Raw genomic sequence first — 53,052 nt, forward strand, 5'->3', positions numbered from 1 at the left:
GATCCACAGCCCCCACAGAACCAGCCGGTGATCGAAAGAGCAGTTCTCGTAACTGCCCATCGGCCCCGTGATGGCGGCAATAAGGGTCGCAAAGCCCCACATCGCGCCTGTCCGCCTGTTCAGCAGATCGCGCTTCCATTCCGACAAGAATGCGGACATGTCCCCACAGCCCTCAACTTCCAGAAAACGCTAACAGCGCCGCAGGCTTGGGGCAATCTCCTCCATGCGCCACAGGGCGGGGATTCTTTCGCGATCGGCGGAAAGCCTCGCATCCCTTGGGATCAGGCCGTCAGGCCCTCCGGCTCCGGCAGGCCATTCGCGCGGCAGCAGGCGGTCAGCGTATTGGCCAGCAGGCAGGCAATCGTCATCGGCCCCACCCCGCCCGGCACCGGCGTGATCGCACCCGCCACTGCGGCGGCGCTGTCGTAATGCACATCCCCCACCAGCTTGGCCTTGCCGTCGCGCTCGATCCGGTTGATCCCCACATCGATCACCGTCGCGCCCGGCTTCACCATCTCGCCGGTAATCATCTCGGGCCGCCCCACGGCCGCAACAAGGATATCCGCCCGCTTGCAGACCTCGGCCAGATCCTTGGTCCGGCTATGCGCAATCGTCACCGTGCAGCTATCGCCCAGCAGAAGCTGCGCCATCGGCTTGCCCACGATATTCGACCGCCCCACCACCACCGCATTCAATCCCGCCAGCTTCCCATGATGATCCCGCAGCATCATCAGACAGCCCAGCGGCGTGCAGGGCACCATCGACTTCTGCCCCGTCCCCAGCAACCCGACATTCGAGATATGGAACCCGTCCACATCCTTGGCCGGGTCGATCCGGTTGATGACCAGTTCGGAATTCAGATGCCCCGGCAGCGGCAATTGCACAAGGATGCCATGCACCGCCGGATCGGCATTCAGTTTGTCGATCAGCGCCAGCAGCTCCGCCTCGCCCGTCTCTGCCGAAAGGCGATGCTCGAAACTCGCCATCCCCACTTCGATGGTGGAGGCATGCTTGTTGCGCACATAGACCTGGCTCGCCGGGTCCTCGCCCACAAGAACCACGGCCAGCCCCGGCACGATTCCCTGCTCTTCCTTCAGCCGCGCTACATGCGCCGCCACCCGCGCCCGCACATCCGCCGCAAAGGCCTTGCCGTCGATCACCTTGGCACCCATCGCGCCCATCCCTTCCGTCTGTCCTGCGCGGATGGGGCGGGCCGCGACCTCACCCTTTCCGCAGATGGTCTTCCTCGCGCTCGATCGACCAGTCGATCAGCTTGCGCCAGAGTTTTTCAAGCTTGTCGGGCGGCAACCCATGGGCCGCCGCATGACGCCGCACATTGGCCACGACCTGCTCCACCCGATCCTCGATCCGCGCGGGCAAGCCGATCTCTTCCTTGATCGCCGCCGCCCGGTCGATATAGGCGGTCCGCTCGGCGAACAGCGCCACCAGCGCCTCGTCCAGCCTGTCGATCTCGGCCCGTATATCGGCCATCGTGGTGCAGTCTTCCGGCCTCTTCATGCCATCCCGTCCCCTCTCAGGTTGCCCCCCATGTAAGGGGGCCAACCCGAAAGGGCAACGCGACAGATCAGATCAGAACAGGCCCTCGACATGGCCCTGATCGTTCAGGCGGATCACCTCGGCACTCGGCACCTTGGGCAGGCCCGGCATCGTCATGATCTCACCGCAGATCACCACGATGAAGCCCGCACCCGCGGACAGCCGCACCTCGCGCACCGGCACCGAATGGCCCGTCGGCGCGCCGCGCAGATTTGGATCGGTGGTGAAGGAATACTGCGTCTTCGCCATGCAGACCGGCAGATGCCCGTAACCCGCCGCTTCCCAGGTCTTCAACTGGTCCCGGATCGACTTGTCGGCGATGACCTCATCGGCATGATAGATGCGCTTGGCAATCGTCTCAACCTTCTGGAAGAGCGACATTTCATCGGGATAGAGCGGCGCGAAATTCGACACGCCGGATTCCGCAAGGCTCACCACCTTCTTGGCCAGATCCTCGATCCCCGCCGACCCCTGCGCCCAATGCTTGCAGAGGATGGCTTCCGCCCCCTGCTCGGCCACATAGGCCTTCACGGCGGCGATTTCGGCATCGGTGTCGCTGTAGAAGTGGTTGATCGCCACCACCACCGGCACGCCGAAGGATTTCACATTGGCGATATGGCGGCCCAGGTTCGGGCAGCCCTTCTTGACCGCCTCGACATTCTCGGTCCCCAGATCGGCCTTCGCCACGCCGCCGTTCATCTTCATCGCGCGCACCGTGGCCACGATCACCGCCGCCGAAGGCTTCAGCCCCGCCTTGCGGCACTTGATGTCGAAAAACTTCTCGGCCCCGAGATCCGCGCCAAAGCCCGCTTCGGTGACCACATATTCCCCAAGCTTCAGCGCCGTCTTGGTGGCGATGACCGAGTTGCAGCCATGCGCGATGTTGGCAAAGGGCCCGCCATGCACGAAGGCCGGATTGTTCTCCAGCGTCTGCACCAGGTTCGGCTGCATCGCATCCTTGAGCAGCACCGTCATCGCGCCATCGGCCTTCAGGTCGCGGCAATAGATCGGCTTCTTGTCGCGGGTATAGGCGACGACGATATCCCCCAGCCGCTTTTGCAGGTCATCCAGATCGTTCGACAGGCAAAGGATCGCCATGACCTCGGAGGCGACGGTGATGTCAAAGCCCGTCTGGCGCGGGAAGCCGTTGGACACGCCCCCCAGCGACACGACCATGTCGCGCAGCGCGCGGTCATTCATGTCCATCACCCGGCGCCAGACGATGCGGCGCTCGTCGATATCCAGGCTGTTGCCCCAGTAGATATGGTTGTCGATCATCGCCGACAGCAGGTTATGCGCGCTGGTGATCGCGTGGAAATCGCCGGTGAAGTGAAGGTTCATCTCCTCCATCGGCACGACCTGCGCGTAACCGCCGCCCGCCGCGCCGCCCTTCATCCCGAAATTCGGGCCGAGGCTGGCTTCGCGGATGCAGATCACTGCTTTCTTCCCGATCCGGTTCAGGCCATCGCCCAGACCGACCGTCGTCGTCGTCTTGCCTTCCCCCGCCGGGGTCGGGTTGATCGCCGTCACGAGGATCAGCTTGCCATCCGGCTTGCTTGCGAGGCTCTTGATGAACTCCTGGCCCACCTTGGCCTTGTCATGGCCATAGGGAAGCAGATGCTCGGACGGGATGCCCAGCTTCGCCCCGATCTCCATGATCGGCTTCTTCTTCGCTTCGCGCGCAATCTCGATGTCGGTCTTGACGGCCATATCCCATGCTCCCTTCGCGGGGTTCATCCCCCGTTTCCGACGTGATACCGGGGGAAACGGGCGATGCGAGTGGCTTTTCCGACATTTCCGCCCCCAGATTCGCCACCGGGCGTTTCCGATCGGAAACTGGAGGCGCCGCCGAAGGGAATTTTCCGCGGTGAAACTAAATTCACCGATGGGAAATCATCCCGACCGTGCAGAGTCCAGATGCGCCCAGACCGGCTGATCCGGGATGTGCAGGCGCAGCGCCTCGCCCAGGGCGAAGGTGCCTTCCCGCTCCACCCAGGCCGTGATCCCGCGCCGCCCTGCCGCCGCCGCCTTGAACTTCGCGCCATAACCGGGATGCCGCCCCTCGATGGGGCGGGCGGGCAGCATGCAGGGGCGGTTCTCGATATCCACCACCAGCGTCGCGCCCCCTGCCGCCTGCAAGCGGCTGCCGGGCGGCACATGGCTGAAATCGGGGATGCCCTCCACCACCATCGTCGCCCCCACCAGCGTCGGGTCCAGTTCCGCCACCCCCATCCGCGCCGCGATCTCGGCCAGTTCTTCCGCCGACAGGATGGAAAACTGCCGCGTGTTCCGGATCACCGTCCCCTTGGGATATTGCGCCGTCACCCGGCTGCACGAGGCGCGCGTCACCCCGGCATGGGCATCGCCCTCCGGCCCGGCAAAGCCGGCCACCACCTGCGCCACCGGTTCCGCCGCCAGCGCCGCCTCCCGGTCGCGCACCAGACCCAGCCAGACGATGCGCGCGGCGAAATCGGTCGGTTTCAGGACAGGCATCATTCCCTCGAAGCTGGACCGTCCTCCAACAGGACAGCATCATCCTCCACCGCCCGCCAGACCGTCGCAAGCCCCCGGCATGGCCAGGGCCGCACAAAGCAAAACCCCGGAACCTTCACGGCTCCGGGGTCTTGCATGCTGCACAGGTCGGACAGGGCTCAGACGATCGGCTCGGGCTCCGGCCCGGCCTTCGGCGTCTTGGGCCGCGTCTTCGGGATCGCCGCAATCGACGGGGTGCCACCACCCGAGGCGGGCTTGTCGGCATCGTCATCGCCACCCAGCGCCTCGCCGGCGATCACCTTGCGGATCTCGTCACCGGTCAGCGTCTCGTATTCCAGCAGACCCTTGGCCAGACGCTCGAAATCGTCGGCCTTCTCCAGAAGGATGCGCCGCGCGGTTTCATAGCCTTCGTCGATCAGCTTCTTCACCTCGTCCTCGATCAGCTCCTTCGTATGGGCCGAAACCGAGAAACCTGCGGTGTTCCCCTGATAGCCTTCATGCGCCTCGGCATAGTCGATATTGCCGACCTTGTCCGACATGCCCCAGCGCATCACCATGGCACGGGCCAAGGAAGACGCCTGCTGGATATCCCCCGCAGGGCCGGACGACACGCCTTCCTCACCGTATTTGATGATCTCGGCCGCCTTGCCCGCCATGGTCATGGCGATCTTCTGCTTGCCCTCATCCTTGTGCATGTTCAGCCGGTCCATCTCGGGCAGGCTGACAACCATGCCAAGGGCGCCACCACGCGGGATGATCGTGGCCTTATAGACCGGGTCGCACTTCGGCATGTTCATGCCCACGATGGCGTGGCCCGCCTCGTGATAGGCGGTCTTTTCCTTCTGGTCGGGCGTCAGCACCATCGACCGGCGCTCTGCCCCCATCATCACCTTGTCCTTGGCGTTCTCGAAATCCTCCATCGTGACGAAGCGCCGCCCGACGCGCGCCGCCATCAGCGCCGCCTCGTTGACAAGGTTCATCAGATCGGCACCCGAAAAGCCCGGCGTCCCCCGTGCAATGGTGCGCAGGTCCACATCCGGCCCCAGCGGCACCTTGCGCGCATGCACGCCAAGGATCTTTTCCCGCCCCTTGATATCGGGGTTCGGCACGTGGATCTGCCGGTCGAACCGGCCCGGGCGCAGCAGCGCGGGGTCCAGCACATCCTTGCGGTTGGTGGCCGCGACGATGATCACACCCTCATTTGCCTCGAACCCGTCCATCTCCACCAGAAGCTGGTTCAGCGTCTGCTCGCGTTCGTCATTGCCGCCGCCGATGCCCACGCCCCGCGCACGGCCCACGGCGTCGATCTCGTCGATGAAGACGATGCAGGGCGCGTTCTTCTTGGCCTGTTCGAACATGTCGCGCACGCGGGACGCACCCACACCCACGAACATCTCGACAAAGTCGGAACCCGAGATGGTGAAGAACGGCACGCCCGCCTCGCCTGCGATGGCGCGCGCCAGCAGCGTCTTGCCGGTGCCGGGCGGGCCGACCAGCAGCGCCCCCTTCGGAATCTTGCCGCCAAGACGGCTGAATTTCTGCGGATTGCGCAGGAATTCCACGATCTCTTCCAGCTCTTCCTTGGCTTCGTCGATGCCCGCGACATCGTCAAAGGTCACGCGGCCATGCTTTTCGGTCAGCAGCTTTGCGCGCGACTTGCCAAAGCCCATCGCGCCGCCCCGGCCACCGCCCTGCATGCGGTTCATGAAGAAGATCCAGACCCCGATCAGCACGAGGAAGGGCAACCAGATGCCCAGCACGGACATGAAGCCCGACTGCTCCTGCGCCTCGGCCTTCACCTCCACGCCCTTGGCGATCAGCCGGTCGGTCAGCGTCTCGCCCTCGGGCTTGATGGTCACATATTGCGATCCGTCCCGCGCCCGGACCAGAACGCGCTCGCCATCCAGCGTCACGCTCTGCACCTCGCCGCTATCGACGCGGGTGATGAATTCCGAATAGGACAAGGTCCGCGACGACATCGTGGACTGGTTCCCGCTGAACAGGTTGAACAGGGCCAGGATCAGCAGGAACAGAACGACCCAGAATGCGATGTTTCGTGCGTTGCCCACGAAATGCCTCCTCATACCGCCACGGCACCAGAAACGGCCCGTGACCCGTTGCTAGCTAAGATAGAGATAAACCCCGGCGGTTCAATGCGATAAAGGTGCCGCAGAGAGTGCGCCATTTGGCGCAGTGCAGGCCGCGCTCCACCCCGCGCCATGACCCGCCAGCGGGGCCGCGACCAGCGCCTCGCCGCGCCACACGGCGGGCGATGCCAGCAGTGACAGGCGCGGCACCGCCGCCCCTTCCGCACCGGCCAGTTGCGCAAGCCCGTCAAGGCCCAGCGCGCGGATCGTCAAGCCGCTGGAATCCCCGCCGTTTTCCGGCCCCGTCAGCCGCCAGCGCCCGTCCCACGGCTGATCCGCCGCCACTTCCAGCCCGGCCACCGCCCGCGCCTCGCGCGTGATCCGCAGCCGGCCGCGCCCCGGCGTCATCCGGCAGCCGCCCAGCGTCGCCGCTCGCCCCTCCAGCGCCGCCGTGATGAACCGCTCCAGCTCTGCGCCCCTTGGGCCATATTCCGCCGATCCGATCCACATCACCGCCGCCCGCATCAGCCGCCGCCGCAACTCCACCGGCATTTGCGCCAGACCACCCGCCTCAAGGATCACATCCCCCCGGTCCAGCCGCGCGATCCGCGCTGCCGCCTCCGCCGTCGCCCCCTCCAGCGCCGCCCGCACATCCGCCATCCGCAAGGCCAGCGCCGCAATCTGCTCGGACGCCACACCCGCATCGGCCATCGCCGCCACCGCGCGCCGCGCCCGCACCCGGGCGAAAGCGGCATCCTCATTCGTCGGGTCTTCCGCCCAGTCCAGCCCGCGCGCCAGCAGCCAGCCGCGCAGTTCCGCCCGCGCGATCCCGATCAGTGGCCGCAGGAACAGCATTCCCTCGACCTCGCGCCGCGCTGCCATGGCGGCCAGCCCATCCACCCCCGCATCGCGGGCCAGCCGCATCAGGAAGGTCTCGGCCACGTCATCCTGCGTATGGCCCAGCGCCACCGCCGACAGCCCCGCGCGCCGCGCCCATCCGGCAAGCATCGCCATCCGCCCGCGCCGCGCCGCATCGGCGAGGTTCCCCCGCCCGTCCCAGCGCCAGTGCAGCACCTCATGCGGCACGCCGAGGCGCGCGCATTGCGCCGCCACGGCCGCCGCCTCCGCCGCCGCCTCCTCGCGCAATCCGTGATCCACCGTCGCCACCGCGACGCTGCACCCGGCCTCCACCGCCAGATGCAGAAGGGCGACGGAGTCCCCGCCGCCCGATACCGCCAGCCCGAAAGGCTGGCGCGCCACGGCGCCCAGCGCCTGGCCGAAGATATGCCCGATGTCCCGGGTCAGGAGCAGCCAAGCCCCGCCATGGCCGACATCGCCGACGCGGCCTCTGCCGATCCCGGAAAGCGCGTTCCCACTTCCTGCAAGGTCACGCAGGCTTCCGGCGTCTGGCCCAGAGCGCCAAGCGACTGCCCCAGCTTCAGCAGCGCAGGCGCCGCCTGCGGCCCCGAAGGCTGGCCCGAAAAGGCCTCCAGATAGCTGCGCGCCGCACCCGCCGTGTCGCCCAACTGGCTCAGCGCCTCGCCCCGCAGATAATGCGCCTCCTGCGTCAGGGGGCCACCCGGGTAGGATTGGGTAAAGGTCGCAAAGAGGTCTGAAGCGGCGCGAAAGTCACCCTGACCGAGCACCTCCTTGGCCCGGTCGAAATCCGCCTGCTCGCCGATGGCCAGTTCCGGCCCGCCCGCCACGGCACCCCCTGCCGCCGGGTCCGTCACCGCCGGATCGACCGGGGCCACGGCCCCGCCCCCCGCCGTGCCGCCCAGCGGCGCCGTCTCGCCGAGGGCCGCGATATCGCAGCCCTCTTCCAGTTCACACAGCCGGAATTCAAGGTCGCCGATCCGGTTCGTTCCATCCGCGACCACCCGGTTCAGCTTCAGCTCCACCTCTTCGGTCTTGGCCGTCAACCGCATCAGCGCGGCCTCCATCGCGTCCATCCGCTGCAAGGCATCGCCCCCGGCCACACCCGTCGCCGCTGCGCCGGTGCTCACCAGTTCGGATTTCAGCGTGTTGAACTCGGCCTGAAGCGCCGCGATTTCGGCCCGGATGTCGGCCAGGGTCTGCGCATCCTGCGCAAACCCCGCCACCGGCAGAAAGGCCGTCAGGACCAGAAGGCGAAGCATCCGCATCCCGTCAGACCCCCGCCCCCATCGACAGAACGGTGACGGCGCGGCGGTTCTGCTGATAGCAGGCCTCGTCCGAGCAGACCTCGATCGGGCGTTCCTTGCCATAGGACACGGTCCGCATCCGGTTCGGCGCCACGCCCTGCGAAATCAGGAAGTCCTGCACCGCGCTCGCACGCCGCGCGCCCAGCGCAAGGTTGTATTCCCGCGTGCCCTGCTCATCGGCATGGCCTTCGATGATGATGGCATAAGAGGCATTCGCGTTCAGCCACTGCGCCTGCCCTTGCAGCACCATCCGCGCCTCGGGCGACAGGGTGGACTGATCCACGGCAAAGAGAACGCGGTCACCCACGGCCTGGTTGAAATAGGCGATGGAGCGCGGATCGCTCGGGTCGCCGAGGCCCGAGGTGCCGATGCCCCCCGCGCCCACGCCGCCCACGCCACCGGCGCCCCCGGCACCGCCCGCGCCGAAACGGTCAGGATTGTTGCAGGCCGCCAGTCCAAGGACGGCAACCACGAGAAGGGCCTTGGGAAGAAGGGTCATGGATCAGAGTTCCTCTTGGTGTTCTTGGCTCGATTGGCAGCGACCATAGCATCTTCGCGCCGCCATGTGAATCGGCGGCGCGACATTCCTCAGGGCAGAAGCGGCGACCAGGCCGGGTCCGAGGCCGGTCCATCGGTGGGAATCTGCCGAAGGTTCCGCCCCGAGATATCCACGCTGAACAAGGCCGCCTGCCCGCCCGCCCCCGCGCTTTCGCGGGTGAACATGATCACGCGCCCGTTCGGCGCCCAGGTCGGGCCTTCGTCCAGGAAGGACGCGGTCAGCAACCGCTCCTCGCTGCCATCCGTGCGCATCACGCCGATATGGAACCGCCCCGCATTCTGCTTGGTAAAGGCGATGTAATCGCCCTGCGGCGACCAGACCGGCGTGCCATAGCGCCCCGGCCCGTTGGAAATCCGCTGCCCCTCGCCGCCGCTTGCGGGCATCACGTAAAGCTGCTGCGATCCCGTCCGGTCGCTTTCAAACACGATCTGGCTGCCATCCGGGCTGAAGCTCGGCGCCGTCTCGATCGAGGGCGAATTGGTCAATTGCCGGATCTGCCCGCTGCCGATGTCCAGCGCATAGATGTCCGAATTCCCGCCGCGTTCCAGGCTGAAGACCACCGTCCGACCATCCGGCGCAAAGCGCGGGGCGAAGGTCATGTTGCCCTCGGTCTGCGCCAGCGCCTGCACCGACATCGACCCCAGATCCATCAGATAGATGCGAGGGAAACCGGATTCATAGCTGGTGAACAGGATCTGGTTGCCCGTCGGCGAAAAGCGCGGCGCCAGCACGATGGAGGCGCCATCCGTCAGATAGGCGACATTCGCCCCGTCATAATCCATCACCGCCAGCCGCTTCACCCGCTGGTTCTTCGGCCCGCTTTCCGCGACATAGACGACGCGGCTGTCGAAATAGGGGCCTTCGCCCGTGATCCGGCTATAGACCGCATCCGAAACCTTGTGCGCCATGCGCCGCCAGGTCGCGGGCGTGCCCGCAAATTGCAGCCCCTCGCCCATCTGCTGGCCGCTGAACACGTCGAACAGGCGGAACTTCACGACGATCTGATCGCCCGAGGCGCTGACCGCCCCCACGATCAGGGCCTGCGCATTGATCGCCTGCCAGTCGGGGAAGGACACGGGGGCATCAAAGCTCGACACCTGGGAAATATGCGCCTCGGCGGGAATCTCCCGGAACAGCCCCGTTCCGGCCAGGTCCGCCGCGATGACGCGGGTGATGTTCGCCGCATATTCCGACGCCGCTCCGTTCTCGGCCACGAACATCGGCACCGCGAAAGGCAGGGGTTCGATCACCCCGTCCGTGATGGTGATCCTCAGCGGCCCCTGCGACTGGGCCGCGGCGGGGGCAACGGCGCCGGCCATCAGGCCCAGCGCCAGCGCGATCACGGGGGTGAGGGTTCTGATCAACGTCATTCCGGCCTCATGCTCCTCGGGTCAATCGTTTCCAACATGCCGCGAACGGCGATTTCCTTGCGGACACAACCGCGCGAGCGGCCGCCTGTCCCTCTCTGTCTCCGGCGCGGCTCATCGCATCCGCATCCCGTTCGGGTCGAACACAAGCTCCATGTTCCGCCACTGTTCGAATTTCTCTGGCGGCAGCGGAAATCCGCGCGCCCCGCAGCGGATGATCGCCCGCCGCGCCGCCTCGAAGGCCTGCCGCGTCGCCGTGTCGGACTCGCCATTCGAATCAATCAGCGTGATCGACCCGGCATCCGGCACCCCGTCCTGCCCCACCGAAACCGCCACCGTGACCGTCGTCCGCAGCGCCTCCATCGACAGGGCGCCCACGTTCCAGCACTGCTGCACCGCCACACGGAGCGCATCCTGCTCGCCAGCCGTCATCGGCGGCCCGACCGGCAGGTCCGACGGGGCATCCGCAGCTGCCTGTTCCGTTGCCGCCTCTTCGGCCAGCGCCTCGGCCAAGGCCGCCGCCACCGCGTCTTCCGTCGCCGTTTCCTCGGCAACCTCTTCGGCCGGCTCTTCCGTGGGCTCTTCCACCGTCTCCGCCGCCGCCGCGACCTCTTCCTCGACCGGCTCCTCCGCTACCTGCGCGGGCCGCGACCGCGGCCGCAGGGACGAGGTCATCTCAAGCTGTGGCGCATCCTCTTCCGTCTCCACCGCCTCGGTCACGATCTGGGTCGTGGCCTCTTCCGGCGCCGCCGCCTCCTGCTGCTCCTCGACGATGACGGCCTCTTCCGTGGGTTCGTCCGCCACTTCCTCGATCACCTGGTCGGCCACCTCGGGCGCATCCACGCTTTCCACTGGCGTCGCCGCCACCCGGTCCACCGGGCGCGGACGCGGCTTCACATCAGACAAGGGCACGGGGATCGGCTGCTCGATCTCGGCGATGGGGGCCACCGGCTCCGGCGTCTCGATGGGCTGCGGCACGGCCTCCTGCGGCAGTTCCTCAGGCAGCGGCTCTTCCGGCGGGGCCACCGGGGGCGGCTCCTCGGCCGGGGGCGGCGGCTCCTCGGGCTGCACGGGTTCGGGCGGCTCCACGGCCTCGGGTTCCGCCGCAGGCTCCACCGGCTCCACCGCGGGCGGCGGCGCGGCCGCCATCATCGCGTCGAACTCCGCGCTCGACATCAGCGACACTTCGGCCACCTCCATCTCGGGCAGCGTATCGGCACGGAACAGCCAATCCCCCAGGACAACCCAGAGGATCACGCCCGCATGCGCGATGCCCGAAATGATCTGGCCCTTTTCCATGCCCCGCCCGGCTTTCAGCCGCCGTTACCGTCAAGCGTCGGGCCACCCGCATCGGTGACCAGACCGATATTGTTGAACCCGCCCGCATTCAGCGCGCCCATGACCTCGGCCACCCGCGCGTAGGGGATGGACCCATCCGCCCGCAGGAAGATCTTGTCCGAGGTCCGCTCCGCCGCAATTGCCGTCAGCCGCTGGATGAGTTGCTCCGGCGGCGTCTCCGTCGTCTGGATCATCAGCCGCCCATCCGCCGTCATGGTGATGGCCAAGGGCTCCTCCTGCTCGGACGGCAGGGCGTTCGCCGCCGTCTCCGGCAATTCGATGGGCACCCCGACCGTCAGCATCGGCGCCGCCACCATGAAGATGATCAGCAGCACCAGCATCACGTCGATGAAGGGCGTGACGTTGATATCTGCCATGGGCGCACCGCCCCGCCGCCTGCGGCCCCGGCGGCCACCGCCCCCCCCGCCGCTCTTCTGAACCCCGGCCCCCATGGCTCAGGCGTCCAGCTGGCGCGACAGGATGGTGGAAAACTCGTCGGCAAAGCTCTCGTAGCCGTTGAGGATGCGCTCGCTGTCGCTGTTCAGCTTGTTATAGGCCACCACGGCCGGAATGGCCGCGACAAGGCCGATCGCCGTGGCCAGCAGCGCCTCGGCAATCCCCGGCGCCACGACGGCAAGGTTGGTGTTCTGGCTGATGGCGATCTGCTCAAAGCTGTGCTTGATCCCCCAAACCGTGCCGAAAAGCCCGATGAAGGGCGCGGTCGATCCGGTCGTGGCAAGGAAGCCAAGACCCTTGTTCAGCGCCTCGTTCTCCCGCGCGATGGCCACGTCCATCGCCCGGTCTATGCGCGCCTGCGCGCCCGCAATCAACTTGCCATCCTGCCGATGGCTGCGCCGCCATTCCGTCATCGCGGCCACGAAGATGCGCTCGCTCGCGCCCTGCGGCTGCGGCCCGATCGCCTCGTAAAGCTCGTCCAGCGGCTCACCCGACCAGAAGGCACGGTCGAATTCCTCGGCCTCGGCCCGCGCGCGGCGGAAGGTCAGCAGGCGCTGGATGATGATCGACCATGACCAGAAACTCATCAGCAAGAGGGTGATCAGCACCAGCTTGTTGGTGAGGGTCGCTTTCATGAAAAGCGCAAGCACAGAGAAATCAATCTCCTGCGCCGCCGCGAGGGTTTCCGTTTCCATTACGCCTGCTCTTGTTGCGGGGCCGTCCTTGGCGCGGCCCTTTAGCGATGATTCTACCCATATTCAAAGGGGAATGCCAACACATCTGCGCGACAGCACGCCCTTGCGCGGCATCCCGCCGCTGCAACGCAGCATTCCGATGCGGACTGCCCGTTCGCGCAGCGGTTCAGCCCGCCTCCAGCCGCGCCCGCACCTCGGCCGGCAGCCGCGCCGCGCCGCCGGCATCGGACAGGCAGACCAGCACCACCTTCGCCGCGAAAAGCCGCTCCTCGCCGCGCCAGACCTCCTGCTCCAGTTCGATCCGCGCACCCCCCAGCGCCAGCAGCCGCGTCGTCACGGCCAGAAGGTCGTCAAAGACCGCAGGCCGCAGGTAATCCGCTTCCACCCGCCGCACCGCAAAGACGATCCCCTGATCCCGCTTCAGCGCGCCCTGATCGACGCCGAGACCGCGCACCCATTCCGTCCGCGCCCGTTCGATGAATTTCAGGTAATTGGCATAATAGACGATCCCCGCCAGATCGGTGTCCTCGTAATAGACCCTGACCTCGATCCGATGCACCACCGCCCCGCCCCCCTGCCGCGCCCCGTTTCTGCGCCTGCCATCAGGGAACCCCAACCCGTCCGCCCTGTCGAGGGGGCACCGCCCCGGCACTGACGGCATCGTGACCCGGCCCGCCTTGCCCTTTCCCGCCTTCCCGCCATCCTGCGCCCCGTCTCGTCCCAACACGGCCTGCCCATGCCCCTGTCCCGTCGCCAGCTCAGCCTCGGCCTAGCCACCGCGCTTGCCACCCCCGCGCTTCTGCGCGCCCAGACCCCGACCGATGCCCTGCGCGAGACGGCACGGTCCCTGCCGCAACTCCATGCGATTCTCGTGCAGCGCGCCGATGACCTGCTGATTGCCGAGGCGCCGCGCGGCCGCGGCCTCGACCGCGCCGCCAACATCAAGTCCTGCTCCAAAAGCCTTCTCGCCCTTCTCCTCGGCACCGCCATCGCGGCGGGCGAGGTTCCCTCGCTCGACGCCCGCCTCGGCGACCTGGCCCCCGACCTGATCCCCGCCGACGCCACCAAAGGCGTCCGCGACCTGACCATGAACCACCTCGTCACGCTCCGCGCGGGCCTGCAAGGCACGTCAGGGGAGAATTACGGCGCATGGGTCGCCTCCGGAAACTGGGTCGCCCATGCCCTGCGCCAGCCGCGCATCGCGCCCAATGGCGGGCGGATGATCTACTCCACCGGCACCACCCATGTCCTCGGCGCGGCCCTCGTCACCGCCACGGGGCAAAGCCTGCACGACCTCGCCCGCGACAGGCTGGGCCGCCCTCTGGGCATCGACATCCCGAACTGGACGCGCGATCCGAAGGGCTTCCATTTCGGTGGCAATGAAATGGCCCTCACCCCCCGCGCCATGCTGCGCGTGGCGCTTCTGATGCGCGACGGTGGCCGCATGGACGGCACCCAGGTCATCGCCCCCGACTGGATCGCTGCCTCGCAGGTGCCGCAGACCCGCTCGCCCTTCTCGGGCCTCGGCTACGGCCTCGGCTGGTTCCTCAGCCCCACGGGATGGACCCTCGCCCGCGGCTTCGGCGGCCAGATCATCGCCGCCCATCCCGCCGCCCGCCTCGCCGTCGCCATCACCTCGGACCCGACGCAGCCCGCCCGCTCCGAGGGCTATTTCGGCACGCTGATGGACCTGCTCGACGGCCCCGTCCTCGCGCTGGCCTGATCACGCCGCGCGGGGGAGGCAGACCCGTTCCCCGATCACTCTGCCGCCAGCGGGCCACCTGTCGCCGCCTCCAGCTCCTGCCGCAGCCGCGCCTCCTCCGCCGCCTTCGGCGCCGTCCACCCCGCCAGCAGCAGATAGACCACCGGCGTCAGGAACAGCGTCACCAGCGTCGCCAGACCAAGCCCGCCCACGATGATCCAGCCCAGCGCCTCTCGTGCCTCGGCCCCCGGCCCGCTGGACAGGATCAGCGGCACCCCGCCGATCACGGTCGACACCATGGTCATCATCACCGGCCGCAGCCGGATCACCGCGCCCTCCAGAATGGCGTCCCGCACCCCGCGGCCCTGATCGCGCAACTGATTGGCGAATTCCACGATCAGGATGCCGTTCTTCGCCATGATCCCCACCAGCAGCACTAGCCCGATCTGCGAATAGACGTTCAGGCTGCCCCCCGACAGGATCAGCGCAAGGATCGCGCAGGCCAGCCCCAAAGGCACCGTGGACATCACGATCACCGCCGAGACAAAGCTCTCGAACTGCGCCGCCAGCACCAGAAAGACGATCAGGATCGCAAAGCCGAAGGTCAGCAATATTCCCGAACCCGTCTCGCCCAGCGCCGCCGCCTCGGCCAGCGGCACGATCCGGCTCCCCGGCGGCAGGATATCGGCCGCCAGCCGCTCCACCTCCGCCAGCGCGGGGCCCAGCGACAGGTCCGGCGTCAACCCCGCCGTGATCGGCACCGACCGCATCTGCGCCTCGCGCCCCAGTTCCGGCGCGACAGCCCGCTCCTCCAGCCGCACGAAGGCCGAAATCGGCACATTCTGCCCGTCATCCGAGCGCATGAAGATCCGCTCAAGGTCCGAAGGGTCATTCACCGGATCGGCGGTGGAGATCAGCTGGATGTCATGGCTCCGGTCCCCGATGAAGACCGTTCCGACCGTCCGCCCGTCCAGCACCGCCTGCAAGGCCTCGCCCAGCCCGTCGATGCTCACCCCAAGGTCCGAGGCCCGCGCGCGATCCACCTCCAGGAAAAGCTGCGGCTGCGTCGTGTCATAGCCCAGCCGCACCTGCCCGAAGGCCGGGTTCTCCTCCATCGCGGCAACCAGTTGCTGCGCCTGTTCCGCCAGCCCCTCATAGCTCGGCCCCACGATGGCGAAGCTCAGCCCCTGCCCCGCCCCCCGGATGCGCAGGCTGTTGGGCTGGATGGCGAAGGCCCGCACCCCGATCACCTGTCCCAAGGCGCGGTTGATATCGCCGACGATCTCCTGCTGGCTGCGCTCCCGCTCGCCCCAGGGCGCCAGCGACAGGACCATGAAGCCGGAATTGGCCGCCCCGCCCGATCCCGCTATGGAAAAGACGTTCTCCACCTCGCCGCTGTCCACCAGCGGGCTCACCGCATCCTCGATCTCGCGCATCTTGCCCAGGGTATGGTCCAGCGACACGCCCTGCGGTGCCTCCACCCGCAGCAGGGCCACCGCCCGATCCTCCGGCGGCGTCAGTTCCTGCCGGATCGACCCGATCGACAGCGCCGCCACCGCCGCCATCAGAAGCGAGGCCGTCACCACTACCACCGGCACCGCCAGCGCCGCCTCAAGACTGCGGCGATACAGGGCCGAGATGCGATCCCCCAGCCGGGCAAAGGCCCCCGGCGCGCGATCGGGGTCCGCATCCTTCAGAACCCGGCTCGCCAGCACGGGGCAGAGCGTCAGCGCCACGACAGAAGACAGCAGCACCGCCATCGCGAGGGTAAAGCCGAACTCGCGGAACAGCCCGCCCGCCTCCCCCGGCAGGAAGGAGAGCGGCACGAAGACCGCCGCCAGGGTCGCCGTCGTCGTCACCACGGCAAAGAACACCTGCTGCGTGCCCAGCACCGCCGCCGCCCGCGCCCCCATCCCCTCGGACCGCCGCCGCACGATGTTTTCCAGCACCACAATGGCGTCATCCACCACCATCCCCGTCGCCAGCACCAGCGCCAGCAATGTCAGGATGTTGATGCTGAACCCCGCCATATAGACCGCCGCCAGCGTCCCGATCAGGGCGACCGGCATCGCCACCGCAGGCACCAGCGTGGCCCGCAGATCGAACAGGAAGGCAAAGATCACCGCCACCACGATCAGCGTGGACAGGACCAGCGTCACCGCCACCTCGTTCAGCGCGCCGGCGACAAAAGTCGCGTCATCCGATGTCACCCGCAGCGTCACATCCTCAGGCAGGATCGGCTGCAACTCTGCCACCGCTTCCCGCACCGCCTGCGATATCGTCAGGGTGTTCGACTGCGCCGCCCGGATGATACCCAGCCCCACGCCCGCCTCACCGTTGGCGCGCAGGATCGACTCGCCCAGCGCCGGGCCAAGGCTCACCTGCGCCACGTCCCCCAGCCGCACCCCATCACCCAGGATGATCGCCTCAAAGGCCTCGGGAGAATTGATCGCCGCCGTCGTCCGCACCACCAGCGACTGTTCCTCCGACGCCAGCGATCCGGCCGGCGCATCAAAGGACACATCCGCCACCGCCTCTCGCAGATCGGCCAGCGACAGCCCCCGCGCCGCCAGTTGCCGCAGGTCGATATCTATCCGGAACACCTCCGCCCGGTCGCCAAAGACCTGAAGGTCCGCCACGCCTGCCACCGACAGCAGCCGGTCCTGCACCAGATCCTCGGCCAGCCGCGTCAAATCCTCCGCGCTCCGGCTCGGTGATGTCAGCGACAGCCGCATCACCGCCTCGGCATTGGCATCCGCCTTCACGATGCGCGGCTCCTCGGCCTCCTCCGGCAGGCTGTTCGCCACCCGCGCGATGGCATCGCGCATATCCGTCGCCGCCACATCGAGATCGGTCGAGGTCGAGAATTCCACCGTCACCCGGCTGCGCCCGAAGCGCGAACTGGACGAGATGTCGGTCACCCCCGACACCCGCCCCGCCGCACCTTCGATGGCCGCCGTGATCTCGCGATCCACGGTCTCGGGCGCCGCCCCGGCATAATCCGTCGTCACCGTGATCACGGGCCGGTCCACCTCCGGCAATTCCCGGACCTCGCCACCCAGATAACCGGCGATCCCGGCAATCACGATCAGCGCATTCAGAACGAAGGCCAGGATGGGGCGGCGCACGAAGAGCGCCGTGCCCGACAGATGCGCATTGCGTTGGGTCCGGTTCATGCCGCGCCCTCCTTACAGGCTCGCCGGGGCCGAAGTGGTGGCCACCGCCGTCGCATCTTCGCCCACGACCTGCACCTCCGCCCCCGGCCGCACCGCCTGCACGCCCTCCACCACCACCAGATCGCCCGGGGCGAACTCCGCCTCGACCAGAACCTCGGCCTCGGACCGCTGCAAGATGCGGATCGGCAGCCGCGCCGCCTTCCCCTCGCGCACCACCCAGACAAAGGCGCCATCCCGGCTCCACTGCACCGAAAGCGGGCTGACCGCAGGCGCCGGTTCCCCCGGCATGTCCACCGAAATCACGAAGGACATCCCCGCCCGCAACCTGTCATCCGCATTGTCCAGCCGCGCCTGCACCCGCAGGGTGCGGCTCGCCGCATCGACACGGTTGTCGATGGCGCTGACCCGGCCCTCGATGGCCGCGAAACCGCCCGCCATCGCCTCGGCCATCACCGCATCCCCCGGCGCGATCCGCCCCACCATCCGCTCCGGCAGCCGGAAATCCACCAACAGGACCGACCGGTCGTCGATCTGGGCGATCTCCGTCGTCGTGCCGACCTGCGCGCCCACCTCCACACCCAGGATGCCGACATAGCCCGACACCGGCGCAGGCACCTCGCGCAGCGACAGGTCGAACTCCGCCTGCCGCAATTCCAGCTCGGCCTGCCGCAACGCCAGCTCCGCCTCGCGCAACTGCACGCCCGAACTCGCCCCCGATCCCTGCAATTGCTGCAACCGCTCCAGCGCGGCCCGCGCATCATCCAGCACCAGCCGCGCCCGCTCCACCGCGATCCGCTCCGCCTCGCTGTCCAGCCGCAGCAGGATATCGCCCGCCTGAACAGGCTGGCCCGATTGCACCAGAACCTCCGTCACCCGCCCCGGCGTCTCCGGGGCCACCATCACCGACCGGATCGCCCGCCCATCGCCGATGGCTGTCACACGGTCCGCGATACGGCCCTCACCGGGCGGCAGCGCCACCACCATCGCAGGCCCGCGCGACCCGCCACCAGCACCGCCACGCCCCGCCTCGGCCTTCGGCTCGGCCATCTCCAGCCCGACCAGATCCAGCACCCCGCCCAGCCCGAAGCCCCGCAGCGCCGCATTTGCCGACGGCAGCAGCGCCGCCATGCCCAGCACCGCCCCGACCAGCAGCACAAGGCTCAGAACCGATTGCTTCCAGATCGACATGGGCAAATCATCCTCGCATCAACACATCGCCAGTTGTGCAGGACAGTGACGCGCCCGCGCCCGACCGCAAGCCCGCCACCATTAAATTCCCTACACGATGCCGTCAGATGCCGGAAAATCCCGCACCGCACCCGCCGAAGGCCCACCCACATCGGCCTGTGCCACCGAAACCGCCTTCAGCACCGCAAAGACCGCCCGCCCCGGCGCAAGCTCCAGCGCCCGCGCCGACCGCTGCGTGATCCGCGCCAGCAGCGCCTCCTCCCCCACCCGGACGCGCACCAACGCCCCCGGCCCCTCGCCCGCCCGGACCTCCTCCACCACCCCCGCCAGAATGTTCAGCGCCGAAAGGCCCGTCGGCCGCTCCACCGCCAGCATCACATCCCGCGCCAGGATGCGCAGCCGCAAGGCCGCCCCGACAGGCGCCGCCACCCGCGGCAGGTAGATCGCCCCCCCGGCATGGTCCAGCCGCGACAGCCCATCCGCCTCCTGCGCCGCCATCCGTGCGGTGATCACCGCCCCCGCCTCGCGCAGCCCCATCGCAGGCGCGACGCCCGGATCGGCCAGCACCTCGCCCACCGGCCCCGCCGCCACCACCCGGCCCGAATCCAGCAGCACCACTGTCGTCGCCAGCCGCGCCACCTCCGCCACCGAATGGCTGACATAAAGGATGGGCAGCGAAAGCTCGTCCCTCAGCCGCTCCAGATAGGGCAGGATCTCGGCCTTGCGCGCCTCGTCCAGCGCCGCCAGCGGCTCGTCCATCAGCAGGAGGCGCGGGTTCGACAGGATCGCCCGCCCGATCGCCACCCTCTGTTTCTCCCCCCCCGACAGGCCGCCGGGACGGCGCCCCAGAAGCGCCCCGATCCCCAGCAGATCGACGATCCGCTCGAACGGCACCCCCGGCCCCTTCGGCGCGAACCAGCGCCCGTACAGCAGGTTCTGCCGCACCGTCAGATGCGGGAACAGCCGCCCGTCCTGGAACACATATCCCATCCGCCGCAGATGCGCCGGAACCATCCGACCGGCCGCGCTGTCCAGCACCACCTGCCCCTCGACCGCGATCCGCCCCCGCTCGGGCCGCAGCAGCCCCGCCACCGCGTTGATCACCGTCGATTTCCCCGATCCCGACCGACCGAACAGCGCCGTCACCCCGGCCGGGGCCTCGAACCCCGCCTCCAGTGTGAAGCCGCCGAAACGATGGAACAGCGCAACCTCCAGCGTCATCCGCCCGCAATCCTCCGCGCCACGGCCCGGCTGACCCATTCCGACAGCAGCAGCGCCCCCATCGCCACCACGATGGCCACCAGCACCAGACGAAAGGCCTGCGCCTCGCCCCCCGGCACCTGCAAGAAGGCATAGATCGCCGAAGGCAGGGTCTGCGTCTGCCCCGGAATGTTGGAAACGAAGGTGATCGTCGCCCCGAATTCCCCCATCGCCTTGGCAAAGGCGAGGATCGCCCCCGCCACGATCCCCGGCAGGATCAGCGGCAGCGTCACCGTCAGGAACACCCATCCCCGCGACGCGCCCAGCGTCCCCGCCGCCTGTTCCAGCTTCGGATCCACCGCCTCGATCGCCAGCCGGATCGCCCGCACCATCAGCGGAAAGGCCATCACCGCCGCCGCCAGTGCCGCGCCCGTCCAGCGGAAGGCCAGCACGATCCCGAACCACTGGTCGAGGAACTGCCCCACATAGCCCCGCCGCCCGAAGGTGAGCAGCAGCAGATAGCCGGTCACCACCGGCGGCAGGATCAGCGGCAGATGCACCAAGCCGTTCAACACTTGCCGCCCCCAGAACTCCCACCGCGCGAGGGCATAGGCCACGAAAATGCCCAGCGGCAGGCTCAGCAGCGTCGCCCAGAACGACACCCGCAGCGAAAGCGCCACCGCCTGCCATTCCTCCGCCGTCAGGACCTCGGGCATGACACCCCTTCCGCGCCGCCCCGGATCAGGGCAGGACCGCCGCCCGCCACCCTCCGGCGCATCGCCGAAGTCGCAGCCGCGTGACGATCACGCGCCCGCATCTCCGGGGCCGGGGCAAGGATCGGGCAAGACGGCAAACGGCTCTCCAGGCGATATATCCTGCCAGACATATCAAACCGCTCGCCCCGGACAGGCAAGCATTATCTCGCCCCCGCCCCCATCGGCCCGCCCCCTACAGGTTCGAATTTCACAACTCCGACATGCGACCTTCGCGCCTGCGTTACGCAGCCCCTGCACAGTCCCCTCCGACGCGCCCGCCCCGCCACCCGGCCAGAACGGAGCCTTCGCATGACGTCCGGCGACACCCTGCCCCCACCCCGCCGCCACCGCAGCCTCTTCCTATCCGACCTCCATCTCGGCGCGCCCGGTTGCCGGGCCGAGGCGCTGCTTGCCTTCCTGCAAGCCAATGATGCCGACACGATCTATCTCGTCGGTGACACCTTCGATCTCTGGGACCCGCTCTTCACCGTCTGGGGCGCAGCGCATGACCGCATCCTCGCGCTCCTGCGCGCCCGCGCCGCCGAAGGCCGCCGCATCCTGCTCCTTGCCGGGAACCACGACCGCGCCCTCCTTACCCCGGCAGGCCGCGCCCGGCCCGAAGTCGCGGGCCTGGCCACCGATGTCCCGCGCGAGCTGATCCATCATGCCCCCGACGGGCGCCGCTACCTCGTCGTGCATGGCGACATCTGCGACCTGCGCCCGCTCCGCTTCCACATCTGCACCCGCATCGGCAGCCGGCTGGACAGCTTCCTCCGCCTTCTCGACCGGATGCTCCGCCCGCTCCGCTTCCGCGCCGGTCCCGGCGCGCAGGGGCCGATGGAACTTGCCGTGGCCGCCCTCAACGCCCTGCTCTACCGGGGCCGCAGCCACGAGGCCCGGCTGATCCGCCTCGCCCGCGACCGGGGCTGCGACGGTGTCATCAGCGGCCATTTCCACATGGCCGCCCTGCATGATGACCTCGGCCTGCGCTACGCCAATTGCGGCGACTGGACCGACAGTTGCACCGCCCTGACCGAAGATGCCGCCGGGCGGCTCTGCCTCGTGGGGATGGAGACCGCTCCGCTCGGTGACCCCATTCCGCCCCTCGCCCCGCAGCCCGCCCCTCGATGACGGCACCCGCATGACTGCCCTAGCCCTCACGCTCCTCGCCCTCGGCTTCCTCGCGCTCCACCTCGCCAGCGCGCTGATCGTCCTCGCCCGCCGCGACACGCCCCCAGCCCCCGGCGCAACCGCCCAACGGCCCCGCGTCACCCTCCTGCGGCCCCTCTGCGGGCGCGACGCGACGGAAGAGGAAACCCTGGCCTCCACCTTCGCCCTGACCTGGCCCGATCTCGAAATCCTCTTCTGCGTGGCAGACCCGGCCGATCCCGTGATCCCGCTCGTCCGCGACCTGATCGCCCGGCATCCCACCCGCAATGCCCGCCTCCTGATCGGCGATGATCGCGTCTCGGCCAATCCCAAGCTCAACAACCTGGAAAAGGGCTGGCGCGCCGCGACCGGCGACTTCGTGGTGATGGCCGACAGCAACCTCCTGCTGCCGCCCGACTATTTCGACCGCCTCCTCGCCCGCCACGCGCCCGGCATCGGCCTTGTCACCTCTCCCCCCATCGGCATCCGCCCCCAGGGCCTCTGGGCCGCGCTCGAATGCGCCTTCCTCAACAGCAACCAGGCCCGGCTCCAGCTTGCCGCCGACAGCCTCGGACAGGGCTTCGCACAGGGCAAGACGATGATGTGGGACCGCGCCTTCCTGGACGCCCATGGTGGCCTTGCCCCCCTCGGCGCGCGGCTGGCCGAGGATGTCGCCGCCACCCGCCTTGTCCGGGGCGCGGGGCTGCGCGTCGCCCTCACCGCCCGCCCCTTCCCGCAGCCGATCGGCCGCCGCAGCCTCGCGCAGGTCTGGCACCGGCAATTGCGCTGGTCCAAGGTGCGGCGCGACGGCTTTCCCGGCCTCTTCCTTGCCGAGCCGCTGAATGGCGGCCTGCTGCCCCTTCTCGCCATCGGCGCGGCGCAGGGCCTGCCCGCCGCCGCCCTCTTCGCGCTGCTCTGGTATGGCGCCGAAACCGCCCTTGCCGCCCGCGCGGGCTGGCTTGCCCGCCCCGCCCATGCCCTGCTCTTCCCGCTGCGCGACCTGATGATCCCCGCCCTATGGCTCGCCACGCTGCGCAACACGCGCTTCGAATGGCGCGGCAATCTCATGGCCCCCGGCGCCCTGCACCCCGCCCCGCAGGACAGGCCCGCCCGATGACCGAGGCCGACCTCGCCCCGCTCATCGCCGCGCACGGCCCCTGGGTCCTCTTCCTCATGACCGTGGTCGAAGGCCCGCTTGCCACCATAGCGGCGGGGGCGCTGGCGGCGCGCGGCCATCTCGACCTGACGCTCGTCCTGCTCCTCGCCACGCTGGGCGATCTCTGCGGCGACCTCCTGCTCTACCTTGCCGGACGCTTCGCCCCCCGCCTCTGGCCCGGGGCGCGCGATCGGGCGGCACGGCACCTGGCCCGCCTCGGCCCCGCCCCCGGCCGCCATGCCTGGACGATGATCGTCCTCGGCAAATGGACCCATGTCCTTGGTTTCGCGATCCTTCTCGGCGCGGGCATGGCGCGGCTTCCCCTGCTGCCTTTCCTCGCCGTCTCAGCCCTCGCCACGCTGCCCAAGGTCGCGCTGCTGGCCGCCCTCGGCCATGCCGCGACGCAGGGGCTGGGCATCCCCAGCCTCGCCCTCCTCGCCGCCGCCCTCGGCAGCGCCACGCTGATCCTGCTTGCGCTCCTCGCCCGCGCCGCGCTGCCGCCCCACCGCCTCGCCGGATGCCTCCGATGACCCCCACCGTTTCCTGCCTCATCCCCGCCTGGAACGAGGCCGCCCGCATCGGCGCCGTCCTCGCCGCCACCCGCGCCCATCCCCTGCTGACCGAAACCCTCGTCATCGACGACGGCTCCACCGATGCCACCGCCCGCATCGCCGCCCACCACGGCGCAACCGTCCTGCGCCAGAGGGTGAATGGCGGCAAATCCGCCGCCGTCGCCCGTGGCCTCGCCGTCGCGCAGGGCGAGATCATCCTTCTCCTCGATGCCGATCTTCAGGGTCTGACCCCCGACGACATCACCGCCCTCCTCGCTCCCCTGCGCGACGGCCGGGCGAAAGCCAGCCTCAGCCTGCGCCGCAATGCGCCCCTGCCCTGGCGGCTGATCGGGCTCGATTACATCTCGGGCGAACGCGCCATGCCCCGCGCCCTCCTGCTGCCCCATCTCGACCGCATCGCCCGCCTGCGCGGCTTCGGGCTGGAGGTCTTTCTCAACGATCTCTGGATCGCCGAGGACCTGCCGCTCGCCGTCATCCCGCTCGCCATCGACAGCCCCGCCAAGGCCGCCAAACATGGCCTGCTGCGCGGCCTTCGCGGCGACCTGCGGATGCTGGCCGATATCCTGCGTGTGGCCGGGCCACTGCGCCCCCTGCGCCAGATCGCGGCGCTTGTCGCCGCCGCCCGCGCCGCAAGGCGCCGGGGCCGCCTCAGCTCAGGAAATGGTTCACCGGGCGCAATGGCCGCGGCGCCGGCTCGCCCAGATGCGGCGCAAGGCTGATCTCCGCCGCGCGACAGATCGCATCCAGCGCGATCCCGTTCTGCGTGGTGGCGAAGGGATGGCTGAGTTCCTCCGTCACTTCCGCCAGCCCGAGGAACATGTAACCCACCACCGCCACGAAGACCGGCGTCATCAGCCCCGTCGTCCCCACCAGCGCAAGCGGCAGCAGCAGGCAGTAAAGATAGGCCGTCCGGTAGATCAGCAGCGAATACACAAAGGGCAAGGGGCTGTTGGCGATCCGCTCGCATCCCGCCTGCTGCACCGCGATCGAGCCCAGCCGCGTGGTCAGCGCCCGCGCCCCGAACCCGTCCAGCGCCCCCTCCCGATGCGCCGCCGCCACCACGGCCCCCATCCCGTCCAGCGCCGCGCAGGGCGGATGCGGCACCCCCGCCAGCGCCCGCACCCCCTCCAGCGCCGACGTATCCGGCGCGATCCCCCGCAGGTTCATCCGATGCGCATGCAGAAACACCAGCGCCCCGCGCAGCAGCGCCTCGCGCCGTGCCGCCTCGGGCAGAAACACCTCCGCCTCCCGCGCCAGGCTCCGCAGATCGGCCAGCAACCCGCCCCAGAGCTTGCGCGCCTCCCACCAGCGGTCATAGGCCGCGTTGTTGCGAAATCCCAGAAACAGCGACAGGCCGATCCCGAACACCGCAAAGGCCGATCCGTCCAGCCGCGGCACCACCCCCGCCGCCCGGTCCAGCACCGCAAGCACCAGCGCCATCACCGCCAGCATCGCCACCGGCAGCGCGATGCGCGGCACGACCGACCCCTGCAAGGCCGTCAGCAATTCCCAGAGTTCCGGCTTTTCCCGAACGATCATCCCGCATCCCCGAACCGCATCCCCGACAGGTCGCCCGTCGCCCGCCCGCCCATCAGGCCCGATCGTCCCCGCCGCCGCTTCCCCAATTGCGCCCTTCTGCCCCCGGCCCGCGACCTGCGGCGCCCGCCCTGCGGCCCCCCCTGCGACAGTGAAAATTCACCGCTTTCGGCAAGATGCCCTCATCAGGCCACATTCCGGCGCGGTCCCCCACCCGCCTGCACCCTCGCCGCATTCACGGCAACCAGAGGGAGAGCGACTCGATTCTGACCGCAACCCAGACCGGGCCAAGACTCACCCAACCTTCGTATGGGATTGCGGCACAATTGGTAGATTGTGACATCCGTCAGGCAGACCCTCCCACCCGACTTTGGTTCCAATATCGGGAAAATTGAGGCGTTTTGGGGGGTTAGCACCCGTTTTTGTTTCCAGGACAGAAACGATGCGCCACATTCAAACCTCTGAGGTTCCCCACTCTTACCTTTTCACCGCCTGTCTCTTGCCACTTCATCTTAAGATATCTTGCAGCACGCGCAGCTCAACCGGAACGGGTTAAATCTGCGAATCACATTTCTGTGGGGGGCCCGCTCCCCAAGGTGCCCCGGGTGGGGAAGATGCAGGTGTTAAGGTTCGACAAGGCAGCAAGGCCAAAGGCCACAATTCTTCCGTGTAGAAAAACCAGGAGGATGACGATGACGACCGATACCAAACGCACCGCTCTGCTGGGCTCTCTTCCGTCGACCGCCCGCAAGGCCGACTCCTCGCGCCTGTTGCAGCGGATCGAAGACGCGACGATTTTCTGCGCCTTCGTGATGGCACTCTCCTTCATGGCCACCTCGGCCGTGATGGTGGTAAGCGCCTGATATTGCTCCGTTTCGCCCTGGACCGGCGTCACTGTTACGGCTGATCCTCCCGCATTCAGGGGAGTGGCTTGGTCATCTGTTTCTCGTATTTTCCCGGCCCGGACGACCGGCTTCGCCGTCTCATATCGTCACAGACTTTCAATTCGTGGACCATCATGCCGCACAACATGACGCCACCCCCTGCCTTGCCGGAACCGGGCGATGGCCTCCCGCCGTCCATCGAGTTTCCGGTGACGGAAACCCGCCCCCGGCCCTTCCTTCCGCATCGACGCCCCATCCCCCGCAAGCCGTCCCTTCCACTGGAGGATATCGCCCTTCTCCTCGTCGTCCTGGGCTTCCTCGCCTGGTCGGTGGCCTTCGCCTACCGCATGTCCATCTGACCCGCGCCTCTTCGCGCATCGGTTGAAACGCTCCCAGTCGCGCCTTGCTCCCCAGGGCCTGGCCGACACCTGCCTGAACCCGGCCACGCCCCCGCGTAGCCGGGTTTTTTTCCTTTCCAGTCCGCGATTTGCAGGAAAGTTCCGAGAGCGGCAAAAAAAATCGCCCAATGACGCGATGGCCGCTAAAACAACCCCGGATTGCGTCCGTTCTGGTCTTTGACAAGACAGAGGAGGTGCCCATGTCCACTCAGCAAACGACCCCCGCCCAAGCCCTCGCCGCTCCGCGCCGCACCCCCCGCCGGATCGAATTCGAGGATGAGGTGATCTCGCCCCGCCGTCTCCAGCAGATCGAAAACGCGACCGTGGTCATGGCCACCGCTCTGGGCAGCAGCGTCGTCTTCTACGCCTTCTTCCAATACGTCTCCTGATCTCCGGGCAGGCCGCGCCCCGCTGCGCGGCCCCCCCGCCCCTGCGGGACGGCAGGCAGGCCAAAGGTCGGCAAGGCGCCCCCGCAAGCCGCAGCCCGGCAGGACAGGTACGCCGCCAGCATCACCGCGAAAGATCGGCAGGCCCGCCCCCCGGACAGCAAAAAGGCGGCAGGAACCCCGCCGCCCTCATCCAATCAAGGAAATCGTGATCAGCCGCGCGCCTTGCGCCGTGCCACGAACCCGGCCGCCGCCACCGCACCCAGCAGCAGCACGCCCGAGGCCGGCACCGGAACGGGCGTCGGCGTGCTGGCCGAGGCCCATTGCACATCGTCGATCCCCATCCCTTCCGTATCGAAAAGCCCGGTAAAGGTGACTTCGTAGAAAGGCGTCTCCGAAACGATCCCGAAGAACCGCGTCGCCCGGCCACGCGTCTGGCCCAGCCAGGCGTTAGTGCCCTCGGCACCCATAACCACGCCAGCCACACGCAGGGAGGCCCGCCGCGCAAGGCTGCGGAAGTTGTTGCCGTCCCAGATCCCGTTGTTCACCCCGGAAAACACCGCCCCGAAGGCCGTGATCGCCTGCTTGAAGCGGAAGGTGAAGGTTTCGCCTTCCAGCAATCCGACCTGCAAATTCAACCCGTTCAACCTGCTTCCGTTCAACGAGTTCTGGTCGCCGATGAAATTGAACTGCGGCATCGACAGGGACGACCGCAGATGAGTGGTGAAGGCACCGAAATCCCGCTCCGGGCCGATCACAGACCCAAATCCGGCCGTGTCGAACCCTTCGCGCGAAAGCGACCCGGCCGCTCCCGCGAAAGCCGTGGCATCTCGATAGCTCGTGGTCGCCGCCGAAGCGCCGACCGCCATGAAACCGGTCAGGAAAATTGCCGCAAGAAATGTCTTAGACACAGCTTACCTCGTGGGGGGCATTGGAGGGGGGGGCAACAAGACTCACTCGCAACGCCGTCCCGGGCAAAAAGGCCCAAGCCGTATCCGAAAACGAATGGCCTCCCTACACACAGGAGTCAAGGGCGGCCAGACCTAGGTCCGGCACACCCCCACCTTTGGAAAGGCCACCGACGCCATTAAGCCACAGAACAACCTTGACGTGCAAGTCTTTCCGTGCATCCGGCCCGCCAATCCCGCCTGCGCCTCCACAGGTCCCGCCGGGCGCCGCAGCGTCAGAATCCGCCCGCCCCGCCAGATCAGACCCTTGCACCCCGCAGGGCGCAAACCGCCGCCCGGCCCGGTGCACCCAGCCGCAGCCGTGAGATCAACCAAAGGTTGATTTCGGCCCATTCCCCCGCCCGCCTCCCGGCAGGTCAGCTTCGGTTATAGCGGATGAAAGGCGTCAGCTTGCCGATCCGGTCGTAAAGCCGCCGCCCGTCCGCGTTGAAATCCTGCGTCAGCCAATAGACGGCGGGCGTCCCGTCCGCATCCGCCGCAGCATAGACAGCTTCGATCAGCTTGCGCCCAAGGCCCGTGCCACGCGCCTGCGGATCAACATAAAGGTCCTGCAAGTAGCAGACATTCTCAATCTTCCAGCAATGGCGGTGGTGCAGGTAATGCACCAGACCCATCGCCTGACCATCGACCCGGGCGATGAATCCCTTCGGGTCCATCGGTGCATCCCCAAGAATCCGCGCGAAGGTGCTGGCAAAGACCGCTTCGGGCAGCACGGTGTTGTAAAAGGCCAGATAGGCCGTCCAGAGGTTGCGCCACTCCGCCTCGTCGGCGGCGGTCAGCGGGCGGATCGTCACGTCGGGCATCTGGCCTCCGGGCAGAAGGGACCGGCCCCCCGAAAGGGGCCGGCCGATGAAGTTCAATCCATCAGGTCGGCAACCGGGATCGGCTCCGAGATCGTCCATTCATCGACGACACCGGGCTTGCCCGCATTGGTTTCCACGATCAGGTAACGCGCCTGATTCTGATGGTGAAGCTCCGAAGTGAAGGTGCGCGGCCCGAACAGCGTCGGCTCGCCATTCATCTTCTCCAGCTCCGCCACAACGGCGCTGGTCTCGGTCGTCCCCGCCCGTTCCACGGCCTTGGCCCAGACGTCGATCATCACATAGCCCGGATAGACATACTGGGTGGACGGATCGCCCCCGGTCACTTCCTTGTATTTCGCGTTGAAGGCCGTCACCTCGGGGTTCGGGTCATCGCCATAGATCGACCCCTGCACCGGCACGAAGAAGTTCGACAGGTCCGGCACCGCCGACAGCCAGTAGGACCCGTCCACGCCCGACCCGTTCAGGATCATCGAGTTGATCCCCGCTGCGCGGATCTGCTTGATGGCCGAAACCGCACCCGGCATCATCGTGCAGAGCATGATGGCATCGGGTTCCTCGGGCAGCGACTTGATCCGGGTGATCTGCGCGGCGATCGAGGCATCCTCGTTCAGGAAGGTATCCTCGCCTACCAGCTTGGCATCCGCCAGCTTCGGCAGCATGTAGTCAAAGCCGTCGCAGATGCCCTTGTTGTATTCGGTCCAGGTGTCCAGCAGGCGGTAATAGGTCCGCGCGCCCTTCTTGTTATAGGACCATTCCGCCATGGTCGCGCCCTGCACCGCCGCCAGGACCGAGGCCGAGAAGGAGTTCGGCCCCACGCCCTGAATGCCGGCCTTGATCGATTCCGCGCAGAGGAAGAACGAGATCAGGCCCGAGCTTTCCGCCGCCAGCGCCGCCGGCGCGCCGAAGTCATAGTCGCAGGACACGACCACCATGTCGGCGCCCTGGTCGATGACCGAAAGCCCCGCCTTGGCGCCTTCGGCCCGGTCGGTCTTGGTATCGGCATTGACCACCTCGATCTGCTTGCCCAGCAGGCCGCCCGCTTCGTTGATCTCGCTGATGCGGATCATCGCGGCATCCTGCGCGGGCTTGTCATAGGCCTGCATGAACCCCGTCTCGGCGGTGGCAAAGCCGACGATGATGCGCTCGTCATCCGCAAAGGCCGCGGTGGCAAGGCAGGTGGTTGCAGCCAGGATCGCTGTCAGTCTTTTCATGTTTGGTCTCCCGTTGGTTGACTTCTGTTGTCTGGTCCGGGTGCGCCCGGTTTCGCGAACCGGGGCAGCCGCCCGGTCCATTCGCTGTTGCCCATGATCCCGGCAGGCCGGAACATGAGGATCAGGATCATCACGACGCCAAGCGCGATCTCCTGCACCCCGCCCGGCAGGGCGAAGCTGCTCTCGCCGATGGCGACGCCCGCCTCCAGCCAGCGCAGGATCTGGATCAGGCTGGACAGGATCAGAACGCCGATCACCGCGCCCGACAGGCTCCCCATCCCGCCGACGACAAGCATGGACAGCGTGGTGAAGGTCAGGCCGAGGTAGAAGGTGTCGGGCGTGACAAGGCCGATGGAATGGGCATAAAGCGCACCCCCCGCACCCATGATGGCCCCCGACAGGACAAAGGCCACCAGCCGGACGCGGGGAATGTCCACGCCGCTGGCCGCCGCCGCAGTGGGTTCATCCCGTGCCGCCCGCAGCGCCAGCCCGTGACGGCTGATCGAAAAGGCCCAGGCCGCAAAGACCGACAGCACCGCCGCCACCAGATAGGGCCAGACCGTCCGCACGATCGGAATGCCCACAACCGACGAGGTCGCCGCCGTCACGCTGTCCCAGTTCGAATAGATCGAATTCACCATGGCCAGCATGGCGAAAGTGGCGATCGAGGCCGCGATCCCCGACAGCCGCATCAACACCGCGCCAAAGACCAGCGCCCAGAAGGCCGCAAAGCCCGCTCCCGCAATGGCCGCCGCCCAGAAGGGGATCTCCATCTGCATCAGCCAGTCGGGCAGGCCCGGCATGGCGCTCGACTTCATCATCGGCTTGATCGTCGTCCAGGCCGCGACATAGCCGCCAAGACAGGCAAAGGCGACGTGACCGAAGGAGATCACGCCCGAATTGCCGATGAAGGTATACAGCCCCACGACAAAGATCACCTGAAGGAAGATGTCGATCACGGTCTGGTTGAACGGGCGCGACCCGGCGGCCCAGGCCGCAAGGGCAAAGATCACCAGCAGCACCGACAGCAGCACGGGCGTCACGATGGTGCGGCGGGCCACAGAGGCGGTCGAGGGACGACGGGCCATCACACACGCTCCTTCGTGCCACGGGCCGACAACAGGCCCTGCGGCCGGAAGATCAGCACCAGGATCACCGCGCCATAGACAAAGGCATCGCGGAAGGCGCGGGCATCAGGCGGCAGGATCACCTGCATCACCGTTGCGATGGCCCCCAGCGCAAAACCCGCGATCACCGCCCCCGCAAGGCTGCCCATGCCGCCGATCACCGTGGCGATGAAGGCCATCAGCATCACCGATGCCCCCATCATGATATTGGCCGTCCCGGTCTGCGACCCGAGGATCAGCGCAATCGCCGCCGCCAGCGCCCCCGACAGCGCAAAGGCCCCCATGATCACCCGGTTCGCCCGCACGCCCAGCATCCGCGCCATGGTGAAATTCTCCGCCGCCGCGCGCATCTCCAGACCAAAGCGCGTCCGCCGCAGAAAGGCCGTCAGCCCGATCAGCACGGTGATGGTCACGAGGATGGTGATCAGTTGCAAAAGCGGCAGCCGCGCGCCCAGGATCTCGACCGGCTGGCTCAGTTCCGGCAAAAGAGAGATGCTCTTCGGCCGGCTGGAAAACAGCATCAGCAGGAAGTAGCGGATCACAAAGCCCAGCGCGAAAGAGGCAATCATCATCGTCGCCGGGTTCGCCCGGCGAAAACGGCGGAAGACCACCACCTCCGACAGCACCGACAGCCCCGCGCCCACAGCCAGCGCGAAGGGGATCAGCAGATACCAGGGCAGATTGCCCGCAAAGATGATGGCCACCGCATCGACCGACGGCCAGAGAAGGGCAAAGACGCAGAAGGCGATCACATCGCCATGGGCAAAGTTCACCAGCCGCATCACCCCGAAAATCAACGCGATGCCCAGCGCCCCCAGCGCATAAAGCGATCCCAGCGACAGCGCATCAAAGACGACCTGCATCAACCCACCCATCAATGATCCCCGTATCCGAAATAGGCGGCCTGCATCGCCTCGCTCTGCCCCAGGGCGCGCGCGTCGCCGTCCAGCACGATCTCGCCACCGCGCATCAGCATCATGCGCCCGCCCGCCATCATGGCGCGGGTGGAGGATTGCTCCACGATCAGCAGGGTCAGCTTCCGCTCCGCCCGCAGCGCGATCAGGCGTTCATAGACCTGATCGGTGATGTTCGGCGCAAGGCCGAGGCTCGGTTCGTCGATGGCCACAAGGCGCGGTGTCGTCATCAGCGCACGCCCGATCACCAGCATCTGCTGCTGGCCGCCCGACAAAAGACCCGCCTGCGCATGGCGGCGGTCCTTCAGGATCGGGAAGGTGGCATAGACTGCCTCAAGCTCGCTCGCCGCCCGCGCGCGCCAGCCACGACTGCCCGCATGCATCCCGGTGCCGACCATCAGGTTTTCCTCGATGGTCAGGGACCCGAACACATCCCGCCCCTCCGGGACCATCGACAATCCCAGCCGGGCGATATCCTCCGGCGCCTGTCCGGTGATGTCATGATCGGCGAAATCCACGCGCCCCCCCGCCGGAGGCGTAACCCCCGCGATGGCCCGCAGAAGCGAGGATTTCCCCGCCCCGTTCGGCCCGGTGATGAACAGCATCTCGCCTTCCGCCAGCGTGAAGGTCACCCCCCGCACCGCCGTCAGCCGCCCATAACGGACCGAGATGTTGGACAGCGACAGCAGGCTCATGCCTCCACCTCCAGCCCGGCTTCCAGAACGGGCAAATCGGTCTCGGCGGCGGTGCCCATATAGGCATGGCGCACCTTCTCGCTGGCACGGATGGCGGCGGGCGGGCCGGTCTCGATGGTCGCGCCGGAGTCGAGCACGACGATATGGTCGCACAGGCCCAGCACGAGGCCGACATTATGCTCGATCAGCAGGACGCCACAGCCCATCTCGCCCGCGATACGGCGGATCAGGGCCGAAAGGTCCTGCGCCTCCGCCGCGCTCATCCCGGCGGCGGGCTCATCCAGCAAAAGGAACTTCGGCCGCCCCATCAGCGCCCGGCCGATGGCGACGCGGCGCTCGTCGGTATAGGGCAGCGTCCCTGCGATGCGATCCGCCAGCGGCGCGATGCCCACCCAGTCAAGCATCGCCTCCGCCTCGGCCAGCGCGGCGGCGCGGCTCTGGCCCAACCCCACGCCGGTCACTTCCAGATTGTCGATCACCGCCAGATCGCGGAACAGCCGCCCGCCCTGAAAGGTGCGGGCGATCCCCCGCCGACGCACCTCATGCGGCTTCAGCCCCGAAAGCGGCTGCCCGTCCAGCCGGACAGCCCCCTCCGTCGCCGCCTGAAACCCGGTCAGCACATTGACAAGCGTGGTCTTTCCCGCCCCGTTCGGGCCGATCAGCCCGACGATCTGCCCGGAGGCAACGGAAAGGTCCACATCGGACAGCGCCTTCAGCCCTGCAAAGGCGACCGAAACCTTGTCGGCGCGCAGATCGCTCATGTCGCTCCTTTCCTGTCACGGGTGATGAGGTAGGACCCGCTGGCATCCAGCCGCGCGGTCCAGCCCGGTTCGACGACGATGGTGGTGGTGACTTCCTCGATCACCGCAGGGCCCTTGACCCTGGCCCCTGCGCCCAGCGGCGTGCCGTCATAGATCGGGGTCCTTATGCGCTTGCCATCGGCCGAAAAGACCGCCTCGCGATGCCCCTTCAGGGCTTTCGGCGCCGTCAGGCCCTTGCCGATGCTCATGCGCTCGGGCTTGTCCACCACGCCGTAAAGCGTGCTTTCGATATTCACCACCTCGACGGTCGAGGCAGGCTCGGCATAGGTGTAAAGCTCCTTGTGCCGGCGATGGAACGCCTCCTTCACCTTGCCGATGGATCGGGCATCCACCTTGAAGGTGCCGATCTCCACTGTGCATTCATGCACCTGCCCGACATAGCGCATGTCGAGGCTGCGCTTGACGACAATGTCCTTAGCCTTGAACCCGTCAGCCTTCAGATGCCCGATGCCCTGCGCCTCGATCTGGCCGAACAGCTCGTCGATCCGGGCATAGGCCGCGTCATTGTCCAGCCGCAGGGGCGCGGTGGCCATGTAGTTGTATTTCACATCGCTGATGATCTGCCCAAAGGCGCAAAGGCCCGAAGCCAGCTTCGGCAGAACGATGGTATCAATCCCGATCGCATCGGCCAGCGCCGTGATATGCGCCGCCGTCGCCCCGCCCGCGCCGACCAGCACGAAGTCGCGCGGGTCATAGCCGCGTTCCACCGTCACGCGGCGGATGCCGTTGACCATGTTCGCGTTGACGATGGTGAACATGCCATAGGCGGCACGCTCCACACTCATCTTCAGGGGTTCAGCCAGCTTGGTCCGGATCGCGTCATGGGCCTTCTGATGGTCTAGCGGCAACCGCCCGCCCACCAGCCCGTCAGGGTTCAGATAGCCCAGCACGAGGTTCGCATCCGAAACAGTCGGCAGCGTGCCGCCCTGCCCATAGCAGGCCGGGCCGGGGTCCGACCCCGCCGATTGCGGCCCCATCTGCATCAGGCCCATCTCGTCGATCCAGCCGATGGACCCGCCCCCCGCGCCCAGCGTCTCCACCTGGATCATCGGCACGCCGATGCGATAGCGCAGGAAGTCGATGTTCTTGTTGATATTGGTGCTGCCGTCCTTGGTCAGCGTGATGTCGAAAGATGTCCCGCCCATATCGACGGTGATCACATCCGTCTTGCCGAAGGGCGCGCAGACATATTGCCCGGCCGCCGGGGCCGAGGCTGGCCCCGAATTGATGGCATAGACCGACCGGTCCGTCATCGCCTGCCCGATGGCCAGCCCGCCGTTCGACTGGTAATAGCGCACTGGCTGCCTGGCGCCGAGGCTGCGGAAATAGCTGTCCACCGCCTCCACATAACGCTTCATGATCGGGGCGAGATAGGCGTTCACCACGGCGGTCGAAGTGCGGGTATATTCCCGCACCTGCGGGTAAAGCTCGCTCCCCACCGTCAGGATGACGCCGGGCATCATCTCGCGCACGATCTCGGCCGCGCGGGCCTCATGCCCCGGATGCAGCACCGACCAGACAAAGCTGATCGCCACCGTCTCCACCCCTTCCGCAAGGAACAGAGCGCAGGCCGCGCGCACATCCTCCTCGTTCAGCGCGACGCGCACCTCGCCGGTGGACAGGACCCTTTCCCGCACCCCGCGCCGCAGATAGCGCGGCACCAGCATCGTGGCCGGCGGATAGTCGGCATCATAGCGATAGCCGTCCTCCTTGTGGCCAAGGCGGATCTCAAGGCTGTCCTCATGCCCTGCCGTGCAGATCAGGCCGGTCTTGGCCCCCTTGTGGGTGATCAGCGCATTCAGCCCCACCGTCGTCCCGTTGATGCAGAGATCGCAGTTCGACACGATCCGCTCCGCCGACACGCCAAGATCGTCAACCATCAGTTGCAACCCGTTGCGGATCGCCAGCGTCGGGTCCTGCGGGGTGGACAAAGCCTTGTAAAGCCGGACCTGCCCAGTCCTGTCCGCCAGCACGAAGTCGGTGAAGGTGCCGCCCGCGTCGATGCCCAGTCTGTATTCGGATTTCATTGCGCGCCCCCTTACTTCGCCGCCACGGCGCGACGGGTCGCGCGCAGGGCTTCGGTTGCCGCCATGTCCACCTGTAGGCTGGCCGGATCGCTGATGATGACGCCGTAATCCTCCTTCGCGCCCTGTATGGAAACGAGCCCGTTCTTCACGTCCCAGACGACCTTCTCGACCGCCCGCTCCATCGGGCTGCCATAGCCGCCACCGCCGGGGTTCATGTTGGTGATCCGGTCGCCGGGCTTGATGACCTTGATGACATTCTCGCGGATGGTTTCCGACCGGTCCCCCTCGACCAGTTCCAGCCGCCCGACCTTGGTATCGATCATCGTGCTGGCCGCGCCCGCCGCGCCAACGGCAGGGATGCGGCGACCTTCGCCAAAGGTGATGAAGGTCATGTCATCGTTCAGCGGCTCCACCTCCCAGGCGGTGCCGCTGCCGCCGCGGAACTTGCCCGCCCCGCCGCTGTCGGTCATCAGAGAATAGCGGTGGATGATGATCGGATAGCTGTATTCCAGCAGTTCGACATCACCACTCGTCAGCGCGCCGAAACAGCATTCCGGCCCGCAGGCATGCCAGCCATCCTGGCTGGGCGTGGCCCCTGCCCCGCTGATGATGGTGGCCAGCACCATCGTCACATATTCCTCATCGTGGCGCTTGTCCCAACCCGCGATGTTCAACCCGTTCGCATGGCCCCAGCTTGCCGAAACCTTCGACGGCACCGCCTTCTCGAAGGCCAGCCGCACCGCATCGGTCAGCGTCTCCATCGGCGTGGTGGTGCAATTCATGTGCGGCGCGGGTTCTGCGGCGTTGCAGATCGTGCCCTTGGGGCCGAAATCCACGCTGACGCAGCGATAAAGCCCTTCGTTATAGGGGGGCGGCAACTGGGCGAACATCATCAGGCCCAGATAGACGCCGGAATGGCTGTTCCCCTCATAGCTGTTGATGAAATAGGGGATCTGCGGGGGCGACGAGATGGCGATATGGCAACTGTCGCCCGTGATCGTCACCGTCGCCTTGATCTCGAAATCGCCATAACCGTGGCCCGCATCCTCAAGGATCGCAGCCCCTTCATAGGTGCCATCCGGCACCGCCGCGATCAGCCCGCGCATCTGGCGTTCGGCCATGTCGAGAAGCGTCTCGATGCAGGCATCGACCTGCGCCTCGCCATATTTCTCCAGCATCGCCAGCAGCGCCCGCTCGCCCACCTGGCAGGCCCCGATCAGCGCGTTGAAATCGCCCTCCTGATCGCGGCGGGCGCGCATGTTCGTCAGGATGAAGTTCAGCACATCCTTGCGCGGCTGCCCCCTGTCCCAGACCTTCACCGGCGGGATGCGCAGGCATTCGGCATAGATTTCCTTGGCATTCGGGTTGTAACCCGCCGGAACCGGGCCGCCCACATCGGTCAGATGGCCCTTGCAGACCGTCCAGTATTTCAGCTTCCCGCGCCAGAAGACCGGCTTGTAGAAACAGGTGTCGATGGCATGCGATCCGCCCCAGGCCGGATCATTGTGGATGATCAGGTCGCCTTCATGGATGTCGCCCTCGAAATACTTCGCCACCACCTTCATCGCCGGGATCAGGCTGCCCAGATGGATCGGGATATCCTGCCCCTGCAAGATCATCTCGGGCCGATGGTTGAACAGCGCCGTGGAATAGTCATGCGCCAGGTTGAACACGCTCGACCGCGCGGTCTTCTCCAGCGACAGCGTCATCTCGCGCTGCGTCGTCTCCAGGATGCCCCGCACCACCGACAGGGTGATGGGATCGACCTCCACCTTCTTTCTTGCCGCCTTCGCCATCACGAAACCCTCCGATAAGGGCCGCGCAAAAGGGTCGCGGTCGGGCCAACGGCCCGGTTCCATGCCAAATCCACCCTGTCGCGCGGCGTCTGTTGCGCCCTTGATCGGACAAGGCTAGCGGTCCTGCGCCGGGCAGGTCTTTGCACCCAATGCACCGCCTTTTGCGTTTCCGTGCTGTCCCCCCGCCGCGCGGCTTGCCCGACTCGGCCACCCGTGGCCAGATGACCGCAACAGGGGGCCGGCCGATGAAAAGCACCATCACCACGCAGGGCATCAATGTCGGCGCGCGCAGCCGCCACTGGCACGAAACCATCGCGCAGGCCTATTTCCCCCTCGACCTCACCTTCGCCCGCCCCGAAGCCTTCGACGGCGAATTGACAAGCTGGCATCTGGGCGAGGTGTCGCTCTCCCGCCTCACCTCCGACCCCCTGCTCTACCGCCGCCTGCCGAAGCATTTCCGCGAACCGGGGCCAGAGGAGTTTCTCGTCACCCTGCCCATCCGCTCCGAGGTGCGCTTCGCCCAGGGCGGCAAGGAGGTGCGCGCCAATCCCGGTGCCTTCTTTATCGAACGCAGCCACGACCCCTATGAGTTCAGCCATGCCGAACCGGCCGATCTCTGGGTGATGAAACTGTCCAAGGCCATGCTGGGCGGCCGCATCCGCGCGCCCGACCGATTTTGCAGCCTGCAATTCGATGCGACGAACGGTGCCAACGGGCTCTTCGTCGATATGGTCCACCTGATCCCGCAACGCTATGACGCTATGACCGAGGAAACCCGCGCCATCGTCGGGCGGCAATTGGTGGACCTTCTGGCGCTGGCCATCCAGTCGGATGAACGTGTCCTGACCTCCGGCCTCTCCACCGTCCGCGCCGCGCATCTCGCGCGGATCGAAACCTTCGTGCGCCGCCATATCGACGACCCCGATCTCGGCCCCGAAACCGTCGCCGCAGGCTGCGGCATCTCGCTGCGCTACCTGCACGAACTCCTGCGCGACACCAACCAGACGCTGGGCCAGTGGATCCGCGACACCCGCCTTCAGGCCGCGATGGAGGATCTGAAGAACCCCGCCGACCGCCGCGCCATCGGCGAGATCGCCTATGCCCGCGGCTTCACCGATCAGGCCCAGTTCAGCCGCGCCTTCCGCGCCCGCTTCGGCGTCTCGCCGAAAGAGGCGCGCCATGGCTCGGGGGCAGCCTCCACGCCGTGACGGGCGGCCCGGTGCGGTCAACCCCGCCCGAGGCACCTCCGTAACAGCGGGATTGGCCCCCCCTGCCATCACTTGCCCAGATGGTCGCGGACGCGCTGAAGCGCCGCCTGCCGGTCATGCCGCGCCGCCAGCGCCTGATCCATCGTCACCTCGACAAACCGCGCCGGGCTGTGCGGCTGCAACTGCCCGATCAGGTCCATGTCGGCGCTGATGACGCAGCCCAGCATCATGTAGCCCCCGCCCGACACCGCATCGCGGTGCAGCACGATGGGCTCCGTCCCGCCCGGCACCTGGATGGACCCGTAGGGATAGCAGGCATCCACGATGTTCGACGGGTTCGACCCCGCGCCGAAGGGCTGTTCGCGCGGCACGAAATCCAGCGCCGTGCCGCCCTTGAACCGGTATCCGATCCGGTCCGCCTCGGGCGCGACCTTCCAGGTATCCGCAAAGAACCGCTTGCCCGCCTCGGCGGTGATCCGGTGCCAATAAAGCCCCGGCAGCATCCGCAACTCAGCCGGGTTCCCCGGTCCGCGCCGCAGCGCCGGCGGCACCGACCCCATCCCCGAACCGCCCTTGCCCAGAGGCAGGCTGTCCCCCGCCTTCAGCGCCCGGCCCTCATGCCCGCCCAGCGCGCCCAGCGTATAGGTGGACCGCGACCCCAGCTTCACCGGAACGTCGATCCCGCCAGACACCGCGATATAGGCCCGCGCCCCGGCCTTCAGGAAACCGAAGGACAGCCGGTCCCCCGCCTTCACCGGAAAGGCCTCCCAGCCCGGCCGCTCCTCGCCGTTCAGCTTGGGCGGCAGGTCGCCGCCACAGACGGCCACAGTGGCAGGCGCCGTGAATTCCAGCTCCGGCCCAAGGAAGACCGCCTCCAGCACCGCAGCCCCTTCCTCATTGCCGACCAGCATATTGGCCACGCGCAGGGCGAAACGGTCCATACCGCCTGAAATCGGGATGCCAAGGTGATAGTAACCGGGGCGGCCAAGGTCCTGCACGGTGGTCGACAGGCCGGGGGTGATGACATTAACGGCCATTCAGCGCCTCCATCAGCTTGGCATTGGTCCCGGCCATGTCCTTGTTGAACTCGGCCAGCGAGAAGGTGGCGGGGCGGATCACCGGCTCATAGCGATTGGCATCCACCGCCTCGATCGCGGCGTCATATTCATCCCGCGTCACCGGCTTCCATTTCACGATGTCGCCGGGCCGGAAGAGGCACATCTCCTCCGTCAGATAGGATACCTGCTGCGTCGGGTCATAGATCGGCATCGGCGTCACGCCGAACATCTGGTAGCCACCCGCCCCGCGCACCGAATAGATGCAGGAAAAACAGCCGCCATGCCCGATGGTCAGCTTCGGCGTATCGGTCCGGGGCCGCAGGTATTTCGGCACCTGCAACTGCCGTTTCCGCTCCACCATCTGATAGAGGAAGGGCAGACCGGCCACGAAGCCCACCATCGACACGAACCAGGGCTGGCTCGAATGGGCCTGCACGAAATTCTCCACCGTCCCCAGCCCGTTCACCTCAGCGGCATATTCAAGGTCGGTCTTGGACGGGTCCTGATGCCGCTCGCGGAACCGCATCAGCGTCTCATGCGTCCACGGGTCCTGATAGAGGACGGGGATTTCCATGATCCGCGTCTTCAGGCTCGCGTCAGACGTCGCCGCCGCCGCCTCCATCGACTGCAATTCCTTCAGCAGGTCACCGGGCTTGATCCGGTCGGGATCGAACTTGACCTGAAAGCTGGCATTGGCCGGGCAGATCTCGGTCACGCCCCGGATGCCCGCCGCCTTGACCGCATTGGTCATGGAGAGCGAGGTGAAAAAGGCCTCAAGCGACATCTCCTCGCTGACCTCTCCGAAGATGTGCTCGTCGCCGCCAAAGGTGAATCGGATCGACATGTGTCCTCCCTCAGGGCTCCAGCTCCGGCACCAGCCGGGCGGAATGGGTTGCAAGCCAGCCTTCCAGCCAGCGGGTGTGAACGGCATTGGCCTGCACCGCCGGATCATCGGCGAGTGCCAGGAACAGCGGCTTTGTCGTGCGCAGGCCCGCGATGCGGGTTTCCTTCAGCGCCCGCACCAGCCGGGTGATCGCCGCCTCGCGGGTCTCGGCATGAACCACCAGCTTGGCCAGCAGCGAGTCGTAGAAGGGCGGCACGGTATAGCCCGCATAGAGCATGCTCTCGAACCGCACCCCCGGCCCGCCCGGCACGCGCAGATCGCTCACCGTGCCGGGAAAGGGCGCGAAATCGCGCGACGGGTCCTCGGCGTTCAGCCGCACCTCGATGGCATGGCCGCGCGCAACGATGTCGCGCTGCGTCAGGCGCAAAGGCTCTCCCCCGGCGATGCGCAGCCCTTCCGCCACAAGGTCGATCCCGGTGATCATCTCGGTCACCGGATGCTCGACCTGAATCCGCGTGTTCATTTCGATGAAATAGAACCGGTCGGCGGCATCGTCATAAAGATATTCGATGGTCCCCGCGCCCGAATAGCCCACCGCCCGCGTCAGCCGCACGGCGCTGGCGCAAAGCTCCTCGCGCACCCGGTCCGACAAAGCGCGCGACGGCGCCTCTTCCCAGACCTTCTGGCGGCGGCGCTGAAGCGAACATTCCCGTTCCCAGCAATGCACGGCGTCGCGCCCATCGCCCAGAACCTGCACCTCGATATGCCGGGCCTGCGCGATGACCTTTTCCATATACAGCCCGCCATCGCCAAAGGCGGCCAGCGCCTCGGCCGCGGCCTGCGGAAAGGCGGCCTCGAACTCGGCCAGATCATTGGCGATGCGGATACCCCGCCCGCCGCCCCCGGCCGCCGCCTTGATCATCACCGGAAAGCCGGTCTCCATCAGGATCGCCCGCGCCGCCGCGATGTCGGGGACACGTCCCATCGACCCCGGCACCACCGGCACGCCCGCCGCATGGGCCGCCGACCGCGCAGCGACCTTGTCGCCCATGGTGCGGATCGCCTCGCCCGACGGTCCCACGAAGATCAGCCCCGCCGCCACGCAGGCATCGGCAAATTCGGCATTCTCGGCCAGAAAACCGTAACCGGGATGCACCGCATCACAGCCCGTCTCCGCCGCCGCCTGCAACAGCGCCGACTGGTTCAGATAACTCTTCTTCGCCGCCGGCGGTCCGATATTCACCGCCTCATCCGCAATCTGCACATGCAGCGCGTCGCGGTCGGCCTCGGAAAACACGGCCACGGTCGCAATCCCAAGGTCCTGCGCCGCGCGGATCACCCGCACGGCAATCTCGCCCCGGTTCGCGACCAGAAGCTTCTTCAGCATCAATCCACCTCGGCCAGAACGGCACCCGCCATCACGGGTTCCTCATTGTCGGTGACAAAGCGGATATTGCGTCCCGCCACCACGGCCTTCACCTCGTGGAAGGATTTCATCACCTCGATCAACCCGATCACGTCGCCCACCGCCACGGCATCGCCATCGGCCTTGAAGGGCGGCTTGTCGGGGGCGCTGGCGCGGTAGAAGGTGCCGGGAAGCGGGGACAGAAGCTGTGCCATGGGGTCCTCTCAGGTGTAGGGCTGCACCGCCGCCCGCACCGCTTGGGCGATGTCGATGGCGTTCGGCGTGTCGGAATGGATGCAGATGGAATCGCAGCGCACCGGAATGTCGCTGCCATCCGTGGCCGTGCCCTTGCCCTCCGTGATCGCGCGGATGCAGCGCGCGGCCATCAGGGCGGGGTCCTTGGCATCATGCTGCCGCGTCACGATCAGGCTGCCATCGGGGCGATATTCCAGATCGGCATAGAATTCGGCGATGAAGCCATGGCCGCGGGCGGGATAGATCTTCTCATGCAGCGTGCCGGTCATGCCCAGCAGCGGCACCTTGAACACATCCGCCGCGTCGCAGACCGCCTGCGCGATCTCCTCCTGCCGCGCCGCCATGCCGTAAAGGCTGCCATGCGGCTTGATGTGGTTCAGCTCCATCCCCTCGGCCTTCAGGAAACCGCAGAGCGCGCCGACCTGATAAATGATGCAATTGGCCATCTCCTCGCGGCCCATCTTCATCTCGCGCCGGCCGAAGCCCTGCAAATCCGGCAGGGACGGATGCGCCCCCACCTTCACCCCATGCGCCTTGGCCAACCGAACGGTGGCGCGCATATGGTCGTAATCGCTGGCATGGAAGCCGCAGGCCACATTGGCGATGTGGATCAAGGGCATAAGCCCCGCATCATCCCCCATTTTCCACAGGCCAAAGCTCTCGCCCATGTCACAATTCACAGTGACAGGCATCGCACCCCCCGATCTTTTCCGTAATGACGGGATGCTGGACCGACTCGGGCCGCATAGGCAAATACGAAATTCTGCAAGACGATATCGAAAAATCTGATACACAAACACGCATGTCCCTGACGCTCAAACAGCTCCGCTACTTCATCGCCGCGGCCGAGACCGGGCAGATCAGCCATGCCGCGATGGAGATGAACATTTCGCAATCCGCCGTCACCGCGGCGATCCAGGGGCTGGAGGCGACACTCGGGGTCAAACTGCTCAGCCGCGGCGCGCAGGGTGTGGCGGTCACCCCCGAAGGCGCGCGTTTCCTCGCCCGCGCACGCGGCATCATGGCCGCCGTCGAGGACGCGACCCGCAGCCCGCTGGGCGAAGAAACCCGCGTCACGGGCCGCCTGCGCCTTGGCCTGACCTATACCGTTGCGGGCTATTTCATGGCCCGCCACTACGCCGCCTTCCGGCGCAGCTATCCCGGCATCACGCTGGAAATGTCCGAACAGCCCCGCGCCGCGATCGAGAACGCGCTGGTCACCGGCGGGCTCGACCTCGCGGTGATGCTGACCTCGAACCTTGCCAACCATGACGATCTGGATGCCGAAACCCTGTTCCGCTCCCGCCGTCGGCTCTGGCTGCCCTCGGATCACCCGCTCCTGGCGCTGCCGCAGGTCAGCCTGCATGACGTGGTGCGCCAGCCCTATGTCATGCTCACGGTGGACGAGGCCAGCCGCACCGCCGGCCGCTACTGGGATCACTACGGCCTCGTCCCGCAGATCGCCTTCGCCACCTCCTCGGTCGAGGCGGTGCGCTCCATGGTCGCGGCGGGAATGGGCGTGACCATCCTGTCCGACATGGTCTATCGGCCCTGGTCCCTGGAAGGCCAGCGCATCGAACAGCGCGTGACGGTGGAACCGGTCCCGTCCATGGATGTCGGCCTGACCTGGGCGCGCAACCGCCCGCTTTCTGGCCTCGCGCAGGTCTTCCGCGCCTTCCTGTCGCTGACCCTCGGGTCGGGCGGCTGATCGACGCAGCGCCCCCGACAAGGCCGCAGGACAGGTCTGCCAACGCAAGGCAGCGGCCCGCCGCGCCCCCGGCCTTCACCGAAAAACCTCAATGAACAAAGGCGCGGATCATGCCCCCGCGCAGTCCGGCCAAGGCTGTCCAGCCCACCCCCACGCGGCGGAACCCTTCATGTGTCAGACTCCTGTTGACATAAGTAACACAGGGCCTAGATTACAGATGCCAAGACAAGTCTGACAATTGTCACGGCATGGGAGGAGAAGACCATGGCGCCGCTGCTGGAGGTCGAGGGGCTCGCAAAGAGCTTCTCGGGCGTCCCCGCCTTGATTGACGGACGTTTCAGGCTCGAACCGGGAAGCGTGCACGCCCTCTGCGGCGGCAATGGCGCGGGCAAGTCCACCTTCCTGAAGATCGTCATGGGCATCCACGACCGCGACAGCGGCACCATCCGCCGCAATGGCCGCGAAGTCGCCTTTGCCAACCCGGCAGAGGCGCTGCGCAACGGCATCGCCATCGTGGAACAGGAACTGTCGCCCGTCCCGGCGATGACCGTCGCCGAAAACATCTACATGGGGCGCGAACCGCTGCGCAGCTTCGGGCGGATCGACTTCGCCACGCTCAACAAACAGACACAGGCGCTGCTCGATGGCTTCGGCTTTGCCATCCGCGCGACTGATCTGATGATGGACCTGACCGTCGCGCAGACCCAGCTTGTCGAGATCGCAAAGGCGCTCAGCTATGACGCCGAGGTCATCATCCTCGACGAACCGACCTCCGCCCTGGGCGAGGCCGAGGCCGAACATCTCTTCGAGGCCATCGCCACGCTCAAGGCCCGCGGCAAGGGCCTGATCTATGTCAGCCACCGCCTGTCTGAAATCTTCTCCATCGCGGACCGCTACACCGTCTTCCGCGACGGCCGCTTCATCCAGGACGGCGACATGGTCGACATCTCGAAAGAGCAGCTTATCCAGCTCATCGTCGGCCGCCCCCTGAACGAGGAATTCGTCAAAGAGAACCAACCCGGTCAGAAGGTCGTCCTGCGGGCGGACGGGCTGGCCGCGGCGCGCGGGGTGCGCGACCTCAGCTTCGACCTGCACGAAGGCGAAATCCTCGGCTTCTACGGGCTGATGGGCGCCGGACGGACAGAGGTTCTGGACAGGCTGTTCGGCCTCTCCCCCGAAACCGGCGGCAATCTGCACCTGAACGGCAAGCCGCTGCGGATCACCCGCCCCTCCGATGCGATTGCCGCCGGGATCGCCTATGTCACCGAAGACCGCAAGCAGACCGGGCTCGTCCTGACATCCAGCGTGCGCGACAACCTCTGCCTGTCCAGCCTTGACCGGCTGTCGCAATTCGGCGTGATGCGCCGCCGGCAGGAGGCGCTGGACGCCGCCGCCATCATCGAACAGTTGCGCATCAAGACCGCCAGCGATGCGCTTGGGGTGGCCAGCCTTTCGGGCGGCAACCAGCAGAAGGTCGTCCTGGGCAAGTGGTTCATGATCAATCCCGGCATCCTGCTTCTGGATGAACCGACACGCGGCGTGGATGTCGGCGCCAAGCGCGAGATCTATCGGGTCATCTCCGATTTCGCGCGGGCGGGCGGCGCGGTCATCATGGTGTCGTCCGAGACGGACGAAGTCCTTGGCATGGCCGACCGCGTGATCGTGCTGAAGGACGGGCGCAAGGCGGGCGAACTGACCCGCGACAGGCTGAGCGCAGAAGAACTGCTGCATCTGGCTGCGTGACGGATGCCGAAAGAGCAATGGTAGGAAACATGCAGAGAAAACCCACGACCGCAACGCCATGGACCGCCGGTCTCCTGGTCCAGCGCTACGGCATCTTCATCGCCCTGCTGCTGCTCTGCTTCGCGCTGGCGGTGATGAACGAGAATTTCCTGTCCACGCGCAACATCCTCAACGTGCTGCGCCAGACCTCGATCAACGGGATTCTGGCCATCGGGATGACCTTCGTCATCCTGACGCGCGGGATCGACCTTTCGGTCGGGTCGGTCGCCGCCTTTGCCGGCGTCGTCGCCGCCTCCCTCGCCACCACCTCGGCCACCGGCACCATCGCGGGCGGCCCCTACCCTGCCGTGCTCGCCATCATGGTGGGGCTTGCGGCGGGCATGGCCTGCGGATCGCTGTCCGGCGTGATCGTCGCGCGCTTCAGCGTGCCCTCCTTCGTGGTGACGCTGGGGATGCTCTCGGCGGCACGCGGCCTGACGCTTCTCTACTCGGGCGGGCGCCCCATTCCTGCGCTGACCGAAGACTTCCGCTGGATCGGCACGGGCAGCATCTGGGGCATTCCGGTTCCGATCCTGCTGCTGATCGGCACCTTCGCCGTGGCGCATTTCGTGCTGACCCAGACGCGCTATGGCCGCCATGTCTATGCGGTCGGGGGCAATCCCCATGCGGCCAAGGTCTCGGGCCTGCCGGTCCACAAGATCCGCTTCTCGGTCTATGTGATTTCCGGGGCGCTGGCGGCGCTGGCGGGCATGCTGCTGGCCGCGCGCACAGGATCGGCCCTGCCACAGGCGGGCATCGCCTATGAACTGGATGCCATCGCGGCAGTGGTCATCGGAGGCACGTCCCTGGCGGGCGGCGTGGGTCGGGTGACAGGCACCCTGATCGGCGCGCTGCTGATCGGCGTGATGAACAACGGGCTCGATCTGATGGGGGTCGAATCCTACTACCAGCAGGTCATCAAGGGCATCCTGATCGTGGCTGCCGTGATGCTGGACCAATCCAAGAACAAGCAGGACTGACGTCCGTGACTTGTGCGGCCGCCACTCCGGTCGCCGCATCGACGAAGCGCAATCCATGGGAGGAAAGACGCAAATGACGAAGAAGGCATTCTTGATGGCATCGGCTCTGACGCTGGTTGCCGGGGCCGCCATGGCCCAGGACAAGCCGAAGATCGGCGCGGCCCTGTATGGCCTGAACGCCGAATTCATGCAGCTCTGGGCAGCCGCGGCCGAACAGCACCCCGCCGTGCAGCAGGGCCTCGTCGAACTGACGATCTTCGACGGCCGCTATGACGCGCTGGTCCAGCAGGAACAGTTCGAAACGATGATCACCGAAGGCTACGATGCCATCGTCTTCGCCCCCATCGACGCCGATGCCGGCGCGGCGGCGGTCGAAGCGGCGCATGCCGCGGGCATCCCGGTCATCGGCACCAACACCATGGCCAACACCGATCTTCTGACCTCCTATGTCGGGTCGGATGACGTGCAGTCGGGCTACATGGAAGCGCGCTACCTGCTCGACCAGATCGGCTGCACCGGCAATGTCGTCATCATCGAAGGTCCCATCGGCCAGTCGGCGCAGGTCCAGCGTCTGGAAGGCAACATGAAGGCGCTTGCCGAATGCCCGGACGTGAAGATTCTGGAACAGCAGACCGCCAACTGGAGCCGCGCGGAAGGCCAGACCCTGATGGAAAACTGGCTGACCACCCATGGCGACGCGATTGATGGCGTGATCGGCCAGAACGACGAGATGGCGCTGGGCGCGATCGAGGCGATCAAGGCCGCCGGCATGGCCCCCACCGATTTCGCCATCGTCGGCATCGACGGGGTGACCGATGCGCTTCTGGCGGTGAAGGCCGGCGAAATGGCCTCCATCCTCCAGGACGGCGCGGCACAGGCGCATGGCTCCATCGACATCGCGATCAAGCAGGTGATGCCGGACTACGAACCGATGTCGGCCATCTGGACCCAGTATCCCGACATGCCGTGGAACGGCGGGGCCGACAAGATGTACATGGTTCCGTGGACGCCCGTCACCGCCGAGAACGTGGACGCGCTGCTGGCAACCCGGCAGTAAATCCAGAGGATTTCCCCGAGGGCGCCCGCTCCCGCGCCTTCGGGGAAACCCATCACCGACAGACAAGAGATGAACGATATGACCGCTGGCACTCTTCCATTCTCCCTTTCGGGCAAGGTCGCTGTCGTGACAGGCGCCGCTTCGGGGATCGGCGCGGCCATCGCCGAGGCTTTCGCCGCCCGCGGTGGCCGGGTCGCGCTTCTGGACATGAACCTGGACGCCGCGCGCAGCCGTGCCGCCGGGCTGGAAGGGGCCGTGGCCCTGGCCTGCAATGTCACCGATGCGCAAAGCGTCGCCGATGCGCTGGCCGCCGTCCGCGCGCAACTGGGCGTGCCGGACATTCTGGTGAACAGCGCCGGGATCGTCGATCTCGCCCCGGCCGAGGACCTGTCGCAAGGCGCCTGGGACCGCACCATGGCGGTGAACCTGACCGGCACCTTCCTGATGGCCCAGGCCGTCGGGCGCATGATGATCGCCGAAGGCAAGGGCGGGCGGATCGTCAACCTTGCCAGCCAGGCGGGTTCGGTCGCAATCGACGGCCATGTCGCCTATTGCGCCTCGAAATTCGGCGTGATCGGCGTGACCAAGACGCTGGCGCTGGAATGGGGCCGCCACGGGATCACCGTGAACTCCGTCTCGCCGACGGTGGTTCTGACGGAGCTTGGCCGCAAGGCATGGGATGGCCCCAAGGGCGAGGCGATGAAGGCCCTGATCCCGACCGGCCGCTTCGCCGAACCGGAAGAAATCGCCTCCGCCGTGCTGTTTCTGGCCTCGGACGAGGCGGCAATGATCAACGGGGCCGATCTCCTCGTTGACGGCGGCTATACGGTGAAGTGAGGACGAAGATGCAAAGATTTCTGAACGATCCCGATGATCTGGTGGATGAAACGGTGGCAGGCTTCGTGAAGGCGCACCGCGATCTGGTGCATCTTTCGCCCGAAAACGCGCGCGTCGTCGTGTCGAACTTCGCACCAGAGGCCGGCCGTGTCGGGATCGTGACGGGCGGGGGATCGGGGCATGAACCCGCCTTCATCGGCTATACCGGGCGCAATCTCGTCGATGCCGTGGCCGTGGGCGAGATCTTCTCCTCCCCGACCGCCAAAAGCTTCGCCGATGCGATCAAGGCCGCGAATGGCGGGGCCGGGGTGGCCGTGCTCTACGGCAATTATGCCGGCGACAACATGAACGTGAAGATGGCCGCTCGGATGGTGGCCAAGGACGGGATCGAGGTCGCAACCGTCGTGGCCAATGACGACGTCTGTTCGGCCCCCGCGACCGAGCGGGAAAAGCGCCGCGGCGTGGCGGGCGAAATCTTCATGTGGAAGATCGGCGGCGCCAAGGCCGCCACTGGCGCGCCGCTGGCCGAAGTCCAGGCCGCCGCGCAAAAGGCCATAGATGCCTGCCGGTCGGTCGGCGTGGGCCTCGGCCCCTGCACCCTGCCTGCCGTGGGGCATCCGAATTTCCAGATCGCAGCCGGGCAGATGGAAGTGGGCATCGGCCACCATGGCGAACCCGGCACGCGGGTCGAGGCTCTCCGCACCGCCCGGGACGTGGCCGATGACATGGTCCGCCTCGTGATGGAGGACCACGCCCTTCCGGCGGGGACAGAGCTTGCGGTCCTGGTCTCGGGGCTGGGCGCAACACCGGTCAACGAACTCTATGTCCTCTACGACCGGATCGAGTCGCAGCTTGCCGGTCTGGGCATGACCGTCCACCGCGCCTTCGTCGGCAATTACTTCACCTCGCTGGAGATGGTCGGGGCCACGCTGACCGTGATGGCGCTGGACGACGAATTGAAGGCGCTTCTGGACATGGACTGCGCATCCCCCGCGCTTTGAGGACCCGATGACACATATCCCCAATTCCGGTCAGGCCGCCATCATCGAAGAAGTGGCCGAGGTGATCGTCGCCAACAAGGCCTGGCTGTCCGAGATCGACGGCAAGATCGGCGACGGCGACCACGGCAGCAACATGGCCAAGGGCTTCGGCCGCGCGGCAGAACGCATCCACGGCAAGGACATGTCGCTCGACGCGGCGATGCTCGTCCTGTCCGACATCCTGATGAGCGAGATCGGCGGCTCCATGGGCCCGCTCTACGGCCTGATGTTCGAAGACATGGCCGAAGCCATCAAGGGGCGCAGCGAGATCGACGCCGAGGCCTTTTCGGCCATGCTCAACGCAGGTCTTGCCGCCGTGCAGGGCGTCGGCAACGCGCAGGTGGGCGACAAGACCCTGATCGACACCCTGGTCCCCGCCGTCGCCGCCTTCGACGCGCACAAGGACCGTGGCTTCGCCCCCGCGCTCGCAGCCATGGCTGCGGCGGCAGAGCAGGGCCGCGACAGCACCATCGACCTCGTGGCCCGCATCGGGCGGTCCAGCCGTCTGGGCGAAAGGTCGCGGGGCGTGCTGGATGCGGGGGCCACCTCCTGCTGCATGATCCTGACCAGTCTCGGCACGTCCATCGGCAAGCGCCTTGCCTGACGGAACAGCCCCTGCGGCGGGGCCACTGATGGCTTGCAAGGCGCTGCAAATCCGGCTCATGCTTGGCCATGGACAACATCACCAACAGACAGATCACCGATATCTTCCGCCTCATCGCCCTGCGCCTGTCCGAGGCGCGGGTCGAACTCGGCGCGCTGGATGGGGCGATCGGGGATGCCGACCATGGCAACTCCATGGCTGAAGGTTTCGCGGCCGTGGTGCGCGCCACTTCGGCCATGATCGACGCCAGCCCGTCCGAACTGTTCATGGTGGCGGCGCGGTCCTTCCATTCCGAAGTGGGGGCCACCACCGGGCCGCTCTATGCCAGCGCGATGATGGCCGCCGGCCGCGATCTCGACGGCAAGACCGTTCTGACCGCATCCGACATCGTCAGCCTCCTGCCCTCCTTCGCGCGCGGCATCGCCGAACGGGGCAAGGCGCAGGCGGGCGACAAGACGATGATGGATGCCTGGGGCCCGGCAGCACGGGCGGCGGCAGAGGCGCTGAAGGCAGGCCTTCCGGCGCAGCACTGCATGGCACGGGCCGAACGCGCCGCACGGGAAGGCTGCGACTCCACCCGCGCCATGGTCGCCTCGGTCGGGCGGGCGGCGCGGCTGGGCGCGCGCAGCCTCGGCCATGTCGATCCCGGTGCGGCCTCTGCCGTGATCATCATCGCCGCGCTTCAGGAATGGCTGGCCGGGCGCGACGGCACAGGCGCGGGGGATCGGGTCTGATGCTGCCGGATCAGGTCGGCGCGCAGGTGGACAAGGACGAAGTGCGGATGCCCCTGCGCTTTGGCGAAGACCCCCTGCTCTGGGCCTCCTGGCTCTATTACGAGGAAGGTCTCACCCAGGGCAATATCGCAGAACAGATGGGCGTCTCGCGCCCCACGGTGAATGCCTACCTCGCCGAGGCACGCGCCCGCGGCATCGTGACCGTGGAAATCGTCCCCGAGAAATTCAGCAGCCTCAGCATCGCACGCGCGCTGCGCGACAGGTTCGGCTTGCAGGACTGTCTGGTCATCCCCACCGAAGGCGTCGATCGCCCGCTGATCCCGCGGCTGGGCGAGGCGGCGGCGCGCGTTCTGACACGCACCATGCGCTCGGGCGACACGCTGGCGGTCACCTGGGGCCGGACCATCCTCTCGCTCGCCGATCAGATCGGGCCGCTGAACCTCAAGGATCTGCGCGTGGTGCAGGCGACCGGCGGAACAACGGGCCGCATCCCATGGACCCCCGAAGCCTGCGCCTCCGGCCTCGCCAAGGCCATCGGCGCCACGGCCATCCCGATCTCGGCCCCGGCCATCGTCTCCTCGCCCGAAATCCGCGCCATGCTGATGCAGGAATCCGTCCTGGCCGAACAATTGGCGATCCTGGCAGAGGCCAACAGGATCGTCATGGGCATCTCCTCCCTGCGCCCCGAAAGCACGATCCATACCAGCGGTTTCCTCGATGGCGCGATGCAGCACCTGCACTATCAGGATGCCGTCGGCAGTCTTGTCGGGCGCTTCATCTCGTCGCGCGGCGACCCCGTGATCGGCCCGATGCATGACCGTACGATCGGCCTGAGCCTGGACCAGCTTCGCCAGATTCCGCAGCGCATCGCCATCGCCGGGGGGATCGACAAGGTTCCCGCGATCCTCGCCGCGCTGCGCGGCGGATATATCAGCGTTCTGGTCACGGATCTTGCCACCGGCCGCGGCGTGCTCGCGGCGGAAGGGCACCAGGAATCGCCACGCCGCGGCCTCGTCCCGTCGGATACCCCGCTCTTCCGGCGGACCGAGGTCAAGAAACTCATCAACGATCCCAAGGATGCCGTGGACGAGGCGCTGAAAGGCGCCCTCGCCGCGCATGAAGACCTGATCGAGCCGGTTCCCGGGTCATCGCGGGCCGTGCGCACGACGGCGGGGCCCAGCCCGGGCAAGGTCGCCATCGTGATCGGCGGGGGCGCCGGGCACGAACCTGCCTTCTGGGGCTATGTCGGGCCGGGCCTTGCCGATGCAGCCGTCATCGGCAATGTCTTCGCCTCGCCGCCCCCCGATCCGATCATCGCCGCCACCCGCGCGGTGGAGGGAGGCGCCGGTGTGCTCTACATCTACGGCAACTTCACCGGCGACGTGATGAATTTCGACATGGCCGCCGAAACGCTCGAAGCCGAAGGCCTGCGCATCCGCTCCATCGTCACGACCGACGACATCGCCTCCTCTCCGGCCGAGATGAAGGGCACGCGCCGGGGCGTGGCGGGAAATGTCTTCACCTTCAAGATCGCCGGTGCCGCGGCGGCCCGCAGGCTACCCCTGGACGAGTGCGAGGCCATGGCCCGCCACGCCAATGCCCGGACCTATACGATGGGCCTCGCGCTTGAACCGTGCAGCCTGCCCGAAACGCGCCGCCCCAGCTTTGACCTCGGCCCCAACGACATGGAGATCGGCGTCGGCGTGCATGGCGAGCCGGGGGTGGAACGCCGGGGGCTGGACAAGGCCGATGCCTGCGCCGACCTGCTGCTGGACCGCATCCTTGCGGAACTGCCCTGCACGGCCGGCGATGAGGTGGCGATCATGGTCAATTCCCTGGGCAGCACCCCGAATTACGAACTCTACATCGTGCTCCGCCGCGTCCGGCAAAGGCTCAAGGCGCGCAGCCTGAAGGTGCATCGCAGCCTGGTGGGGGCCTATTACACCTCGCTGGACATGGTCGGCGTGTCGCTTTCGGTGCTGCATCTCGATCCCGATCTGAAAGACCTGCTGGATCACCCCTGCCGCTCCGCGGCCCTCACGATCACCCCGTGACACGCAAACCCTCGCCGCGCGCCCCGTCCCACCGCGCCGCCGCTTGATCAGCCCCCGCCCTCCCGGACAGCCGGACCTGCCCCACCGCATCCCGCCCGACCGCGCCGCCAAGATCGCCCCTTCCCGGTTGGCCTCCGCGCCGCAGAGTTCGGCGCCAAGACGCCCAGAATGTCAATCGGCACGCAAAACTGACCCCCTATCGGCGTCCAAAATTGACCCCTCTTTGCGTCGTCGAGATCAGGGCCTGAGCCGACGGAACTGATCAC

Annotated in this window: 51 protein-coding genes (1 of these 51 running past the window's edge); 18 read left to right on the forward strand and 33 right to left on the reverse strand. The window is 67.1% G+C overall.

Going from position 1 to position 53,052, the window contains the following annotated elements:
• The 14 genes from C0V75_RS12355 to ybgC form a co-directional block, all read right to left on the reverse strand.
• A protein-coding gene (locus tag C0V75_RS12355) for a LytTR family DNA-binding domain-containing protein (RefSeq protein ID WP_101921217.1) crosses the window boundary here: on the reverse strand, window positions 1-159 show its 5' portion. The gene continues 624 nt to the left of window position 1, outside the view; 159 of the gene's 783 nt are visible here — the first part of the coding sequence; its start codon is at window positions 157-159; its stop codon lies off the left edge, out of view.
• Window positions 160-281: 122 nt separating this feature from the next.
• A complete protein-coding gene (gene folD, locus C0V75_RS12360; RefSeq protein ID WP_101921320.1) occupies window positions 282-1,172 on the reverse strand; it encodes a bifunctional methylenetetrahydrofolate dehydrogenase/methenyltetrahydrofolate cyclohydrolase FolD in 891 nt (296 codons plus the stop codon).
• A 49-nt stretch (window positions 1,173-1,221) separates the two neighbouring features.
• Window positions 1,222-1,518 (reverse strand): chorismate mutase, encoded by a 297-nt coding sequence (locus tag C0V75_RS12365; RefSeq protein ID WP_101921218.1) that lies wholly within the window; start codon window positions 1,516-1,518, stop codon window positions 1,222-1,224.
• A gap of 72 nt (window positions 1,519-1,590) precedes the next feature.
• Window positions 1,591-3,267 (reverse strand): formate--tetrahydrofolate ligase, encoded by a 1,677-nt coding sequence (locus C0V75_RS12370; protein WP_101921219.1) that lies wholly within the window; start codon window positions 3,265-3,267, stop codon window positions 1,591-1,593.
• 183 nt (window positions 3,268-3,450) lie between these two features.
• A complete protein-coding gene (locus C0V75_RS12375) occupies window positions 3,451-4,050 on the reverse strand; it encodes an MOSC domain-containing protein (RefSeq protein WP_101921321.1) in 600 nt (199 codons plus the stop codon).
• A 158-nt stretch (window positions 4,051-4,208) separates the two neighbouring features.
• Window positions 4,209-6,119, reverse strand: a complete 1,911-nt coding sequence (ftsH, locus tag C0V75_RS12380) for an ATP-dependent zinc metalloprotease FtsH (protein WP_101921220.1) — start codon at window positions 6,117-6,119, stop codon at window positions 4,209-4,211.
• Window positions 6,120-6,200: 81 nt separating this feature from the next.
• Window positions 6,201-7,397, reverse strand: a complete 1,197-nt coding sequence (tilS, locus tag C0V75_RS12385; RefSeq protein ID WP_254216458.1) for a tRNA lysidine(34) synthetase TilS — start codon at window positions 7,395-7,397, stop codon at window positions 6,201-6,203.
• A gap of 41 nt (window positions 7,398-7,438) precedes the next feature.
• Complete coding sequence (gene ybgF, locus C0V75_RS12390) at window positions 7,439-8,281, reverse strand: tol-pal system protein YbgF (protein ID WP_101921222.1); 843 nt, start codon at window positions 8,279-8,281, stop codon at window positions 7,439-7,441.
• 4 nt (window positions 8,282-8,285) lie between these two features.
• The gene (gene pal / locus C0V75_RS12395; RefSeq protein WP_101921223.1) at window positions 8,286-8,819 is read right to left on the reverse strand and encodes a peptidoglycan-associated lipoprotein Pal; all 534 of its coding nucleotides are present in this window, start codon (window positions 8,817-8,819) and stop codon (window positions 8,286-8,288) included.
• An 89-nt stretch (window positions 8,820-8,908) separates the two neighbouring features.
• On the reverse strand, window positions 8,909-10,249 hold the full coding sequence (tolB, locus tag C0V75_RS12400; RefSeq protein ID WP_101921224.1) for a Tol-Pal system beta propeller repeat protein TolB: 1,341 nt from the start codon (window positions 10,247-10,249) through the stop codon (window positions 8,909-8,911).
• A gap of 111 nt (window positions 10,250-10,360) precedes the next feature.
• Window positions 10,361-11,545, reverse strand: coding sequence for a cell envelope biogenesis protein TolA (locus C0V75_RS12405; RefSeq protein ID WP_101921225.1), 1,185 nt, complete (start codon window positions 11,543-11,545; stop codon window positions 10,361-10,363).
• A gap of 14 nt (window positions 11,546-11,559) precedes the next feature.
• On the reverse strand, window positions 11,560-12,036 hold the full coding sequence (tolR, locus tag C0V75_RS12410) for a protein TolR (protein WP_101921226.1): 477 nt from the start codon (window positions 12,034-12,036) through the stop codon (window positions 11,560-11,562).
• A 3-nt stretch (window positions 12,037-12,039) separates the two neighbouring features.
• Complete coding sequence (tolQ, locus tag C0V75_RS12415; RefSeq protein ID WP_101921227.1) at window positions 12,040-12,735, reverse strand: protein TolQ; 696 nt, start codon at window positions 12,733-12,735, stop codon at window positions 12,040-12,042.
• A 166-nt stretch (window positions 12,736-12,901) separates the two neighbouring features.
• Window positions 12,902-13,297 carry a tol-pal system-associated acyl-CoA thioesterase gene (gene ybgC, locus C0V75_RS12420; protein ID WP_101921228.1) on the reverse strand — a complete coding sequence of 132 codons (396 nt, stop codon included), beginning with the start codon at window positions 13,295-13,297 and terminating at the stop codon, window positions 12,902-12,904.
• 174 nt (window positions 13,298-13,471) lie between these two features.
• Between ybgC and C0V75_RS12425 the strand changes: the two genes are divergently transcribed.
• Entirely contained in the window at window positions 13,472-14,458 is a 987-nt protein-coding gene (locus C0V75_RS12425) for a serine hydrolase (RefSeq protein WP_101921229.1), read from the forward strand.
• 35 nt (window positions 14,459-14,493) lie between these two features.
• Here C0V75_RS12425 and C0V75_RS12430 read toward each other — a convergent pair whose 3' ends face one another.
• The 4 genes from C0V75_RS12430 to modB all read right to left on the reverse strand — a co-directional run bounded on the left by C0V75_RS12430 (window position 14,494) and on the right by modB (window position 20,717).
• Window positions 14,494-17,613, reverse strand: a complete 3,120-nt coding sequence (locus C0V75_RS12430; RefSeq protein ID WP_101921230.1) for an efflux RND transporter permease subunit — start codon at window positions 17,611-17,613, stop codon at window positions 14,494-14,496.
• Window positions 17,614-17,625: 12 nt separating this feature from the next.
• Complete coding sequence (locus C0V75_RS12435) at window positions 17,626-18,801, reverse strand: efflux RND transporter periplasmic adaptor subunit (RefSeq protein ID WP_101921231.1); 1,176 nt, start codon at window positions 18,799-18,801, stop codon at window positions 17,626-17,628.
• 90 nt (window positions 18,802-18,891) lie between these two features.
• Window positions 18,892-20,022 (reverse strand): molybdenum ABC transporter ATP-binding protein, encoded by a 1,131-nt coding sequence (modC, locus tag C0V75_RS12440; protein WP_101921232.1) that lies wholly within the window; start codon window positions 20,020-20,022, stop codon window positions 18,892-18,894.
• Window positions 20,019-20,717, reverse strand: a complete 699-nt coding sequence (gene modB / locus C0V75_RS12445) for a molybdate ABC transporter permease subunit (protein WP_101921233.1) — start codon at window positions 20,715-20,717, stop codon at window positions 20,019-20,021. Before modB ends, modC begins: the two co-directional genes overlap by 4 nt.
• A gap of 348 nt (window positions 20,718-21,065) precedes the next feature.
• Between modB and C0V75_RS12450 the strand changes: the two genes are divergently transcribed.
• From C0V75_RS12450 to C0V75_RS12465, 4 genes are read left to right on the forward strand one after another with little or no spacing between them, the layout of a single operon-like run.
• Window positions 21,066-21,887: a UDP-2,3-diacylglucosamine diphosphatase gene (locus C0V75_RS12450; RefSeq protein ID WP_101921234.1), complete on the forward strand. Its 822-nt coding sequence runs from the start codon at window positions 21,066-21,068 to the stop codon at window positions 21,885-21,887.
• 10 nt (window positions 21,888-21,897) lie between these two features.
• Window positions 21,898-23,022, forward strand: a complete 1,125-nt coding sequence (locus C0V75_RS12455; protein ID WP_101921235.1) for a ceramide glucosyltransferase — start codon at window positions 21,898-21,900, stop codon at window positions 23,020-23,022.
• Window positions 23,019-23,591, forward strand: coding sequence for a VTT domain-containing protein (locus tag C0V75_RS12460; protein WP_158241839.1), 573 nt, complete (start codon window positions 23,019-23,021; stop codon window positions 23,589-23,591). The genes C0V75_RS12455 and C0V75_RS12460 overlap by 4 nt, the downstream gene beginning before the upstream one ends.
• Complete coding sequence (locus C0V75_RS12465; protein WP_101921237.1) at window positions 23,588-24,352, forward strand: glycosyltransferase family 2 protein; 765 nt, start codon at window positions 23,588-23,590, stop codon at window positions 24,350-24,352. The genes C0V75_RS12460 and C0V75_RS12465 overlap by 4 nt, the downstream gene beginning before the upstream one ends.
• Here the strand turns inward: C0V75_RS12465 and C0V75_RS12470 are convergent.
• Window positions 24,282-25,172: a bestrophin family protein gene (locus tag C0V75_RS12470; RefSeq protein ID WP_101921238.1), complete on the reverse strand. Its 891-nt coding sequence runs from the start codon at window positions 25,170-25,172 to the stop codon at window positions 24,282-24,284. The genes C0V75_RS12465 and C0V75_RS12470 overlap by 71 nt on opposite strands.
• A 689-nt stretch (window positions 25,173-25,861) precedes the next feature.
• Between C0V75_RS12470 and C0V75_RS22990 the strand changes: the two genes are divergently transcribed.
• From C0V75_RS22990 to C0V75_RS12480, 3 genes are all read left to right on the forward strand, one after another.
• Entirely contained in the window at window positions 25,862-26,032 is a 171-nt protein-coding gene (locus C0V75_RS22990) for a hypothetical protein (protein ID WP_158241840.1), read from the forward strand.
• Between the two features lie 167 nt (window positions 26,033-26,199).
• Window positions 26,200-26,412, forward strand: coding sequence for a hypothetical protein (locus C0V75_RS12475; protein WP_143710416.1), 213 nt, complete (start codon window positions 26,200-26,202; stop codon window positions 26,410-26,412).
• A 239-nt stretch (window positions 26,413-26,651) separates the two neighbouring features.
• A complete protein-coding gene (locus C0V75_RS12480; RefSeq protein WP_143710417.1) occupies window positions 26,652-26,840 on the forward strand; it encodes a hypothetical protein in 189 nt (62 codons plus the stop codon).
• 209 nt (window positions 26,841-27,049) lie between these two features.
• Here C0V75_RS12480 and C0V75_RS12485 read toward each other — a convergent pair whose 3' ends face one another.
• From C0V75_RS12485 to C0V75_RS12525, 9 genes are all read right to left on the reverse strand, one after another.
• The gene (locus C0V75_RS12485; RefSeq protein WP_101921241.1) at window positions 27,050-27,706 is read right to left on the reverse strand and encodes a hypothetical protein; all 657 of its coding nucleotides are present in this window, start codon (window positions 27,704-27,706) and stop codon (window positions 27,050-27,052) included.
• Window positions 27,707-28,161: 455 nt separating this feature from the next.
• The gene (locus C0V75_RS12490; protein ID WP_101921322.1) at window positions 28,162-28,608 is read right to left on the reverse strand and encodes a GNAT family N-acetyltransferase; all 447 of its coding nucleotides are present in this window, start codon (window positions 28,606-28,608) and stop codon (window positions 28,162-28,164) included.
• Between the two features lie 53 nt (window positions 28,609-28,661).
• Window positions 28,662-29,840, reverse strand: coding sequence for an ABC transporter substrate-binding protein (locus C0V75_RS12495; protein ID WP_101921242.1), 1,179 nt, complete (start codon window positions 29,838-29,840; stop codon window positions 28,662-28,664).
• Window positions 29,837-30,928, reverse strand: a complete 1,092-nt coding sequence (locus C0V75_RS12500; RefSeq protein WP_101921243.1) for a branched-chain amino acid ABC transporter permease — start codon at window positions 30,926-30,928, stop codon at window positions 29,837-29,839. The genes C0V75_RS12495 and C0V75_RS12500 overlap by 4 nt, the downstream gene beginning before the upstream one ends.
• Complete coding sequence (locus C0V75_RS12505; protein WP_173861068.1) at window positions 30,928-31,842, reverse strand: branched-chain amino acid ABC transporter permease; 915 nt, start codon at window positions 31,840-31,842, stop codon at window positions 30,928-30,930. Before C0V75_RS12505 ends, C0V75_RS12500 begins: the two co-directional genes overlap by 1 nt.
• Window positions 31,842-32,576, reverse strand: a complete 735-nt coding sequence (locus C0V75_RS12510; RefSeq protein WP_101921244.1) for an ABC transporter ATP-binding protein — start codon at window positions 32,574-32,576, stop codon at window positions 31,842-31,844. Before C0V75_RS12510 ends, C0V75_RS12505 begins: the two co-directional genes overlap by 1 nt.
• On the reverse strand, window positions 32,573-33,337 hold the full coding sequence (locus tag C0V75_RS12515; RefSeq protein WP_101921245.1) for an ABC transporter ATP-binding protein: 765 nt from the start codon (window positions 33,335-33,337) through the stop codon (window positions 32,573-32,575). The genes C0V75_RS12510 and C0V75_RS12515 overlap by 4 nt, the downstream gene beginning before the upstream one ends.
• A complete protein-coding gene (locus C0V75_RS12520) occupies window positions 33,334-35,424 on the reverse strand; it encodes a hydantoinase/oxoprolinase family protein (protein WP_101921246.1) in 2,091 nt (696 codons plus the stop codon). Before C0V75_RS12520 ends, C0V75_RS12515 begins: the two co-directional genes overlap by 4 nt.
• A gap of 11 nt (window positions 35,425-35,435) precedes the next feature.
• Window positions 35,436-37,220, reverse strand: a complete 1,785-nt coding sequence (locus tag C0V75_RS12525) for a hydantoinase B/oxoprolinase family protein (RefSeq protein ID WP_101921324.1) — start codon at window positions 37,218-37,220, stop codon at window positions 35,436-35,438.
• A 245-nt stretch (window positions 37,221-37,465) separates the two neighbouring features.
• On the opposite strand from C0V75_RS12525, the gene C0V75_RS12530 reads away from it, so the two are divergent.
• A complete protein-coding gene (locus C0V75_RS12530) occupies window positions 37,466-38,428 on the forward strand; it encodes an AraC family transcriptional regulator (protein WP_101921247.1) in 963 nt (320 codons plus the stop codon).
• 68 nt (window positions 38,429-38,496) lie between these two features.
• On the opposite strand, the gene C0V75_RS12535 is transcribed toward C0V75_RS12530, so the two are convergent.
• Genes C0V75_RS12535 through C0V75_RS12555 form a run of 5 tightly spaced genes read right to left on the reverse strand, consistent with a single transcriptional unit; the run spans window position 38,497 to window position 42,682 of the window.
• Window positions 38,497-39,465 carry a biotin-dependent carboxyltransferase family protein gene (locus tag C0V75_RS12535; RefSeq protein WP_101921248.1) on the reverse strand — a complete coding sequence of 323 codons (969 nt, stop codon included), beginning with the start codon at window positions 39,463-39,465 and terminating at the stop codon, window positions 38,497-38,499.
• On the reverse strand, window positions 39,455-40,330 hold the full coding sequence (locus tag C0V75_RS12540; protein ID WP_101921249.1) for an allophanate hydrolase subunit 1: 876 nt from the start codon (window positions 40,328-40,330) through the stop codon (window positions 39,455-39,457). Before C0V75_RS12540 ends, C0V75_RS12535 begins: the two co-directional genes overlap by 11 nt.
• A gap of 10 nt (window positions 40,331-40,340) precedes the next feature.
• Complete coding sequence (locus C0V75_RS12545; RefSeq protein WP_101921250.1) at window positions 40,341-41,717, reverse strand: acetyl-CoA carboxylase biotin carboxylase subunit; 1,377 nt, start codon at window positions 41,715-41,717, stop codon at window positions 40,341-40,343.
• Entirely contained in the window at window positions 41,717-41,950 is a 234-nt protein-coding gene (locus C0V75_RS12550; protein WP_101921251.1) for an acetyl-CoA carboxylase, read from the reverse strand. Before C0V75_RS12550 ends, C0V75_RS12545 begins: the two co-directional genes overlap by 1 nt.
• Window positions 41,951-41,959: 9 nt before the next feature.
• A complete protein-coding gene (locus tag C0V75_RS12555) occupies window positions 41,960-42,682 on the reverse strand; it encodes a LamB/YcsF family protein (protein WP_101921252.1) in 723 nt (240 codons plus the stop codon).
• Window positions 42,683-42,792: 110 nt separating this feature from the next.
• On the opposite strand from C0V75_RS12555, the gene C0V75_RS12560 reads away from it, so the two are divergent.
• The 9 genes from C0V75_RS12560 (at window position 42,793) to C0V75_RS12600 (ending at window position 52,786) form a co-directional block, all read left to right on the forward strand.
• Window positions 42,793-43,698, forward strand: coding sequence for a LysR family transcriptional regulator (locus C0V75_RS12560; RefSeq protein ID WP_101921253.1), 906 nt, complete (start codon window positions 42,793-42,795; stop codon window positions 43,696-43,698).
• Between the two features lie 264 nt (window positions 43,699-43,962).
• The gene (locus C0V75_RS12565) at window positions 43,963-45,441 is read left to right on the forward strand and encodes a sugar ABC transporter ATP-binding protein (RefSeq protein WP_101921254.1); all 1,479 of its coding nucleotides are present in this window, start codon (window positions 43,963-43,965) and stop codon (window positions 45,439-45,441) included.
• A gap of 29 nt (window positions 45,442-45,470) precedes the next feature.
• Window positions 45,471-46,460, forward strand: a complete 990-nt coding sequence (locus tag C0V75_RS12570; protein WP_216821448.1) for an ABC transporter permease — start codon at window positions 45,471-45,473, stop codon at window positions 46,458-46,460.
• Between the two features lie 94 nt (window positions 46,461-46,554).
• The gene (locus C0V75_RS12575) at window positions 46,555-47,517 is read left to right on the forward strand and encodes a substrate-binding domain-containing protein (RefSeq protein WP_254216459.1); all 963 of its coding nucleotides are present in this window, start codon (window positions 46,555-46,557) and stop codon (window positions 47,515-47,517) included.
• Window positions 47,518-47,586: 69 nt separating this feature from the next.
• Complete coding sequence (locus C0V75_RS12580; RefSeq protein ID WP_101921257.1) at window positions 47,587-48,354, forward strand: GolD/DthD family dehydrogenase; 768 nt, start codon at window positions 47,587-47,589, stop codon at window positions 48,352-48,354.
• An 8-nt stretch (window positions 48,355-48,362) separates the two neighbouring features.
• Window positions 48,363-49,355 (forward strand): dihydroxyacetone kinase subunit DhaK, encoded by a 993-nt coding sequence (locus C0V75_RS12585; protein ID WP_101921258.1) that lies wholly within the window; start codon window positions 48,363-48,365, stop codon window positions 49,353-49,355.
• 7 nt (window positions 49,356-49,362) lie between these two features.
• On the forward strand, window positions 49,363-49,998 hold the full coding sequence (gene dhaL, locus C0V75_RS12590; RefSeq protein ID WP_101921259.1) for a dihydroxyacetone kinase subunit DhaL: 636 nt from the start codon (window positions 49,363-49,365) through the stop codon (window positions 49,996-49,998).
• Window positions 49,999-50,066: 68 nt separating this feature from the next.
• Window positions 50,067-50,732: a dihydroxyacetone kinase subunit DhaL gene (gene dhaL / locus C0V75_RS12595; RefSeq protein WP_101921260.1), complete on the forward strand. Its 666-nt coding sequence runs from the start codon at window positions 50,067-50,069 to the stop codon at window positions 50,730-50,732.
• The gene (locus C0V75_RS12600) at window positions 50,732-52,786 is read left to right on the forward strand and encodes a bifunctional sugar-binding transcriptional regulator/dihydroxyacetone kinase subunit DhaK (protein WP_101921261.1); all 2,055 of its coding nucleotides are present in this window, start codon (window positions 50,732-50,734) and stop codon (window positions 52,784-52,786) included. Before dhaL (C0V75_RS12595) ends, C0V75_RS12600 begins: the two co-directional genes overlap by 1 nt.
• Window positions 52,787-53,052: the final 266 nt, after the last annotated feature.

It is taken from the genome of Tabrizicola sp. TH137 (assembly GCF_002855575.1).
In the GTDB taxonomy this organism is placed as follows: Bacteria; Pseudomonadota; Alphaproteobacteria; order Rhodobacterales; family Rhodobacteraceae; genus Paragemmobacter.

Excerpts from the sequence above, each read along its gene's own strand:
- folD (WP_101921320.1), bottom strand. The coding sequence starts at position 1,172 with ATGGGTGCCAAGGTGATCGACGGCAAGGCCTTTGCGGCGGATGTGCGG.
- C0V75_RS12365 (WP_101921218.1), bottom strand. The coding sequence starts at position 1,518 with ATGAAGAGGCCGGAAGACTGCACCACGATGGCCGATATACGGGCCGAG.
- C0V75_RS12370 (WP_101921219.1), bottom strand. The coding sequence starts at position 3,267 with ATGGCCGTCAAGACCGACATCGAGATTGCGCGCGAAGCGAAGAAGAAG.
- C0V75_RS12375 (WP_101921321.1), bottom strand. The coding sequence starts at position 4,050 with ATGCCTGTCCTGAAACCGACCGATTTCGCCGCGCGCATCGTCTGGCTG.
- ybgF (WP_101921222.1), bottom strand. The coding sequence starts at position 8,281 with ATGCGGATGCTTCGCCTTCTGGTCCTGACGGCCTTTCTGCCGGTGGCG.
- pal (WP_101921223.1), bottom strand. The coding sequence starts at position 8,819 with ATGACCCTTCTTCCCAAGGCCCTTCTCGTGGTTGCCGTCCTTGGACTG.
- tolB (WP_101921224.1), bottom strand. The coding sequence starts at position 10,249 with ATGACGTTGATCAGAACCCTCACCCCCGTGATCGCGCTGGCGCTGGGC.
- C0V75_RS12405 (WP_101921225.1), bottom strand. The coding sequence starts at position 11,545 with ATGGAAAAGGGCCAGATCATTTCGGGCATCGCGCATGCGGGCGTGATC.
- tolR (WP_101921226.1), bottom strand. The coding sequence starts at position 12,036 with ATGGGGGCCGGGGTTCAGAAGAGCGGCGGGGGGGGCGGTGGCCGCCGG.
- tolQ (WP_101921227.1), bottom strand. The coding sequence starts at position 12,735 with ATGGAAACGGAAACCCTCGCGGCGGCGCAGGAGATTGATTTCTCTGTG.
- C0V75_RS12425 (WP_101921229.1), top strand. The coding sequence starts at position 13,472 with ATGCCCCTGTCCCGTCGCCAGCTCAGCCTCGGCCTAGCCACCGCGCTT.
- C0V75_RS12430 (WP_101921230.1), bottom strand. The coding sequence starts at position 17,613 with ATGAACCGGACCCAACGCAATGCGCATCTGTCGGGCACGGCGCTCTTC.
- C0V75_RS12435 (WP_101921231.1), bottom strand. The coding sequence starts at position 18,801 with ATGTCGATCTGGAAGCAATCGGTTCTGAGCCTTGTGCTGCTGGTCGGG.
- modC (WP_101921232.1), bottom strand. The coding sequence starts at position 20,022 with ATGACGCTGGAGGTTGCGCTGTTCCATCGTTTCGGCGGCTTCACACTG.
- modB (WP_101921233.1), bottom strand. The coding sequence starts at position 20,717 with ATGCCCGAGGTCCTGACGGCGGAGGAATGGCAGGCGGTGGCGCTTTCG.
- C0V75_RS12450 (WP_101921234.1), top strand. The coding sequence starts at position 21,066 with ATGACGTCCGGCGACACCCTGCCCCCACCCCGCCGCCACCGCAGCCTC.
- C0V75_RS12455 (WP_101921235.1), top strand. The coding sequence starts at position 21,898 with ATGACTGCCCTAGCCCTCACGCTCCTCGCCCTCGGCTTCCTCGCGCTC.
- C0V75_RS12460 (WP_158241839.1), top strand. The coding sequence starts at position 23,019 with ATGACCGAGGCCGACCTCGCCCCGCTCATCGCCGCGCACGGCCCCTGG.
- C0V75_RS12465 (WP_101921237.1), top strand. The coding sequence starts at position 23,588 with ATGACCCCCACCGTTTCCTGCCTCATCCCCGCCTGGAACGAGGCCGCC.
- C0V75_RS12470 (WP_101921238.1), bottom strand. The coding sequence starts at position 25,172 with ATGATCGTTCGGGAAAAGCCGGAACTCTGGGAATTGCTGACGGCCTTG.
- C0V75_RS22990 (WP_158241840.1), top strand. The coding sequence starts at position 25,862 with ATGACGACCGATACCAAACGCACCGCTCTGCTGGGCTCTCTTCCGTCG.
- C0V75_RS12475 (WP_143710416.1), top strand. The coding sequence starts at position 26,200 with ATGACGCCACCCCCTGCCTTGCCGGAACCGGGCGATGGCCTCCCGCCG.
- C0V75_RS12480 (WP_143710417.1), top strand. The coding sequence starts at position 26,652 with ATGTCCACTCAGCAAACGACCCCCGCCCAAGCCCTCGCCGCTCCGCGC.
- C0V75_RS12485 (WP_101921241.1), bottom strand. The coding sequence starts at position 27,706 with ATGGCGGTCGGCGCTTCGGCGGCGACCACGAGCTATCGAGATGCCACG.
- C0V75_RS12490 (WP_101921322.1), bottom strand. The coding sequence starts at position 28,608 with ATGCCCGACGTGACGATCCGCCCGCTGACCGCCGCCGACGAGGCGGAG.
- C0V75_RS12495 (WP_101921242.1), bottom strand. The coding sequence starts at position 29,840 with ATGAAAAGACTGACAGCGATCCTGGCTGCAACCACCTGCCTTGCCACC.
- C0V75_RS12500 (WP_101921243.1), bottom strand. The coding sequence starts at position 30,928 with ATGGCCCGTCGTCCCTCGACCGCCTCTGTGGCCCGCCGCACCATCGTG.
- C0V75_RS12505 (WP_173861068.1), bottom strand. The coding sequence starts at position 31,842 with ATGGGTGGGTTGATGCAGGTCGTCTTTGATGCGCTGTCGCTGGGATCG.
- C0V75_RS12510 (WP_101921244.1), bottom strand. The coding sequence starts at position 32,576 with ATGAGCCTGCTGTCGCTGTCCAACATCTCGGTCCGTTATGGGCGGCTG.
- C0V75_RS12515 (WP_101921245.1), bottom strand. The coding sequence starts at position 33,337 with ATGAGCGATCTGCGCGCCGACAAGGTTTCGGTCGCCTTTGCAGGGCTG.
- C0V75_RS12520 (WP_101921246.1), bottom strand. The coding sequence starts at position 35,424 with ATGAAATCCGAATACAGACTGGGCATCGACGCGGGCGGCACCTTCACC.
- C0V75_RS12525 (WP_101921324.1), bottom strand. The coding sequence starts at position 37,220 with ATGGCGAAGGCGGCAAGAAAGAAGGTGGAGGTCGATCCCATCACCCTG.
- C0V75_RS12530 (WP_101921247.1), top strand. The coding sequence starts at position 37,466 with ATGAAAAGCACCATCACCACGCAGGGCATCAATGTCGGCGCGCGCAGC.
- C0V75_RS12535 (WP_101921248.1), bottom strand. The coding sequence starts at position 39,465 with ATGGCCGTTAATGTCATCACCCCCGGCCTGTCGACCACCGTGCAGGAC.
- C0V75_RS12540 (WP_101921249.1), bottom strand. The coding sequence starts at position 40,330 with ATGTCGATCCGATTCACCTTTGGCGGCGACGAGCACATCTTCGGAGAG.
- C0V75_RS12545 (WP_101921250.1), bottom strand. The coding sequence starts at position 41,717 with ATGCTGAAGAAGCTTCTGGTCGCGAACCGGGGCGAGATTGCCGTGCGG.
- C0V75_RS12550 (WP_101921251.1), bottom strand. The coding sequence starts at position 41,950 with ATGGCACAGCTTCTGTCCCCGCTTCCCGGCACCTTCTACCGCGCCAGC.
- C0V75_RS12555 (WP_101921252.1), bottom strand. The coding sequence starts at position 42,682 with ATGCCTGTCACTGTGAATTGTGACATGGGCGAGAGCTTTGGCCTGTGG.
- C0V75_RS12560 (WP_101921253.1), top strand. The coding sequence starts at position 42,793 with ATGTCCCTGACGCTCAAACAGCTCCGCTACTTCATCGCCGCGGCCGAG.
- C0V75_RS12565 (WP_101921254.1), top strand. The coding sequence starts at position 43,963 with ATGGCGCCGCTGCTGGAGGTCGAGGGGCTCGCAAAGAGCTTCTCGGGC.
- C0V75_RS12570 (WP_216821448.1), top strand. The coding sequence starts at position 45,471 with ATGCAGAGAAAACCCACGACCGCAACGCCATGGACCGCCGGTCTCCTG.
- C0V75_RS12575 (WP_254216459.1), top strand. The coding sequence starts at position 46,555 with ATGGCATCGGCTCTGACGCTGGTTGCCGGGGCCGCCATGGCCCAGGAC.
- C0V75_RS12580 (WP_101921257.1), top strand. The coding sequence starts at position 47,587 with ATGAACGATATGACCGCTGGCACTCTTCCATTCTCCCTTTCGGGCAAG.
- C0V75_RS12585 (WP_101921258.1), top strand. The coding sequence starts at position 48,363 with ATGCAAAGATTTCTGAACGATCCCGATGATCTGGTGGATGAAACGGTG.
- dhaL (WP_101921259.1), top strand. The coding sequence starts at position 49,363 with ATGACACATATCCCCAATTCCGGTCAGGCCGCCATCATCGAAGAAGTG.
- dhaL (WP_101921260.1), top strand. The coding sequence starts at position 50,067 with ATGGACAACATCACCAACAGACAGATCACCGATATCTTCCGCCTCATC.
- C0V75_RS12600 (WP_101921261.1), top strand. The coding sequence starts at position 50,732 with ATGCTGCCGGATCAGGTCGGCGCGCAGGTGGACAAGGACGAAGTGCGG.